Genomic DNA, 54,211 nt, shown 5'->3' on the forward strand with positions numbered 1-54,211 from the left:
TGTAAGCAACGCAGATCCAGGGGCGCATGCCCAGGCGGTAGCTCAGTTCCCACTCACGACCCATGTAGCAGAAGACGCCGATGAGGAAGTGGAAAATCACCAACTGGTAAGGGCCACCGTTGTACAGCCACTCATCCAGGGAAGCGGCTTCCCAGATGGGGTAGAAGTGCAGGCCAATGGCGTTGGAGGAAGGCACAACAGCACCGGAGATGATGTTGTTGCCGTACATCAGGGAGCCAGCGACGGGCTCACGGATGCCGTCGATGTCGACGGGGGGTGCAGCGATGAACGCTACGACGAAGCAAGCGGTAGCAGCGAGCAGGGTGGGGATCATCAACACGCCGAACCAGCCCACATACAGGCGGTTCTCGGTGCTGGTGACCCACTGGCAAAACTGCTCCCACAGGGAAGCGCTTTCGCGCCGCTGTAGAGTAGTGGTCATAATGTATTAGTCCAGGTAAAGGTACTAAGTATGTTCGCTGAGATTTATTTCAGCTAATGTTACGTTATCACACATTTCTAAATACATGCCGAGAAAAAATAACCTCAGTCGAGTATTTGGGTTGGATTCAAGCCTAAGGAGTTGCATTCCCGAGCGCTTGGTGATGGAATAGAGTCTGCGCTGTCTATATACAGATATCGCAGTTACGGGGGCGTGGCGGAATGGTAGACGCTACGGACTTAGAAAACTGAGCCTTAGCGGAGAAATCTGCTAAGTGGAAGCTCTCAAACTCAGGGAAACCTACCTCTGGCTAAGGCTGGACAAGGCAATCCTGAGCCAAGCTGACCGTCTCTAAATCAGAGAGGTCTGAAGGTGCAGAGGCCCGACGGGAGCTACCCTAACGTGCAGTCGAGGGTAAAGGGAGGGTCCAATTCTCAAAGCCTGGAACAGACTTGAGCCTGTTTGGGCAGCAGCGAAAGCTGCGGGAGAATGAAAATCCGTTGACCTTAAACGGTCGTGAGGGTTCGAGCCCCTCCGCCCCCATACCGCTTTTTGAAGAGTCGAGATATGGAAGTCGTTGCCTACGGCAGTTAATCGTTGCGTTTATGGCCCCGATTCTGGATAGGGACTAGTAGAGAGTACGTTTTATTGCTTTGCTACACGGCTGTACCGCATATCCTAACGGTTCTGGCTGTATTTGGATTTAGGTGAAAAACTGGCCTTGAAGGGCAGCAACCGGTGGATATGGGGTTCTCCTGGGCTGAGTTGATAAACTTCAGCACAATGGCTTAATCAGCCAAAGACTATTTGAGTTGTGTTATTTTACACAGAAGACCTATGTTTGTTACCAGCCTACGACGCTAGTGACAAGTTTGATTTGCGCTCGACCCGGTTTTCAGTCGCATCTCTGAAGCCTGGTCGGTAACGGTGCTTTTCCTAGGCTGTCAATGCGGGGCCTGTTGTTTAAAGCTATCAGGGCAACATTAAGAATTTTTTGCTGAGTAACTCTGATTAGGTCTAATTTTTAGTGACCTCAATTAAGCTGGTTCGGGTTATTTAGGATCTCAGAGTTGTTGTGGCTGACCGGTTATTGGACTAGAGAGAGTCTTAGGGGAATCTCTTTGGCCCACGGGATAGTCAGGGTTTGAGCTTTAGGAAGCGATTGTTTTGAGAAGCTGTGTCTGGATATCCTGAAATGGGGTCAAGTGACCTTGATCGTCAGCCCGGCCTTTCGCTGGCCCAGGCTCAACGCGTTATTTATGATTTTTTGTTAGAGATTGTTAAGGTTTGGCATCCGAAAGATGTTCTGGATGAGTTCCGTCATCTGTTTATTCACCATACTGATTCGGTGAGTTCTCAGACCCTGCCAGCTCTCCACGTAATTTTGTTTGCCAATGACGAGGCAGAGTTTCGTAATACTATCAAGCGATCTTGCTATATTCTCGTCAATAACTGGGAGGTGGCTCGCCAGTTCGAAGCTATTCAGTCGTTGGTAGATCTATTTAATGATCCTTTGCTTCAGCGGCGTACGCTGTCACCAACGCTCAAGCGTCTGCGCTATTGGATCCTTCGGTTTATCCAGAGTGATGATTTTGGAGAGCTACAGCTATTTGCGGCCCGCTATGTCGAAGAGCGCACGGTTAACCGCCCAGGTGAGTGGGCTTCTCGATACACCTCGTATCTACTGGTACCCCAGTATGTCAATGAAGGCAACCCGCTAGAACAGCGCCAGGCAGCCCGAGCCTTATCGCGTCGCCTAAAGGAGAAGTTTAAACATGACTTGGCCATGTATACGGCCTATGGGGAATCGGGCACACCCCAGGGGCGGTCGCTACAAAATCCTACTGCTCTAGGGGATAGTGCGCTACGCTTGGTCAGAGCCATTGTGGCCAAGCGAGGCGACTTTAGCTACAAAAATCTCGCTCGGCTATTTTTTCACCAGGTGCATGAGAGCAGCTACGGTGAGTTTAAGCGCAGCTTGCCAGGTTACCTGCTCTACACCGTCAGCGGCAATCCTATCTCTCAACAAATTCAAGATCACCTAGAGGCAAGGTTGAATGATCTGTACACCGAGTTTGACCACGAGCCCATCGGCCGATCCCTGGTGCTGCGCACTAGCAATCGGCTGATCGATTGCCTCTTGACCGAGGACGAGCAGCCGTCTCCCCTGTTTTCGCTAGTTTTGTCCCAGGGCAATGCACTAACGCTGGCCATCATTTTGCTCAAGCTAGTGCTAATCTCTCGGCAGTCGCTGCTCTACCTAGAGGCTAAGATTGCCAAGTTGATTCGCTACTATGAGCAGTTTCCCCAGAGCGAGTGTCAGTGGGTGATTAACTTTTTGGAGGTCTTTCAAATTACTTTTGCTGTCTATGCCAATAATATTGAGTACAACCTGGTCAGAGTATCGGGTGATGGGAAGACGACGGCGGCCCATATCGCCGAGTTGAAGGACTCAGATATATTTCGGATTTTTTCCCAGACTATGAATGACGCCGCTGCACCAGAGGATTTTCTAGAGCTAGGGGATATCTAGAGATTGTCAGACCCAGAGGTTGGCAGGCTGTGCCAGGTGTGTAGTGCCGATTGATAGATAGCTTGCCAGGGTAGCTGATGGCGGCGGGCCAGCTCTGCACAATCTTCGTACTCGGGATGGACATTGAGCAGAGCCTGGGTCTGGGGATGGTAGGCCAGTTTGACCGCAACAGAGCCGTAGGGGGTCTGTAACGTTTTTAGCAGGCGATCCAGCACCCACCGCTGCTGGGTCTGGCGTCGAATGCCCAGGGTCGGGGTTTCGGCAAATAGGATGTCGAGGCAGTGGCGTTCTTCTACGGGGCGACATAGGGTTGTGATCAGCAGTCCTGGACGAGATTTTTTCATACCTAGGGGCTGGGTGAAAACATCGAGGGCACCGGCTGCAAGGAGGCGATCGCACAGATAGCCCACGGCCTGGGGCAGCATGTCGTCTACCTGGGTTTCTAGCAAAACAACGGTTTCAGCTTTGTAGGGGATGTCGGGGGTGGGGGGGACGGCCTGAGTCTCTGGAGACGAGGCTCGCTTGTCCGGGGGGATGTACTGGTGGGCCTGCTGGGGCTGTTGGCCGATCCATAGGCGCAAGATATTGGGCACCGGCAGCGATTTGCCGCCTGCCCCTAGTCCCGTGCGCTGGAGTTGCATGGGGGGTGGATCGCCAAAGGAATCGGCCAGGGCGGTGGCGATCGCCGCTCCGGTGGGGGTTACCAATTCACCCTCTAGCCCGTTGCTGTAGAGTGGCACCTGGCCTTGCTCCATCAGTTTGAGCACCGCTGGGGCTGGCACCGGCAGCCAGCCGTGGGCCGCCCGCACCCGGCCTCGCCCGGTAGGCAGCGGCGAGCAAACCAGGGTGTCTATGCCCAGATAGTCGAGCCCGAGGCAGGTGCCGACGATGTCGACAATGGCATCAGTGGCCCCCACCTCGTGGAAGTGCACCTGATCGATGGGAATGCCGTGGACGGCGGCTTCGGCCTCGGCCAGGCGATGAAACACTGCCAGGCTCCAGCGGCGGGCGCGATCGGGGAGGGCCGCCTGGGTGATGAGCTGCTCGATCGCAGGCAGGTTGCGCCCTGGTAGCTGGCTGCGATCAGCCGCAGGGGAGACAGGATGCATGCGATCGGGGCCGTGCTCGTGGGAATGATGCTGGCTGGGCTCGTGGGAGTGATGTGTACTGTGCCTATGGCTGGGGGCGATCGCCCCTGGGTCAGCGGGTGAAGAGAGCATGACCTCGGCGAAGAGAGCCCGCAACCCCTGGCGCTGGGTAGGGGTAACCGACAGAATGAATTCGTCGTCTAGCCCGAGGCCGGTGAGATGCTCTTGCAGATAGGTTAGGGGCACCCCGGCATCGACCAGAGCCGCCAGACACATATCCCCGGCGATGCCCGTGGGGCAGTCAAGGTAAGCTATGGTTTTCAATGGAGCACTAGACAACAGAGCACTAGATAGAGAAGGGGACAGGGGCAATGGCAACGGTCTATAAGCTGCATCCTAATAACCCCCAGGGCCGCAAGGTAGAGGCGATCGCAGCGGCGCTGAGACAGGGTGCAGTGGCCCTTTACCCCACAGACACAGTCTACGCCATCGGTTGCGACCTCAACCACAAGGGGGCGGTGCAGCGGGTGCGGCAGCTCAAACAGTTAGCCAACGAGAAGCCGCTGACGTTTTTATGTGCGTCGCTGTCGAATATTGCTGACTATGCCCTGGTCAGCGATGGGGCCTATCGGTTGATTCGGCGGTTGATTCCCGGTTCGTTTACGTTTTTGCTGCCCGCCACTCGCCAGGTGCCGCGCCTGGTGATGAGTCCTAAACGGCGCACCACCGGGATTCGCGTACCCGACCACCCTGTCTGTCTGGCCCTGGTCGAAGCGCTTCAGAACCCGGTGATCTCCACCTCGGCACTGACGCTGCTACCGGCGTCGAGCAAAGGGCAGCCCGTAGACAAAATGGTGATGTTTGACACCTTAGAGAAACTGGTGGATATCATCGTTGACGATGACCAGCCGCTCACCTACGAGGTCTCAACCATTCTAGATATGGAGGGTGATGACCCAGTGATCGTACGTCAGGGGCTGGGTTGGGAAAGAGCGCTGGAGTGGGGTGCTCAGCTGGAGTAGCGCTCAGCGCGCCGTCGATTTCTCTTAACTTATAGGGAGCTGAGCCCCAGGGCAAGGGTCAATCTGACCTAAGGGCGACTGATTAACTGGCACAGCCCTTAGGAAAACTCATTGCCGCAACTCGATGTTCTTAGCAACCCCTACCGGAACAGTCAGGATCTGACAGCACGCTGACTGTCCTGGTGGGCTATTCGCGATTTCAGTGTCGTTGCTAGGATTGGGTAACTATGAAGACCGCATCTACCTGCTGTGCCATGCCCCCATCGCTTCCTGGGCTTTCACCAGAGCCCTCTGACCCCACCGATCGACCCATAGACCCGCTCCTAGCCCCACCCACGGCTCCACAGGCTCCGGCCACCGTGGCCCAGCTGGTAGAAGATCTGTTTGTGGCTCACTTGCAGCGGCGGCCCGGAGGTCTCAGCGGGGTGATGGCGCGGCTGACCGCAGAGGTCGATCGCATTTGCGCCAAGAGCGATCGCATTCAAGCTTCAGCCGATATTGCCCACTGGCAGGCCTCGCTGGTGCGCCACCGGGTGAGCAAATGCTTGGCCTACTACGACATGGGGGTGCAGAGGGGGCGAGTAGAGCTGCAAAGCAGCCTGAGTGCCATTGTCTATCGCCACATTGCACCCCAGGGCAGCTATTTGGGCTTTAAGGGGCGCTGTGCCTTAATCGAAGACTTCATGCAGATCTTTTCAATTGAGGTGTTTAACGCCCTGCGTCGCGAGCACAATCTGCCTGCTAGCTACCAACCCCACACCCGGCTAGAAGTGGCTGAATACATGGCCTTTAGCGAGCAATACGCCAAACGGCGCATTGCCCTGCGGGGCGGCCACAGCCAGCAGCTGATCGTGCTGCGAGCCCAGGCCTTTAGCCGCCGCCAGCCCGCTGAAACCTCGGTGGATATGACCCTGGTGAGCGAAGGGGCCAAAACCGAGGCCGGTGAGAGCCATGCCCGCAGCTCGGTGGTGCAGCAGGTGCGCGACAAGATGACGGCTCAGTCGGCGGACCCCGGCGATGGGGTGATGCGCGATCGCGTAGTGAGTGCCCTGGTGCAGTACCTCAAAGCCCAAGACCAGCCCGACTGCGTCGACTACTTGGCCCTCAAGCTGCAAGACTGTTCACCGACCGAGATTGACGATATCCTTGGCCTCTCGCCCCGAGAGCGCGACTATCTCCAGCAGCGCTTTAAGTACCATGTGGAGAAGTTTTCTCAGCAGCACGAGTGGGAGCTGGTGCACCAGTGGTTAGGGGCCAACCTAGAGGCCCGGTTGGGCATGACCCCCACCGAGTGGGCCGACTTTTTGGTTACCCTGCCCGCTGACTATCGCCAGTTTGTGGCCTTAAAGCAGACCCAGCCGGCCAATGTCAGCCTCAGCGACGAGGCGATCGCCCAAAACCTGGGATGGACGCCGAAAAAAGTCCAGCGCAACTGGACCAAGCTGCTCAAGCTGGCCTGGAACTATCGCAACCAAGCCCGGGGGGCAGAGCTGGGCTAGTTGGCCTAGCCGGCGATCGCCTCCTCGGCCCCACCGGGGGGTTCAAATTTGTAACCCACACCGCGCACCGTTTGAATCAGAGCGGGCTGGGTCGTATCTTTCTCAATTTTTTTGCGAATTTGGCCCACGTGCACATCGACCACTCGCTGGTCGCCCACATAGTCGTAGTCCCAAACCTTTTGAATCAGCTCTGCCCGTCGCCAGACCCGACCAGGGTGGCTGGCCAAAAAGTGCAGCAGGTCAAACTCCAGCGCCGTCAGGGGCACCATTTCATCGTTGAGCATTACCTCGCGCCGTACCGGGTCAATGGCCAAGCTGTTGAAGGTCAGGCACTGCTGCTCTGCCGCCGTCACCGGGCGCTGACGCTTGAGAATGGCCCCCACCCGTACCTCTAGCTCTCCCAGGCTAAAGGGCTTGGTTAGGTAGTCGTCGGCCCCTTCGTTAAAGCCACGAATTTTATCGGACTCGTCGGTGCGGCTGGTGAGCATGAGCACAAACACCCCGGTGCGCGACTGCATCTCTTTACAGAGTTCGTAGCCGTTGGTATCGGGCAGGTTGAGATCGAGAATGACCAGGTCAGGGGTGAACTGCTCAAACATCGCTAGAGCCTTCTTGCCGTCCTCTGCCGACTCCATCTCGTAGTTTTGCTTGGCCAGGAACCGATGAATCAGGTTGCGAATGGCTTGGTCATCATCGACAACGAGGATCTTGGCTTCCGCCATAGTCATACCTTTCTGTAAATTAACTGGTCAGGCGATTAAACAGGAACTTTCACAGGCAGGAACTCTCACAGGCCGCTTAGATACCGCCGCTGCCGTGGCCGATGCCTTTCTACTGTTTTTCAAGCAGTTTTTAGGGCATCAGCCATAAATTAGTAAATGATTTCATAGCTTACTCGAGAACTTTATGAAGTTACCACCCTGCAGGCTCGCGGTATCTCTGGGAAAGCGCTAAACCCAGTATTGATGAATTTTTGTGGGAATGTTCCGGCTACGGATTAGAGTCGTTGGCTTGAGGTATCTTTCTGGAAAAGGGAGGCCAGCTTGAAAATGGCCCAGATCGATGACCTCGAATTCCTAATTACTAGACGCTTCCCATGGCCTCAGTGCTCTCCCCCGGTTCTACCCCAGCGATCGCGACCCCGGCAGTGATCGCCATGGAGCAGGTGTCGCGGGTTTATGGCACGGGGGCGGCGGCGGTGCGGGCTTGCGATCGCATCCATCTCACCATTCAACCCGGCGAATACTGCGCCATTATGGGCCAGTCGGGGTCGGGCAAATCGACCCTGATGAATATTATCGGCTGCCTCGATCGCCCTACCAGCGGCCGCTATCGGCTCGACGGCATGGATGTAGCCCAGATGAACCGGGCGCGGCTGACTCGGCTGCGCAATCGCAAAATTGGCTTTATCTTTCAGCGCTACGAGCTGCTGCCCAACCTCACCGCCCTAGAAAACGTAATTTTGCCAATGATGTATGCCGGAGTGAGGCGGCAGGCGCGGCGGCGGCGGGCCGAGGCCGCCCTGGCCCACATGGGGCTGGCCAACCGCATCGATAAGCGCCCATCTCAGCTGTCGGGGGGGCAGCAGCAGCGGGTCGCCATTGCCCGCGCCATTGTCAACCAGCCGGCGCTACTGCTGGCCGACGAGCCTACCGGAGCCCTCGACTCCCATTCGGCGGCGGAGGTGTTGGGCATTTTTGAGGCGCTGCACCAGCGGGGCATTACCATCGTCATGGTGACCCACTCCTACGAGGTGGCTCGCTACAGCCAGCGGATTATTATGATGAGCGATGGCAAGGTGACGAAGGCCCACCTCAGCCCCGCTGACCTGGGCTATCTCACTCCTCTCTAGCGGGTTTTCCCCGTAGCGGGTTTCTCCTGTAGGGTTTTTCTGCTTCAATCGCTGTTTGTTTGGACGTTACTCTGTGCCGCCCGAATCTCACCCCGACGCATCTACCGCTGCTCAGGATTCGCCCCTGCCCGAGCCTTTGGCGGCCGCAGCGACGGCGAAGCCCCTGAGCCCTGGCCTGTTTGACGATGACCTGTTTGACGACAGTGCGGTGGCTAAGCCCCGCCCTGGCCTGCGCTGGCTGGTGGCCTCGGGGCTGGTGCTGCTGGTGGGAGTGGGGGGCTGGCTGGGCTACCGCACCTACCAGCGCCGCAGCGCCGACCCGGTGGTGGTGACCACCGCTACCCCCCGCCGCGACACCCTCGAAACCCGTGTCGATGCCCAGGGCATGGTCACCCTGGGTAATCAGCAGACTCTAAAAGCGCCGGGGGAGGTCACCGTGGAGTCGGTGCTGGTGCAGGAGCGCCAGCGGGTAACCCAGGGCACGGTGCTGCTGCGCCTGCGCGATCGCACCCTAGAGCAAGAACTCGACAGCGCTCTGGTAGAAACCGAAATCTTGACCCTGACCCGCCAGCGCAACGCCGAGCTGGTGGCCGAACAGCAGCGGGCTGTAGAGCGGGCCACCACCCGCCTGCAAGAGTCCCAAGATCTGCTGGATCAGGGATACATCTCTGAGGATGACTACACCGACGATCGCAACGCTCTGGAGACCGCCCAGTCGGAGCTGCGCGGCGCCGAGGTCACCCTGCGCCAGTCGGATCTCGAAATTCGCCGCAACCGGGCCACCCTGGATAACCTGCGCGCCCGTTTGGCTGACAATGCGATCGTCGCCCCCTTTGACGCCGTGGTGCTCAACATCGACGTGCAGCCGGGGGCCGGGGTGCAGAGCGAAGGCAACCTGCTGACCATTGGCGACCCGGCCCAGGAGGTGGTGGAGTTTGACCTGATGACCCTGGATGCGGGCAAAATCTCCGTCAATATGCCGGTACGGGTCAGCGTGCAGGGGCCAAACCTCGATCAGTACCCCGGTCGGGTCATCAGCATTGCCCCCCAGGCGGTGGGCGACAGCGAATCGAGCGGCGGCGGCTCCCAGGCCATGGTCAAGGCCGTGGCCCGGCTCGATCGCCCCAGCGGCGTGCTGATTCCTGGCAGCCCCGTCAGCGTTGAGGTGATTTTGCAGCAGCGGCCTGACGCCCTGGCTCTGCCCACCAATGCTCTGCAACAGGAGGAGGGCAACACCTTTGTCTGGGTGGTAGATAGCGACGGCAAAGCCCAAAAGCGCCCGGTCACCACCGGCCTCGACACCCTGGAGGCGATCGAAATTCGCTCGGGGCTGGCGGAATCGGACATCGTGATTCTCACTCTTCCGCCAGATCAGCCCTTGGAGGAGGGCATGGCGGTGGAAACTGCTGACTCCGCTGCGCCTGGCCCACCCACCCCCTAATTCCCTCCTTCCGCAGAAAAGACCCGTGGGTCTTTTCTACATATCTACCCCGGCCCATCTACCCCGGCCCACCGACCCATGGCCCTCTCTCCCCTCGACCTCAGCCTCACCACCCTGCGCGACCTGCGCGGCAACTGGGTGCGATCGGCCCTCACCACCCTGGGTATTTTTATGGGGGTGGCCGCTGTCAATGCCACCCTCAACATCGATGCCATTGCCAACCGGGTGCTGCAAGACCAGTTGGCGGCGCGGGACAACCCCAGCCTGTCGGTGTCGGTGTACGGGCGATCGCGCCCCCCAGTCGAGTTTGATGCCGCCCAACTGGCCGAGCTAGAGCAGGCCGTGCCCGGCATCCATAGCATCAGCCGGGTGTCCTACGTGTGGGCCGCCAATGAGGTGCGCCATCTCGACCAGGTCACCGACAACTTCAACGCCTGGAGCGTTTCTGAAAACTACCAGCGCACCACTGGGCGGCGGGTGCTCAGCGGACGCTTTTTCGACGCCGAAGATTTTGAAGCCTTCCGCGCCGTAGTCATCCTCGATACGGTGCTGGCCCAGCGCCTGTTTCAGGGGGCCTCTCCGGTGGGTGAGGGTGTCTTTATTGACGGCACTCGCTTTAGCGTCGTGGGGCTGATCGAAACCAAAAACATTGAGGGTAACGAAAAGGGCGAACCGCCCGGTACCCTATGGATGTCAGAGCCCTACAGCACCATTTTGATGGGTCGCCGCCGCTGGAGCCAGATCCAGGTGGCCCTGCGCGATCTCGAAGACTACGACACTGTCCCTGACCAGGTGGAGGCTCAGCTGCAGCAGATGTTTCCCGGCTACGACATCTATATAGAGGGCAACGTCGAAGACCTCTACGAAGAAGAGAAACGGCAGCGGGCCTCGATTCGCGTACTGAAGGCGGTAGGGCTGCTGGCCCTGGTGATCGGCGGCGTGGGCATTGCCAACATCACCATTGCCGCGATTATGGAGCGCACGCGAGAGATTGGTCTGAGGCGGGCGATCGGAGCCACCGATTTAGAAATTATGGCCCAGTTTATTGCCGAAGCCGCCCTACTCAGCCTGATCGGGGGCACGGCGGCGGTGGCTACGGTTCATGGACTCACTAAGGTGGCCACCACCACTATTTTTGAAGCCCCCTACGAGTTCAACTGGCGGGACGCGACTCTGTCGATGGGGGCGGCCTTTGGGGTGGGAGTGGGGGCTAGCTTTTTGCCCGCTCTGCGGGTGATGCGCATCGACGTAGTGCAGGCGCTTCGGGGAGAGTAGGGATGGTGGGATGAGGGGTTGTTAAGGGCGGCTGAGGGTAGTGGCAAACTGGTGGTGCTCAGGAGATTGCAGCCCGGTTTGGAGGGTGGATAGAACCTCGGCCATATCGCCTTTGAGCAGGGCTGGGACGGCCAGCCACAGTCCGGGGAAAGTTTCGCTACACGCTATACCCTGGGCGTTGATCGGTAGCGATTGGTAGCTGCCGTCTACCAGGGCGAACCAGTCCAACCGGTTTTCGTATACTTGCCAGACCAGATATTCCATTATGCCGTTGCGGCGGTAGGCCTGCTTTTTATCGCCTAGGTCAATAGCGGCACTGCTAGCGGCAATTTCAATCACGAGTTCGGGGGTGCCTTCGAGGTACCCATCGGGGCTCAGTCGAGCCCGTCCGCCAGCGGCTTCATCAATCAGCAGCACGATGTCGGGCTGGGGCTCGTTGTCTAGATCTAGGCGCACCGTGGGCTCAATGCCCAGGCGTAGCCCTGGTGTCATTACCTGGTAAGTCCATAACCAACCATGGATGCGGCTGTGGGGCTCGGCGTGCTGCTGAAATCTAAGCGGTGAGGCCACGTAGACAATTCCTTCAATTAGCTCGGCTTTTTTGATTGTGGAAGCCCGGTAGCGCCGCTCAAACTCAGGGCGAGTGAGGCGATCGCCGCTTTCCAGCGGGGCAGTTGAGGAGCCAATGGCCGCAGCAGAACCGGCGTGGTAGGTTGTCATAGCGTAGGTGGCGAGGCGTTAGCTCTATCCTACTGGCTCGATTGGTGAGGGGGGTAAAAAGCCTATGGCCGCTTTAACAATAAGCCAATGCTGGGGTCTAAGTTTGGCCACGGTGAGCCTTGCCTGGGGAGGTGTAGATCGGCCAATGTCTGCGGCTTTAGCTGAGTCGGTGCCGCTAATGTCGCCCACGAACCCTGAGTCACCTAACCCCAGCAGGCAGGCGGGCGAAGTCGTGCCTCTCACCCTGCCTGACCTGATTACCCTCACCCTGGCGGGCAACCGTGCGCTGCAAAATCAGACCCTCGATCGCATTGTGCAGCGCCAGCAGCTAGCGGCGGCCGAGCAAGACTTTAACCCTCGCTTTATCCCTACCCTCAGGCTCGATGCGGCCCGTAGCTGGTTTGGCAATGGCGGCATTTTCATCGACGATAGTGAGTCGGTACTGCTGCCCTCTGGCACTACCGATCTCGACCAGCAGGTGTTGCTCAACGCCACCCTAGCCACCCGAATCGGCACCAGTGTTGAACTGGGGCTCACCCCCTTTGAGGGCAATCAACTGCTGCGGTTTAGCCTGACCCAGCCGCTGCTGCGGGGCTCTGGGGCTGCGATCAACGAAATCCCTCTCAACCAGGCAAGGCTGAGCGAAACCAGCAACCAGCTAGCCCTGCGCCAGGCCGTCGGCGACACCATCACTGAGGCGATTTTGGGCTACAACACTCTGCTCAGTGCTCAGTCTCAGGTTGAGATTCAAACCCAGGCTCTGGGGCGACGGCAGCGGCAGCTCGACATTTCTCAAGCGCTAGTGCGGGCAGGGCGGCGGGCCTCGATTGAGCTATTTGAGCCTGAGCGGGCGATCGCCGATGCCCAGCGCAGCCTAGTCGAAGCCCAAAACCAGCTCGACCAGGCCAACAACGCTCTGCTCAACCTGATTGGCACCGATCGCCCCCTGCGGTTTGTGGCTTCGGTCGATACTGTGCAGCAGCTCTACGATGCTGCCGCTGCTCAAATTGTCACCTACGATGCCGAGGCTCTGGTGACCCTGGCCCTAGACGGGCGGGTAGACTATCGCCAGGCCCAGCTGCAGCGACAGCAGCAACAGCTCTCCCTGCGTCTAGCCCAGGACAACCTGCGCTGGCGGCTCGACGCTGTCGCAGACGGCATTGTCGGGGATGGCTCGCGCAGCGCCCTGGGACTGGTGGCCACCCGAACGTTTGGTGACCCCACCCCCGAAACCGATCGCCTGACCAGCGATATTGCGTTACAGCAGCAAGACAACACCCTAGCCCAGCTGCAAGACCAGATTCGCAATGATGTGATCGCCCAACTGGCCGAGGCCCGCTCTAGCCTACAACAGGTGCAAGCCGCCGAGCGCGCCACTCTCAACGCGCGGCTCCAGGTCGAGGCCGACCAAGCCCGCAGCGGTAGCGGCGATCTCTTTCAAATCATCAACCAGGAAGAGATCTTAGTAACCGCTGAGACCAATGAGCTGACCGCCCGCATTACCTTTCTCAACAGCGTTGCCCGGCTAGAGCAGACCGTGGGGGTGACAGTAGAGCGGTGGGCGGAGCTGGTGGAGGTGGAGCCGGAGTAAGGGGGGTGAGCGGGTGAGGGTGGCAGACCTATGGATTGGGCAGGAGATTGGATGGGTAGGGATCGACCCTGGGGGTTGGGCAGACCCGCCCTGGGATAGACGGCGAGGCGAGATATTTCGGTAAAAATACTGAAATCGAGTTCTTGGATTGCCATGCTAGACGTCTTAAACGCTACGGTTCGTCCTCTGTTGCTCGACGATCAGGTGTTAGAAGTCGCCTACAAGCTCTATATGAAAGCGCCTTCTACTGCTATCAGCTTGAAGCGGCTGTCGGAGATGACCGGTAAATCGCCGCTGAGGTGCCGCAACGCTATCGTAGAGGCCAACGGACTGGGGCGCTTCCCCGACTGCGAGCTGCATCCCTAAGGGCATTTGGGGGCTGGGTCTGAGGCTAGGCATTGGGGCTAAACTTTGGGGAGATAACGGAGGAAATAGCCCTAGGCTACGCTCTTCTGTTATGGTGTCCTGACCTTGTCTCTAGCCCTGTCATGCCGCTGCCGCTGTGATCTTGCGAAAACGCCTAGAGCCCTTGCTAAGCCGCAAGCGGGTGGCCATTGTCGAAGCCTGTGTCATCGGGCTGGTGTCGGGGCTGGCGGCGGTGTTGCTGAAGCAGGGAGTGGAGTGGCTGGCCCTGTGGCGCACTACCAGCACCCTGCCACTGTGGCTGGCCTTGCCCACCATGGGACTGGTGGGTGGCGTGTTGTCAGGGCTACTGGTAGAACGGCTGGCTCCTGAGGCCTCAGGCAGCGGCATTCCCCAAGTCAAGGCGGCGCTGGGTTTTGCGAAAGTTCCCCTCAACCTGCGGGTGGCGCTGGTGAAGCTGGGTAGCACGTTGCTGGCCCTAGGCTCAGGTCTTTCCCTCGGGCGACAGGGGCCGACGGTGCAGATTGGGGCAGCCCTGGCGGCACAGCTCAGTCAGTGGGTACCAACCTCGCCGGAGTATCGTCGGCAGCTGATTTCGGCGGGGGCGGCGGCGGGGCTGGCGGCGGGGTTTAACGCGCCCATTGCCGGGGTGCTGTTTGTGGTCGAAGAGCTGCTGCAAGACTTTTCTGATCTGACTCTGGGCAGCGCGATTTTGGCGTCGTTCATCGGGGCGGTGGTGTCACGGCTGCTGGGGGGGCAGGGGCTGAACCTGACGATGGAGGCCAGATCTATCAGCCTGTCAGTGCAGGATCTGCCTTTTTTAATCATCTTGGGTGTGCTGGCAGGATTGCTGGGGGCGCTGTTTCGCAGCGGCATTTTTGGCAGTTTGGCGTTTTTTCGCCAGTTTAAGCGGCTGGGGATGCCGGGGCGGATTGGCCTGGCGGGGCTGATCACTGGCCTGGTGGGGGTATTTGTGCCGGTAGCGGCAGTGGACAACACCGGTCTGCAAGAGTTTTTGGTGACGGGGTCGCTGGGGTGGCAGCTGGTGGCGATCGCCTTCGTGGCCAAGTTTTTGCTCACCCTGCTGGCCTACGGGTCAGGGGCCTCTGGTGGTATCTTTGCGCCTTCGCTGGTGCTAGGGGCGGCTCTGGGCTGTCTGGTCAGTTTTTTGGCCCAGGGGGTCTATACCGGCTTTGGGGCCTGGCCCCTGCCCGAGCACTTGGCTAGCACCACGACCTATGCCCTGACGGGGATGGGGGCTTTTTTTAGCGCAGTGACGGGGGTGCCGATTACGGCGATCGTGATTGTGTTTGAGATGACCGCCAACTTTAACCTGGTGCTGCCGCTGATGATTGGATCGGGCATTGCCTACCTGGTCAGCGATCGCGCCAATACGGGCTCGATCTACAACCGGCTGCTGGCCCTCCAGGGCATTCACCTCGAGCCGGTGGCCCAGGCCAACAACCCCTGGGGCCACCTCAAGGCCAGCGATCTAATGCAGCGCCGGGTCGAAACCCTCTCTAGCCAGATGGCGCTGCCTGAGGTGGTGCAGGCTTTTTCGCGATCGCACCATCGGGGCTTTCCAGTGCTCGAAGCTGGTCGCCTAGTGGGTATTGTCACCCAGAGCGACCTGGGGGAGGCCACCGCCCAGGGGCTCGATGGCTACGCCACCCTAGGCGACATCATGACTCCTCAACCGGTCACCGTGGCCCCAGACGCTACCCTGCCTCGGGTGCTGCATCTGCTCAACCGACTCAAGCTCAGCCGTTTGCCCGTCACCGAAGGCAAAAAACTGGTGGGCATCATCACCCGGGCTGATATTATCCGCGCTGAGTGTGACCAGGTGAGTGGCGATCAGCTAGAACTTGGCCCCCAGGCTGAGCCTTCCTACGTGGTGTTTCAGCAGCGGGGGCCGGCGGTGGGCCGGGGCCGGTTGCTGGTCCCCCTGTCTGACCCCCAAACCGCGCCAGATCTGATTAAAATTGCGGCGGCGATCGCCCACGGCCTGCACTACGAGCTGGAGTGCGTTCACGTGGTAGCGGTGCCCCGCAGCGTCGCCCCTGCCGAGGCCAGAGTTGACCTACAAAGCGCTGAACCCCTGCGCCAGCTAGCTCTGTCCTACGCCGAGAACAGCGGGCTGTCGGTGCACTTTCAAGTGCGGGCCGCCCACGAGGTGGGGCGGGCTCTGCTAGAAATTATTCGCGATCGCCACATCGACCTGGTGCTGATGGGCTGGCACCACCCGGCCCTCACCCCTGGCCGCGTCATCAGCGGCGTAGTCGACACCCTGATTCGCCAGGCTCCCTGCCAGGTGGTGGTGGTGCGCCCTGGCCGCAATCTCACCTTCAACCACTGGTTGATTCCTACCGCTGGCGGCCCCAATGCCCAGAGCGCCCAAACTCTACTGCCCGGCCTGCTCACCCTGGGCCACAGCCCCGAAATTCAGCTCTGCACCATCTGCCACCCCGAAAAGGGCGAATGCCTCACCCCCCAACACCTGTCTGAGATGGCCGATGGGCTAGAGGCTGTCCTGCGCTGCCAGGTCTATACCCAGGTGCTCACCCATCCCTCGGTGTCCCAGGCGATTGTCGACATGGCCAACCTCTGCCGCAGCGACGCCATCTTGCTGGGCGCTTCCCGCGAAAACCTGCTCAGCCAGGTGATCAAAGGCAACGTGCCGCTCGAAATCGCCCAGCAGACCGACGTCACCGTCATTTTGCTGCGCCAAGTAGATCACTCCGATGGGTAACTCATATCACCGGCTGGGTTGAGATAAAACACCAAAACCCCCCAGAAAACTCTGACAACGGCGATGTTTCTATCTACAGCCCCGCAGAGCAATGCCCCCTGCGCTCTATTCACCCACACCTCAGGAGCCCCCATGCAACTCTCTTTCCTCGGCAGATCCTACACAGCGTCCACCACTGACGTCGAAATGGTAGAAATTCAGGAGTTTGCCACCTTTCTTGGCCGCCCCTACCAACTCAAGCAGCACAACGTTACTCAGCGCCAGCGCCCGGCTGAGTCGCTGAGCTTCATGGGCCGCCGCTACACCCACTAACGACTTTTATTGACCCGTCATCAGCTATAGAGAAGCCCTGGATGTGGTTGACCACACCCAGGGCTTGCGGATTTGGTTAGAGACCCACTAGCCCAGGGTTTCGCCCAGGAAGGTCAGCAACGATCGCCAGGAGCGGCGATCGGCCATGCCGTCGTAGCGGTTGGCGTCGCTCCAGACCGTAAAGGCATGGTCGACACCGCCGTAGATCTCCATATCAAAGGTCACCCCGGCCTCGTCCAGTTCGGCGGCTAGCTGGGCGACGTCGGCCATGGGTGCAGCCGGGTCATCGGAGCCGTGGAGAATGAGAATGCGCCCCTGGGTCTGGGTGTAGTCTTGACCCTCGGGAGTCTCAAAACTGCCGTGGAAGGACACAAACCCGTCCACATCCATACCAGCGCGGGCCATCTCTAGCACCGCTGCCCCGCCAAAGCAATAGCCTATGGCCACCACGCTACTGCCATCTACCCCCGACTGAGCCTGGGCCTGGGCGAGCCCGGCCATGAGCCGCGATCGCATCAGGGGGCGATCGGCACGTAGCGCCCCACTCTGGGCCCGTGACTCATCGGGGTTGGTGGGGCGCACGCCCTGGCCATAGAGATCGACGGCAAAGGCTGCATAGCCTTGCTCTGCCAGCATTTGGGTACGGCGCTTTTCGTAGTCGTCGAGGCCGTTCCAGTCGTGCACCACCAGCACTAGGGGCTGGGTGTCGCCAAAGTTTTGGTTAAAGGCAAAGTAGCCCTCAAAGGGCTGGCCATTAATGGTGTAGACCACTGGCTCAGCCACAATGTTGGCCTTGGCTGCTGGGGCCAAACCCACAGCCAGGGCGATCGCCACTAGGGCGGCAACCATACCCCACATCAATTTTTTCACCACTGCAATCTCCTCTAAAATCTGCGTCATACTGCTGACCAGGGGCCGCAGGTCGGGCAAATTGCTCACCTAGCGATCGCTTTTCCCTGGCCCCTGATATCGTAAAGAAGTTTGAAGCTGGACGCAAAACTGCGCCTCTATCTATGGACTGGACTGCCGACGCCGAAGCCCGCCTGAAGGAAATTCCCTTCTTTGTGCGCCCTGCTGCCCGCAAAAAAATTGAGAAATTTGCCCAAGACAAGGGGCTCAGCCAGATCACTGTCGAGGTTTATGAAGCCGCTAAAAAGCAGTTTGGGTGAGCTGGCCGCGTTAAAAATCTGAGTTGAGCATAGGCTCAGCTCTGCCACCCTAGCGCCCCTGATGGTTCAAACCTGTGGTGGCGCTAGGGTGGCGGGCAAACCTGAGAGCTACCTAGGGTGCAATGGGGGCTGGTAGTGGGTCTAGACCGGGCAGCCAGTGCCCTGGTTTTGGCCGATTGGCGGTCATTGAGGTTTTGGTGGGGCAGGCTTAATTGGTCGCTAGACCGTGAAGTCAAGGTGCTGCTGCCGTCAGCGGGTAGCGCCTTGGGGCCGCCACTGTTGACACTGCTACGTGGGTTTTGAGCGTTAATTACGCTTCCCTGCCTAACCGTCTGCCCAAACATCCTATGAGTTTCCTAGATTATTGCACTAGCTTGAGTGCAGTCATCTCACTTTGCCTGCTTTTAGGATATGTCGTCCTAAAAGCAGTTCACTCATTTGATAGGACAATAGAGCGCCTAGCAATGCCCAGTAGATCGATTCTTCTAATTGAGTATGAAGCAGGTCTGCGGGACGTATTGGGTAGTTGTCTAAGGGAGTTTGGCGATTGGCAGGTCATGCTGTCTGAGTCAATTCAAGAGGGTATTGAGCTTTGTGAAATAAAACGTCCAGATGTCATTTTAGTGGATGCTTCTACCGCCGAAAATGATGCGTTAATTCTCATCGAGCAGCTCAAGCAGTATTCGGTCAGCCAGGCAGTACCCCTTTTGTTAATCAGCTCTAGGGCTGGCTGGCATACCCTGAACGAGTTTCGCCAAATGGGCTTTTCTGGAGCCATTTGCAAACCGTTTAACCCCTCTACTCTGTCAGCTCAGGTAGATCGTTTAATGAGTTTAAACAAGTTTGATGATTGAAGGTTAAATTTCTCACTTTGTAGTGTTAAGTCTAACTGTCAGTCTAGTAGATACGCTATGGTGTTTTGGCCTAGGAGAATGAGCTTAAGTGCCGCTCCTAGAGTTCTATTTTGAATTGAGAAAGGCATTAACAGGAGAACATTATGTCTACGTTAACTGTTTGGAAATTTAACACTCCCGAAGGGGCTGAAAAGGCTCTGGCTAAGCTAGGAGATTTGCAAAAACAAGAGATTGTCAAAGTGCTCGATGCGGCGATCGTCACCTGGCCCGTGGGGCGCAAAAAGCCCAAGACTAACCAAGCTGTCAGCACCACGGGTGTGGGTGCTCTGGGCGGTGCTTTTTGGGGCATGCTGTTTGGCCTGATTTTTTTGGTGCCGTTGTTTGGCATGATTGTGGGTGCTGCCGCTGGTGCCCTGTCGGGCAAGTTTACCGACTACGGTATTAACGACGACTTTATTAAAGACCTCCGCGAAAAGGTTACCGAGGGCACCTCTGCACTGTTTTTGTTAACTGGCCAGGTCACCGTAGATAAGGTGAGCGAAGCCTTTGCCCCCGACGAGGTGGGTGAACTGATTCAGTCAAATCTGTCAGCGGAGCAAGAGGCCAAGCTGCGCGAAGATTTTGGCGCTGAGCTTTAATAGTCAGCCCCAGCAATTGCAGGGTGCGTCATCGCCCGGCGTAGCCCACCGCTGTTAACTCCAACGATGGGTTGGGCTAACGCCGCCACGCACCCTAGCAACGGCATTTTTGAGTTGCACTATTGTCTGGAGAATTGATATGGCCAAGTTGAGGTCTTTGACGCGCTGGTAGTTGCTTCTCCTGCAACATTACTGCACCCGCCTTCCTGGCTGACTTGACTGTGTTTGGTCTATCTACCGAGTTCCGAGGTATGGATCAGTTTTAAGGAGCTGGCTCTAGGTAGCTACCTCAAGTATCTTAGGGTGCGTCACGCCGGGCGAGGGCGCACCTGCCGCTAAATTCATGTGATTCTGTCGTTCTGAATGTCGTCTAGAGTCTTGGACCTATTAGCACTAACAATCTAGTCATCTATATGGTTAGGAAAAATTGCTTGCTTCTTGGGTTCTTAGGGGGCGTAGCCGTCCTGGGGGCCGCCCTACTGGCTCCGACAATGACCCCGGCCCAGATTCGCCCCGCTCCGACCAACCTGACCCAGGGGCGCGGGGTGGCGCAGGGTGCATCCTTTAACCGAGGTCGCAATGCCAACGTAACACTGACCCTCGATGGCGAAAACTTTGGTCTAGAGCTGACGGAGATTTTGCCGTCTAACGTGCGCGGTCAGTCGCCAGCGCGGGTGCAGTATCGCGGGGCGATTACCCGCCGCACCGATGACCTGGCCAATGCCAACAGCTTTAGTCTGTTTACTCGGGTGCGTAGCTTTGACTCGTCGGCCAACCTGCGGATTATCACCAACACCACCGGCACCTGCCGTATTGAGGTGTTTAACTCGCGGGTGATCTCCAGCAGTTGCAGCACGATCGCCGACAACAGCGAGACTGATTTTCTAGGGCTAGAGCAGTTTTAGCGTAGGACACGGCTATGACATCAGGACAGGACTTTGGAACTACTGTAGGTTCCGGCTATGGCGGAGAAGCCGAAAAGCAAACGCTGTCGGTTTGGGCGTTAACGGCCCTGGTGGTCGGCTCGATGGTGGGGGCCGGCATCTTCACCCTGCCCTCTGCCTTTGGTCGGGCCACTGGGGTGGTGGGCGGGCTGATTGCCTGGGCGATCGCCGGAGTTGGCATGCTGATGCTGGCCTTTGTGTTTCAAAACCTGGCCCAGCGCAAGCCCGAGCTAGACTCTGGGGTATTTATCTACGCCAAGGCAGGCTTTGGCAACTACATCGGCTTTTTGGCGGCCCTGGCCTTTTGGGCTAGCACCTGCGTCGGCAACGTGTCGTATTTCATTTTGATCAAATCGACCCTGGGTACGTTTTTTCCAGTGTTTGGCGACGGCAACACGATCCAGGCCGTGGCCGGGTCGTCCGTCATTATCTGGCTGTTCCACTTTATGATTTTGCGCGGGGTGCAGCAGGCCACCGGGCTCAACACCATCGTCACCATCGCCAAGATTGTGCCGATTGTGGTGTTTTTGTTCATTCTGCTGTTTGCCTTTAACCCCGAGGTGTTTATGGCCAATCTGCTGGGGGGCGATGGCTACTCAGAGCCCCTCTGGCAACAGGTGCGCAACACTATGCTGGTGACGGTGTTTGTGTTTATTGGCATTGAGGGGGCCAGCATTTACTCCCGCTACTCTGAAAAGCGATCTGACGTCGGGGTAGCCACCGTGCTGGGCTTTGTGGGTGTGCTGTGCCTGCTGGTGCTGGTGACCATGCTGCCCTTTGGCCTGCTGCCCCGCGCTGAGCTAGCAGAACTCCGCAACCCCTCCATGGCCGGGGCGCTGGAAGTGGTGGTCGGTCGCTGGGGCAATATTTTTATCAGCGTTGGCCTGCTGATTTCGGTGCTGGGGGCGTTTTTGGCCTGGACGTTGTTTGCGGCGGAGGTGCCCTTTATGGCGGCCAAAAACAACCTGATGCCCAGCTTTCTCAACCATGAAAATGCTGAGAAGGTGCCGTCCCGCTCCCTCTGGATGACCAACATCGTCGTGCAGAGCTTTCTCATCGTCACGCTGTTTGCCCAAAACGCCTTTACCCTGGCGCTGGAACTGACCAGCGCCATGTCCCTGATTCCCTACCTGCTGGTGGCGGCCTTTGCCCTCAAACTGGCCCTGACCCGGGAGACCTACGAAAACGACCCTAGCCGCAATCGCGAGCTGCTGATCAGCATTGTTGCGACGGCCTACGCCATTCTCATGCTGGTGGCTGGGGGGCTAGAGAAGCTGCTGCTGGCGGCGCTGATTTTGGTGCCCGGCACCATTCTCTTTTTCCTGGCCCGCCGCGAGCAGGGGCTGAGAACCTTTGGCTTTTGGGAGCTGGTGGTGTTTACGGTGACGGTGATTGCGGCTCTGACGGCGGTAGTCGGTTTTGTCACCGGAAAAATCACGATTTGAGAGTGGCCTTTGATGTCGAGTAGATTTCCAACCCACCCCTACCCCTCTCAGGAGTGGATTTTCAGACCACTTCCCCTCCCACGGAGGGGTGCCCGAAGGGCGGGGTGGGTTCAACTCGCGCCTACCCGGGCCAACCCACCCCTACCCCTCCCAGGAGGGGATTTTCAGACTATTTCCCCTCCCATGGAGGGGTGCCCGAAGGGCGGGGTGGGTCAACCCCTGACAGCTTGAATTTTGCCTTTTGAATCCCCTTGTCCCCATCCACGGAACCCCCTATGACCACCGAAACTCCCATCTACGGCGTCCACTCTGAAGTGGGCAAACTGCGCAAAGTCATGGTCTGCTCCCCCGGCCTGGCCCACTCGCGCCTCACCCCCAGCAACAACGACGACCTGCTGTTTGACGATGTGCTGTGGGTGGAGATGGCCAAGCGTGACCACGCCGACTTTGTGCTGAAGATGCGCGATCGCGGCATCGACGTGATCGAGATGCACCAAATGCTGGCCGAAACCGTCGCCATCCCCGAGGCCAAAAAGTGGATTCTCGACCAGCAGATCGTGCCCAACCAGATTGGCCTGGGCCTGGTCGACGACGTGCGCGCCTACCTGGATGAGCTGCCCCCGGCGGATCTGGCCAAGTACCTGATCGGCGGCCTCGCCGTCTACGACATGCCCACGGGCTTTGGCAGTGAACTGCTCAAGCTGGCTCAAGACAACGACGGCTACGCGGGCTACCTGCTGCCGCCTTTGCCCAACACCCTCTACACCCGCGACACCACCTGCTGGATCTACGGCGGCGTCACCCTCAACCCGCTCTACTGGCCTGCCCGCCACGAGGAGACGGTGCTGACCACCTCGATCTACAAATTCCATCCCAGCTTTGCCAGCGCCGATTTTCCGATCTGGTGGGGCGACCCCACTGAGTACCACGGCACCGCCACCTTTGAGGGCGGCGATGTGATGCCTATCGGCAAGGGCATTGTGCTGGTGGGCATGAGCGAGCGCACCTCCTACCAGGCGATTACCCAGGTGGCGGCCAACCTGTTTGCCAAGGGCGGGGCTGAGCGGGTGATTGTGGCGGGCATGCCCAAGCTGCGATCGGCCATGCACTTAGATACGGTGTTTACCTTCTGCGATCGCGACCTAGTCACCCTCTTCCCACCGATCATGGATCAAGTGGTCACCTTCTCGATTTACCCCAGCGACAAGGCCCCTGGCTACGACATCGTCAAAGAAGACAAGAGCTTTGTAGAAGTGGTGGCCGACGCCCTGGGGCTGAAGAAAATCCGCGTGGTGGAGACCGGCGGCAACGCCTACCAAGAGCAGCGCCAGCAGTGGGACAGCGGCAACAACGCCGTGTGTCTGGAGCCCGGCGTGGTGGTGATGTATGACCGCAACACCGTCACCAACACCGCCCTGCGCAAAGAGGGGGTCGAAGTGGTCACCATCGTTGGGGCCGAGCTGGGGCGCGGGCGCGGCGGCGGCCACTGCATGACCTGCCCGATCATCCGCGACGCCGTAGATTTTTAACGGATTTCTAGCCGTACATCTCTCCCTGGGTGAGCATCGGGGAAAACGACCTTTCTCCGCCTTTCCTCACCCAGTTTTCTCTTGCTTCGGCGGAAGGGAAGGTGCGATTCAAAACCCCGCTGAAGCGAAAATCGCCTTCGGTAATTTTGGCTGTGGCCCAGGCCAGCCCTGCCGCTGTAGCCTGTTCTCCCAGGCAGAGGCCAAGCCCCCCGGAGACTGGAGTGCCCTTAGACAACCTGCGTTTGGTAGGTGTTGCGGGTTTGCTTGGCCCGGTACAGGGCCTGGTCGGCTAGGTTCAGCGCCTGGTCGGGCGTGAGGCCATCCACCTGGGTGATCACCACAATGCCAAAGCTCATCGACAGCGTATCACGCACTGGAGAGGCCGCATGGGGCAGAGCCAGGGTGGTCAAAGCCGTTTGGATATCCTCCACCACGTGAATTGCGCCCTGGAGCTGGATGTTGGGCAAAATCAGCACAAATTCTTCGCCGCCGTAGCGGGCTACCAGATCGCCGGGGCGATGGACAGCCCGTTGCAGCAGTTGGGCCACCTGCTGTAGACAGACATCCCCTTGCAGATGTCCGTAGCAGTCGTTGTAGGCCTTGAAGTAATCGATATCCAGCAGAATGAGGGCCAGGCTGGTGTGGTCGCGCTGGCAGCGCTGCCACTCTGCTTGCAGGTGGCTTTCCATGTGGCGGCGATTGGCGACCTGGGTGAGGCTGTCGGTGGTGGCCAGCTGCTGAAGCTGCTGATTGAGGCGCTGCAGCTCTTGCTCTAGCAGGGTGTGATCGGTAATATCTCTGGCGGCAGAATAAATCAACGATCCCACCGGCACAGAGCGCCATTCAATCCAGCGATAGGTGCCATCCCGGTGGCGATAGCGGTTGACGAAGTTGTGAACCGACTGCCCGGCCCGCAGCTGGCTGGCTTGTTCCAGGGTGCAGTTTAGATCCTCGGGATGCACGAGGTTGATCATGGGCGATCGCTCCAGGGTGACCAGCGGGTAGCCGAGGGTTTCCTCCCACTGCCGATTGAGCCGATGAAACCGTCCCCCGCGATCGCTGATGCACAGCAGGTCGATGGAAGCCGAGAAAAAATTCTCCAGCTCTGCATTTTTGATGTTGCTGGCCAGGGCCTCCTTTTGGTTTTCGATCTGCAAGGTCATGTCTTCGAAGACGGCTTTTAGGGTACTCAGCTCTTGAATCGGGGTGGCCTTGAGCGCCAGGGGTTTGCCCTGGGCGGCGTACTGCTGGGCCGCCTGGCCGAGATCCGTCAACGACTGGGTGACCCAGCGCACCACCAGCAGGCCCGACCCCAGGGAGATGGCCAGCGCCAGACTGCACAGCCAGACTGTGTGGCGCACGTTGGCCTGAATTTCGGCCATAAAATCGGCCTGGGGCACCACCGTCACCAGCAGCCACTCTAGCCCCAGGGCCTGGTGGTAGGGCATAACCTCGATAAAGTAGCGACGACCTGCGATCGCCACCTCTAGCACCTCCGCCGCCTGAATGGCCGCCAACGAGCCAAAGTCCTGGGTGAGCTGGCGAACGGCATGGCGCACGAGGGGATTAGAACTGTCGGCGGCGGCCAAACGCTGGAAGTCTACCTCTCCAGGGCGGGTGGTGGGCAATGGGGAGCGGTTACTGTAGGACTGAAAGCCTGGGGTCAGGTAGGCAGGGTCGGGGGTGGAGGTGGCGAGCAAAAGACCATTGCGCTCCATTATGAACACGGCTCCGGTTTTGCCGACCTGCAAGTGGTCTAAAAAATCATCGATCTGCTCAAGGCTGAGATTGACGGCAAAGACCCCCTGTAGGGTCTGCTGGCCGTCATAGAAGGGGGCGTAGGTATTGAGCGCCAGAAGATTGGTGCTGCCAACTTGAAAGAGATCGGTCCAGCCCGGTTGCCCAGTGTCTACGGCTAGCCGGTACCAGGGCCGTTGGTGCACCTGAAAGTCCTGTATGCTTTCGACCAGCCGCCCCAGATGCCCCTCCTGATCAATGGCATGGAGTTCTAGCAGATCGGGGGTTTGAGGCGAGACTCGCCCCGCTTCAAAGGGCAGATCGGCAGGCTTGAGGGCGGTGCGATCCGCCTGGAAATCTTCTGGAAAAACCCGGTGAGAGACTAAAAAATCCCCCGCTGGGGTCGCTAATTGCATGCTGGTAATTTCGGGATATTCTCGGTGCTTTAACAGCAAATAGCGATGGAGCTGATCGAGATTGTCTAAACTGATTGCCCCTGAGCGCCAGGTCTCGATGTTGAGCTGGTTCAGCCGCTGGGCATTCCACAGGTAGCTGTCTAGCTTTTGCGTGACCCTGGCCCCGGTCTCGGCCATGAGCTGATGGACGAGGTTTTCTACCGCCTGCTGACCACTGCGGTACGACAAATAGCCTACCAGGGCAGTAACCCCCACCACCTGTAGCATGAAGGGAATAATCAACAGCGATCGCAACGATACCTTCATGCATCGCCCTCCGACAGTCAGGCTCCACCTAAGATATGCCCACTTGGGGGGTAGAAGTTCCATGGACGAGACCGCGCGCAACCCAACGTAACCTCAGGGCTCAGCTAATCAGGCAGTGCGATCGCCTCACCGCGCACCCCGCTTTTCTGGCCCGACATCCTATCGATTTCCTAGGTTTGGTGCGTAAGGTCATTGACACATAACATTAAACCCTAGTCGATGCAGGGGGTGGATCGCCTCTCCCTGACTCTGGACTGGCTCTGGACGGAGAAAAACTCATGAGCGATCGCCCCATTCAAATCATTGTTGCCGCCTTTAACGACCCCGACGCAGCCGGTGCCGTGATGGCCGACCTCAAAGCAGGCAAGCGGGAGGGGCTGATTGGCATCATCGACGCCGCTGTAGTGGTGAAAAACGCCAAAGGTAAGCTCAAAATTACCGATGCCAAACGCCGCAGCCGCAAGGGCTTGGTCACGGGCGGCATCGTGGGCGGGCTGATTGGTCTGGTGTTGGCCCCGCCGGTAACGGCGATCGCCGCCGGGGGTAGCGTCATCGGTGCTCTGGTGGGCAAGCTGCGCAGCGCCCCCCTCAAAGCCGAAATGAAAGATCTGGGGGGTGCTCTCCAGCCCAACACCTCGGCGATCATCGCCATCATTGAGCACACCTGGGTCGAGAAACTCGAAGCCGCCCTGATGGATGCCGGTGCCCAGCTCGTCCGCGATGTCATTAAGGCCGACATTGCCGAGCAGCTAGAGGCCGGGGGCAACGTGCTTTACACCGCCGGGGCCAGCGCCGAGGCGATGGGGGCCGCCCGCGTGGCTCAGCTTGGCGAAACGGTAGAGGCCAGCAGCATCTTCGCCACCGACGAGGGCCTGTTTCTGGATGAGGCTGAAATTTTGCTGGAGCCTGCTGGGGAGGAGGCTGCTGCCGAAGCGTAAGGCTCAAAGTCCTGTCAGCCTAACCTGGCCCTCACCCCCAGCCCCCTTCCCAGGGGGAGAGGGGAGCCGAGCCACGCCAATCAGCCCTGGGAAATACCGACTCGAAACAGAGATCTCGTAGGGGCATTGCACTGCAATGCCCCTTCCAACCGGGGTTATGCAGGCAGGATTCGGTATCAGTCAACGAGCAGCCCGCCATACTCCCAGCGCCAGCACCCCGATTCACCTCACCGAGGAAGCCCTATGTTTAACAAAGATCGACCCAGCCGTCGCGAACAGCGCAAAGAGGAACGTGAGGTATTTGGCCGTCGGGGCACCGCCACCCAGTACCGACTGCGGGAAAGCCTGTTTTCCCTCGGCGATGACTTTTGGATTGAAGATGCCCAGAGCCAGCGGGTCTTTAAGGTGGACGGCAAGCTGCTGCGGGTGCGCAACACCCTCTTCTTTGAAGACATGCAGGGCAACCGGGTGTGCAAAATCCAGGAAAAGCTGCTGACCATCAAAGACACCATGACCATTGAAGGGGCTAACGATGAACCTTTGGCCACGGTGAAGAAAGCGCTGATTTCGCCCCTGCGCGATCGCTGGACGGTCAAAGTGGGCGATGGCCCCGATCTGGCCGTGCGGGGCAACGTGCTCGACTACGAGTACACCATCGGCGAAGAGGGCCGCAAAGTGGCCGAAGTCTCCAAACGCTGGTTCCGCATTGCCAACACCTACGGCGTGCAGATTGAGCCCTCCCAAAACGACATCCTGATTTTAGCCGTCACCGTTGCCCTCGATCGCATGGCCCATCCGTAGGTCTAATTCTGGATCCCCGTAGGGCATTGCCCACCACTCGCCCAACGACAGCCCTCAGACCCAACCACAACATTGCCCACCAGGGCGATCGCCCCTCCGCAACTTGAACCGTGGGCATTGCCCACCCTACCGATCAACGCTATAGGAAACGCCCATGATTACTCGCCACGACCTCAAGGAACTGCAAGCCCTCACCAAGGTGCCTGCCCTGTCGATTTTGCTGCCCACCCACCGCACCTCCCCTGACAACAAGCAAGACCCGATTTTGGTGAAAAACCTGGTAGCCGACGCCAAAGATCGCCTCTCGAAGGAGTTCTCCGCCCGCGATCTAGAGCCGCTGCTGACAAACCTGGACGCACTGGTGGAAGACATCGACTACACCTACGCCCTCGACGGCCTGGCCCTGTTTGCCAGCCACGACATGGCCAAAAAATTCTACCTACCCTTCACCGTGCCCCAGCGGGTAATCATCGACCAGAGCTTTGCCACCCGCGACCTGGTCTACGGCCTGCACCGCGCCCAGCGCTACTGGGTGGTTTTGCTCAGCCAAAATGCCAGTCGCCTGCTGGCGGGCACGGGCGACACCCTCGAAGAAGTCAAGAACAAAGACTTTCCGTTGCAAATGGAAGGCCCTGGGGCCACCACTGCCCTGCCCGACAGCGCCGACTCTGCGTACATGGACGATCGGCATCGCCGCTTTTTCCAGTCGGTCGATCGCGCCTTTAGCGCCGTGGCCGAGGGCGACAGCTTGCCCATCGTCGTGGGCGGTGTGGTGCGCCAGATCTCGTTCTTCCAGGAAGTCTCCCAGTACAGCACCCAGATTGCGGGCACTATCTCCGGCAACTTTGACAGCGCCACCGAGGCCGAACTGGTGCCCCAGGTGTGGCCCTTCATTCAGCAGGTGCGCGCCCAGCAGCGCACCGACGCCCTCAAAGCCCTCGACACCGCCATGGGCGAGAAAAAAGTCTCCACCGCCCTGCAAGAGATCTGGCAGCTGGCCAACGAAGGGCGCGGCAAACTGCTGCTGGTTGAGGGCAATTACCATGTCCCCGGCGTGGTAGACGAACGGGGCGGCCTCCAGATTGTCGAAGCCAAGGGTGGCACCGAGGTGATGGACGATGCGATCGACGAAATCATCGAAGCCGTCCTGGCTAAGGGCGGCGACGTGATGCTAATGGAAGACGGCTCCCTATCCGACTACCACGGCATCGCCCTGACGTTGCGCTACTAGATCAGTTTTGAGTTTTGAGTTGCGGCCCCTCACTCAAAACTCAAAATCCCTTTCTCCCCTCGTGTAAAAGGTTCGCTCTATGCCCCTCGGCCCGATCGAAATTCTCTGTATTAAATTCCCGACGGCGGCGATTTCTGATGACATTGCCGCCGCCCTCAAAGCGCTGATCGACAGCCGCATGATTCGCATCGTCGATATTGTGTTTGTCCAAAAACACGGCAGCGGTGACGTCACCCTGGTTGAAATCGACGAGATGGATCACATCGACCACAGCTTTTTAGACCCCCTGGTGGCCGACATTTCGGGGTTAATCTCTGAGCAAGATGTGACCGACATTGCCGAGGGCCTAGACAACGACTCCTTCGCGGTCATCTTGCTGTTTGAAAACACCTGGGCCACCGCCTTTAGCCATGCGGTCGTCAAAGCCGGGGGGCAGCTGGTGCTGAGCGATCGCATCCCCAGCCGCGTAGTCGATGAAGCCCTGGCCGCCCAGACTGAATCTTGAATTTTGCCTTTTGAATTCACCCCTTATAACTCACCCCTCCAACCCATGCGTAGAAACCGCCGCAACCAACCCAGCCTGCTCCGCACCGCCGCCCGCGCCTCAGTCATCAGCAGCGCCATGACCGCCACCAGCCAGGCCACCAGCAACGCCATGCACAGCAAGGCGGCGCGCCGATCGGCCACTGACCCCCAGCCCCAGCAGATCGAGATAGTGCCCCCGCCTGCGGCTGTAGAGCCACTGCCCGCCGCACCCCCAACCGATTTGGTCGCTCAACTGGCGCAGCTAGCCCAGCTCAAAGAGGTCGGTGCCCTGACCGACGACGAGTTTCAGATTGCCAAAGCCAAACTACTGGGTACGGGCAATGCTGCTGAATAGATGGCGATTTTCTCAGCGAAATCAGGATCCTCCCGCAAGTCTGTCTGAGCTAGGGAGTGGGGCAACCCCGCCCATCTCCACCGGACATTTGCCCGATCCCGATCGCGTCAAAACCCTCATTAACGACGCCTACGATCGCTTCAAAACGGTAGATGACGGCACGGTCGCCGACTACATTCCCGCCCTGGCGGCGGTACCTCGCGATCTGTTTGGCCTTTGCGTCGTGGGCGTTAACGGCGAAATTCACGGCATGGGCGACATCGACTACGAATTCTCGATTCAGAGCGTGTCGAAGCCCTTTGTGTTTGCCCTGATCTGCCAGGCGATCGGTGAAGATGTCGCCCAGTCAAAGCTGGGGGTCAACAGCACCGGCCTGCCCTTCAACTCGGTGATCGCTCTGGAGCGCATCGACGAGGGCACCAATAACCCGATGGTGAATGCGGGGGCGATCGCCACCACCAGCCTGGCCCCCGGCGACACCGCCGAAGCCAAGTGGCAGTTCATCCAGGCCCAGCTGTCGCGGTTTGCGGGGCGCACCCTCACTCTCAACCAGGCCGTGTACGAATCTGAGGCCGCTACTAACCAGCGCAACACCGGCATTGCCAAGCTGCTGCAAGCCTACGATCGCATCTTTTTTGACCCGGTCGAGGCCACCGATGTCTACACCAAGCAGTGCTCCCTCAACGTCACCGCGCGAGATCTGGCGGTGATGGCGGCGACCCTGGCAAACGGCGGCGTGAATCCAGTTACCCAAGACGCCGTTATTGACCCGATCCATTGCCAGCACGTGCTCGCTGTCATGGTCACCGCTGGGCTGTACGAAAACTCCGGCGACTGGCTCTACGAAACCGGGCTACCCGGCAAAAGTGGGGTCAGCGGTGGTTTGCTAACGGTTGCCCCCGGCAAGGGCGGCCTCGCCACCTTCGCCCCGCCCCTGGATGAGGCGGGCAACAGCGTTAAGGGGCAGCTGGTGACGCAGTTTTTGTCGGAACAGCTGGGCTTAAATTTGTTTGCCTCCCGACCTAGCGCGTAACTCCTCCCCTCCTGGGAGGGGTGCCCAACGGGCGGGGTGGGTCAAGGGACCCCTACCCTTCTCAGGCAGATCCCACCCCTTACATCTCCTACACAGACCCACCCCTCCCAGGAGGGGATTTTCGGAATCCACCCATCTACCTCACTGGAACCCACCCCTACCCCTCCCAGGAGGGGATTTTCGGAATCCATCCATCTACCCATTCACCCCTATGACTGCCCAATCTTCCCCCGCCCCCGGCATTGATGCCGAACTCCAAGACTCCTGGCTGCCGATGGTTGTGATCGGCATGGGCCAGGTGCAGATGTCGCTCAACATCAACGCTCTGCCCGTTTCCATCGGCAACATCGTCAACGAGTTTGACACCTCGCCCACTACGGTCGGTACGGCGATCGTGGCCTACTCTCTGGCGGTGGCGGGCTTTGTCATGCTGGGGGGCAAGCTGGGCCAAAAGTTTGGCTCCCTGAATGTCTTTCGCATCGCCACTGGTCTGCTGCTGCTGGCCATGGTGCTCATGACCTTTAGCTCTAGCGCCGAGATTATGATTGTGGCTCAGCTGATTGCAGGGCTGGCGGCGGCGGCGATCGTGCCCACCCTGGTGGTGCTGATTGCCAACAACTACCGGGGCAAGCAGCAGTCTAAGGCGCTGGGCATTTTAGGCGCGGTGCAGGCAATTACCACCGTTACCGCCTTCTTTTTGGCCGGTGCCCTCGGCACCTGGATTGGCTGGCGCTGGGCTTTTGGCATCATCATTCCCTTTACGGCGGTGGTGCTGCTGCTCAGCCTGCGCCTCAAGCCAGTGCCCAGAATTCCTGGTGTCAAGATCGACTGGGTGGGCGTGGTGCTGGCGGCCCTGTCTATCATTTTGATCAGCGTCGGCGTCAACAATTTGAATAGCTGGGGTCTGCTGCCCGCTCGAGCGGCGGCCCCCTTTGCGCCCTTGGGCGTGTCACCGGCACCGATCATGGTGGTGCTGGGCGTGGTCGGGGTGCAGCTGTTTATTGCCTGGGCTCAGCGGCGGCAGGCGGCTGAGCTCACTCCTCTGCTGGCCTTGGAGGTGATCGACTCACCAAAAGAGCAGGCGGCGGTGTACTCGATGATGTCCATTGTCATTCTCGGCAACGCGCTGACGTTTTTGGTGCCGCTTTACATTCAAATGGTGCAGGGTCGCAGCAGCTTTGACACCTCGGTGGCGATGATTCCATACCAGCTAGCGGTATTTGCCGCTGCCATCTCCATCGTGCAAATTTTCGATCGCCTCTCGCCCCGCCAGATCGCCCGCAACGCCTTCATGCTGGTCTCGGTGGGTATGGTGGTGCTGGCGATCGTGATGAACAACCAGTGGAGCAACATTCTGGTGATCTTTGGCCTGGTGCTGGTGGGTCTGGGCCAGGGTTCGCTGGTGACGCTGCTGTTTAACGTGCTGGTGACGTCATCCCCTAAAGAACTGGCGGCGGATGTGGGTGCCCTGCGCGGCACCGTCAACAACTTGGCGGCGGGGGTCGGTACAGCCCTGGCTGGGGCGCTGGTGGTGGGCATTCTCAGCCTCAACATTCAGCGCGGGGTGGTCGATAACCCTGCCATCCCGCCGGAGTTGATTCAGCAGGTCAACCTCGACAACGTCACCTTTGTCAGCAACGATCGCCTGGAAAACACCCTGGCCGCTACCACCGCTACCCCCGAACAGGTGGCGGCGGCGGTAGAGATCAACGCGGCGGCTCGGCTGCGAGCCCTCAAGCTCTCTTTTCTCACCATGGCAGTGCTATCGCTGCTGGTGATTGTGCCGTCGCGGCGTTTGCCTGGCTACGTACCCGGCGAGGTGCCCAGTGTGCCTGGGAGCGTTGAATAGGCCTATGGTTTGAGGCTATGGGGTTGGCTGGATGGGGGCGCAAAAACCTCAGGTTTGTCAAAGTTAACCCCTGTTGCCAGCATTTCCCATGATGATGAATTTTGTAGCAACCGTTACGTCGGTTGCCACACTGCATCCCAAACCTAAATCTACTGAGTTGAGAGTAACCACCATGGGAACCGAGCAACAACCAGGGCCATTGGTCATTATCGGTGGGGCAGAAGATCGCGAAGGCGACTGCGTCGTACTGAGAGAATTTATCCGTGCCGCCGGGGGCATCAATGCCTGCATTGCGGTGATGACCGCTGCCACCACCGCCCCGGTCGAAGTTGGCGACGACTACATCCGCATTTTTGAGCGGCTGGGGGCCAATCGGGTAGAGGTGGTTCACACTGAAAGGCGCGAAGACTCTGACCGTGAAGAAAACCTGGCCAAGGTCAAAGAGGCCACCGGCATTTTCTTCACGGGGGGCGACCAGGCGCGCATTGTTGACTTTATCAAAGACACCCCTCTGGGCAAGTTGATCCACAATCGCCACCAAGGAGGGGCCGTGATTGGCGGTACCAGCGCCGGGGCCGCGATGATGCCCGACCAGATGATTGTGGGCGGGGCGTCGGTGTCAAACCCCAGCGTAGACGCGGTCGAAGTTGGCCCCGGTATGGGCTTTATGCCACACATTGTGATCGACCAACATTTTTCTCAGCGGGGGCGGCTGGGGCGGCTGTTGGCAGCCCTAGTGCTAGAGCCAGCGGTGCTGGGCCTGGGCATCGACGAAGACACTGCCATTATTGTCAGGGGCGACGAGTTTGAGGTGGTGGGGTCGGGAGCAATTACTGTGGTCGATGAGACCACCGCCACCCACAACAACCTCGACGGCCTGCTAAAGGATGAACCGATCGCCCTGTGCAACGTGAAGCTACACATTTTGCCCCAGGGCTACCGGTTTAACCTCAAGACCCACGAGCCGATGATTTAGAGCCCAAATCCCAGGGTTCCCCTAGAGAATGCCCAGCCTCCTGACGGGGTCTCAAAGGATTCTGGGATCTGCCCCCAATGTTGATATAAGAGCGATCGCCCATGACCACCACCCCCAAGGCCCCTGAGCTAACCCCCCTCGCCAAAACCCAGTACACAGGTGATACTCTCCAGGGCATTCCGGTGATCAGCCATTTGGCGATCGCCGATCTGCCCGAGGGCGATCGCCATCGCTTCTACTTCCAGGGGGTGCAGATGGGCACGGGCCAGCACTGGTACGTGCCGGTGCTGGTGGTCAAGGGCCGTCGCCCCGGCCCCTGCATTGGCCTGATCGCAGGCATCCACGGCGACGAGGTCAGCGGCATCGACGCGGTGCAGCGGGTGATGGCCCAGCTCGACCCAGCGGCGATGGCGGGGACGGTGATTGCTGTCTTGGGGGTGTCGCGTCCGGCGATCGAATCTACCCGCCCCTTTTGGCCCACAGCCATGCAGGGCGGCCTAGAGCTGGATATGAACCGGGTGTGGCCCGGCGACGAAACCGGCGACAACCCCGTCACTCGCCACGCCGGGCTGCTGTGGAATCGGCTGTTTGTCAACAACATGGACGCCGTGCTGGACTACCACACCATCACCACCGGCAGCGCCTTTACGATGTTTCTCTACGCCGATCTGCGTCAGCCTGCCATTCGCCAGATGGCCGAGCTGTTCCCCGCCGAACACATTAAAGATGATGCGGGGCTGGCGGGCACCCTCGAAACCACCTTTGTGGTCGCAGGCATTCCCTCGCTGACCGTGGAAATTGGCGAGGGCCGACGGTTTGAGCCCGCCAAGATTGCCCTGGCCGTCGAAGGCAGCCTCAACGTGCTGAAGCACTACGGCATTCTCCCTGGCCCCCTGGGGCGCACCGCCGCCGAGGCAGGCACCGTCTTTGGCAATGCTCTGGCCACCGTCCGCGCCACATTGGGCGGTTTTTTAGAGCTGCGGGTGGGGCTGCGCGATCGCGTCACCCCTGGCCAAATTGTTGCCCTCCAGCGCGATGCCTTTGGCGATGTGGTGGCCGAATACCGTGCCCCTGTCGCTGGAGAGATCGCCGTCGTTGCCCGCGACGCTCTCTGCGAACCGGGGCGGCGGATTGTGCAGATTTTGTACAGCCAGGAAGAGGCGTGAAAAGGGTAGGTGAGGTGAGGAAGTATACCGACCTGTCATCGCTCTATCTCCCCCTCGTCCCCATTTCTCCTGAACCCACCCCTCCCCCTCCCAGGCGGGGATAGTCCAACCTTCTAACTCAAAACTGAACAGTCAAAACTCCCCCATTTACCCAAGGAGATCCCCCATGGCCCCCTCGCCTCCAACTCCTCGCCCCCCTTCATTTTTTGACGCCATTGTGCCCCTGGTGGTACTAATCAGCCTGATCGGCGGTGCCGTGGGGCTATTTGGCCTCTCTGCGGTGGATGGCCCAGTGCAGGTGGCGCTCATTCTCAGCGCTATGGTAGCTGCCATAATCATTCTCAAAAATGGCCACCCCTGGTCAGAGATTAGCGCTGCCGGAGGCCGGGCCGTGTCGTCGGTGACCAGCGCCATCTTTATTTTGCTGGCGGTGGGTGCCCTGATCGGCACCTGGAACATGGCGGGCACCATTCCCACCCTGGTCTACTACGGCATTCAGATTTTGAAGCCCGGCTGGTTTTACCTGGCTTCGGCGGTCATCTGCGCCATTGTCTCCACGGCGATCGGCAGTTCTTGGACCACCGCTGGCACCATTGGGGTGGGGCTGGTGGGCATTGCCACCGCGCTGGGGGTCTCCCCGGTGGTGACGGCGGGGGCGGTGATCTCGGGCGCTTACTTTGGCGACAAGACCTCCCCGCTCTCAGAGACCACGGTGCTGAGCGCCCAGCTGGTCGGCACCGATATCTACACCCACATCAAGGCCCAGCTGTGGACTTCGGGGCCAGCCTTCCTGATCGCCCTGGTGGTGTTTACCATCATCGGCAGCCAGACCGAGGTCACCGCCGGGGTCGACACCGTCACCGAGCTGACCCGGCTGAATGAATTGTTTTGGATCACTCCCCTGGCGCTGTTCCCCATGTTTTTGCTGGGGTTTCTCTCCTACCGCAAGGTGCCCGCCTCCCTGGCGATTATAATTGCGGCCCTGGTGGGTGGTCTGACGGCGATCGCGCTTCAGCCCCAGGCTATCATTCGCTTTGTGAATGAACCCGATACCGCCATGGCGCTGGTGTTTCTTAAGGGCGTGTGGCTGGCCATGGCCAACGGCTTTAGCGAAAACTCTGGCATTGCCGATGTCGATCGCCTGCTGTCGCGCGGCGGCATGGACAGCATGCTCTACACCCTGTGGATCATCATTGGCGCGGTCACCTTTGGCAACCTGATGGAAGAGTTTGGCATGCTGGCCAAGCTGATCAACCCGGTGCTGCTGCGGGCGCGCACCCAGGGCAAACTGTTTGCCACGGCAGTGGCCACGGCGATCGGCCTAAATATTTTTGCGGGCGACCAGTACATCGCCCTGGTGCTGCCCGCCCGCATGTTTCGCGTCGAGTTTCAAAATCGGGGGTTGCAGCCCCAAAACCTGTCGCGCCTAGCCGCCGACGCGGGTACGGTGACTTCGGCGCTGATTCCGTGGAACTCCTGCGGTGCTTTCATGGCGGTGACGCTGGGGGTGTCCACATTTTTGTACTTTCCCTTCGCCATTTTCAACATTGCCAGCCCCATTTTGTCGCTGCTCTACGGCATCACCGACTTCAAAATTGAGAAGCTGCCCGCCGGGGTTAACCTGGCAGATCTGTAGAGTCTGAGGGCTACTAAGTACATAGATCCTGTTGTTACGGCCAAATTCTGGAAGATCCCCCTAAATCCCCCTTTTCAAGGGGGACTTTGACTCTGCTCCCCTTTTAAGGGGGGCTAGGAGGGATCAAGCTCTGGCGAGGTCGGCATGGATGACTGGTGTGTATTGAGTAGAGCCTAAGGGGAAAGCGCTCGTCAAAGGTCACGTTAGCGACGATTCCTGGGGTTGACTCCCTGATTGTCGTACAGGCTTATCCATGCGCTCTAGCTCCTCAACCTCCTCCGCTGTTGGGGGCTGGCTTCGTGGATGTAGTGGAGCGGAAGGCGGCACAGGAAAGGCATTACACCTCACACGAAAACTGCCAGAACCCTAGAGGCGCTCGGTTTGTCCGTGAGGTGTACTGGTTGAGTGGTTGTTTGATTGACAAGTATTCAACTTATGGCGTGATCAACCTCCCTGTCTCCGGCTCTATGCCTAGCTCTTTACAGTCACGGTCGGGGTTAAGGGTGCTGGCATCGGGTAGTGTAGTGCGACAGAGCCTGGCCTGAGCGAGTTGTTCGTCTGTTAAACCAAGGCTCCTGCTGAGGTGAGCATTGGTGAGGATTGCCCCGCTGAGGTTGGCATCGTTGAGGATGGCATAGCTGAAATCAGCACCGCTGAGGTCGGCGTCTATGAATATGGCCTCGCTGAGGTAAGCTCTGCTGAGGTTGGCCCTGCTGGTGGTGGCTATCCGAGGATCGGCCAATAACACGATGATAACACTGAGGTCGGCTCTGCTAAGGTCGGCCCTGATGAGGTAAGCCCTGTTGAGGTCGGCACCGCTGAGGATGGCCCCGCTGAGGTCGGTACCGCTGAGGTTAGCCCCGCTAAGATTCGCCCCGCTGAGGTCGGCACCGCTAAGATTGGCCTGGCCAAGGTTGGCCCTACTGAGGTCTGCTTTAAATAGGCTTGCTTTCGGGAGCTGGATTCCTTGTAAATAAACACCGGATCGATTTTCATCTACTAGGACTTCGTCTAATGGAACAGCTCCAAGGGTAATACCATCTAGCTGTTCTGCCTTCCATGTACAAAATGGGTGGGGAGAGCAAAACCATGGGAACTTTCGTCGCCAGTTTGCGCCTGGTGAGGCATTGAGAAATTCCAAAGCTTGTATTCTACCCCCACTACCTGACTGCCCATAGGCTGACGTGATCGTTTGCCAGGCATTGAGCACTTCAGCATCTCGACGCTGTTTTTCTGTCCCGATATAGGTCAAGACTGCAAGGATAATTCCAGCATTGCCAATCAGCCCCAACAGGCTCAACAGCGCTTGATTATTAGCCCATGTTAGTAGGGGTTCCCATGCGTTTTTCTCAAGTCTAATCAGTGGGCGATGTATAGCAAACAGCGTTGTTCTTAATGGGTTCCCAGCAATCTTCTCTGCCTGCTTCCAAACCAGATTTTTGCTAACTCGCTTGCCTTGTAATCGCAGGTTGTCGTACAGATCCCAGGCTACCCGCTCGACGTGCTCCTGCTGATTACCGGCTTTAACTCTCTTGGCCACTGCTTACTACCCTAAGCCCTAGCAACAGCTTCACCCCAAGCGGCGTACTTTCCGGCTAAGGTGCCGTGATCGATAGGGTAATCATGTTTACCCTACCTCATCTACCTCTTCGGCCTGGGGATGGAAGTACTCATAGATCTGCTGGGCTAGCTGGGGGCCAATGCCGGGGACGGTGGCCAGCTGCTGGGGGCTGGCCTCGCGGATGTAGTCGATGGAGCGGAAGGCGGCGAGGAGTTCTTTCTGGCGGTGCTGGCCCAGTCCGGGGATTTCTGAGAGGCGCGATCGCCGCATTCGATCGGTCCTTTTCTTGCGGTGAAAGCTGATGGCAAAGCGGTGAGCTTCGTCGCGCAGGCGGCGCAGCAGCTGCACACCGGGCTGGTCGGCCTCAGTGGCGAGGGGGATCGATTCACCGGGCAGAAAGATCTCTTCGCGCTTTTTGGCCAGGCTGACCACGTTGAGATCTTGGAGCAGGTTGAGTTCTTTCAGCACCTCTACCACGGCGGAGAGCTGGCCTTTGCCGCCGTCGATCATCACCAGGTCGGGCCAGTCGGGGTTGCCCAGGCGCTGTTTGGTGGGGTCGGTGGCGTAGCGGCGAAAGCGGCGGCGAATCACCTCGGCCATGCTGGCGAAGTCGTCGGAGTGGCCGGGCTTCACCTCGGGATTTTTGATTTTGTAGTGACGGTAGTGCTGCTTGGCGGGCATACCATCTACAAACACCACCTGGGAGGCGACGGCGTCGGAACCCTGGATGTGGGAGATGTCGTAGCCCTCAATGCGCTTGGGCAGGTCTGGCAGGTCAATGGCGATCGCCAGGTCTTGCAGGGCCTGAATGTTGCGATCGGCGGCGGCCTGGGTGCGGGCCAGCTCGTACTGGGCGTTGCGCTCGACCATGTCGATCAGGTCGGCTTTGGTCTGGCGCTGGGGCACCTCGACCGAGACCTTGCGGCCTCGGCGCTGGGTGAGGTATTGGGTCAGCATGTCGCCCTCGGGCAGCTCGTGCTGGGCGAGAATCAGGGCCGGAATTTCGACGGCTTCGACGGTTTGATAGTGGTCTTCCAGCACCCGCTGGAGAATTTCGCCGGGGGTGCCCGACTCGGCATCGGCGGTGAAGCCCAGGCGGCCCACCAGGCGACCGGCCCGTACCTGAAAGATTTGGACGCAGGCGTGTTTGTCGTCGGCAGCCAGGGCGATCGCATCCCGCGAAATCGTGTCATCCGGTAATGCCACCTTCTGGTCGGCGCACAGCCGCTCCAGCCCGCGGATCTGATCGCGCAGGTGGGCCGCCTGTTCAAACTTGAGGTCTTCGGCGGCCCGCTCCATCTGGCCAGTGAGAATATCCACCAGCTCGGTGGTGCGGCCCTGGAACACCATGACCACGCGCTGGAGGGTTTTGTGGTAGTCCTCTGGGGTGATCAGCTGCTGGCAGACGCCGGGGCAGCGGCCAATGTCGTAGTTGAGGCAGGGGCGATCGCGGTGGACGGGCTGGGGCCGCTGCCTCAGCGGAAAGATTCGCTTCACCAGATGCAGGGTGCTGCGCAGCAGGCCCACATCGACGTAGGGGCCGTAGTACCTGTCCTTCAGGCTTTTGCGCCGTTTGCGGGTGATAAAAATCCGGGGGTAGTCTTCTGACCAGGTGACGCAGAGGTACGGGTACTTCTTGTCATCCTTCAGCAGCACGTTGAAGTGGGGCTGGTTTTGCTTAATTAAATTGGCCTCTAGGGCCAGGGCCTCGGCCTCGGTGTCGGTGACGATAAACTCGATCTCGACAATCTGCATCACCATGACGGCGATGCGGGGCATGTGGCCGTGAAAGTCGCGAAAGTACGACCTGACCCGCGTCCGCAGACATTTCGACTTGCCGATGTAGAGAATCTGGTCGCGGCTGTCTCGCATAAAGTAGACCCCCGGTTCTTTGGGAATCTCTTTGAGCCGCGCCTCCAGGCGATCGGGGTCGTTGACCAGGGTAATGGGCTGAACCGTAGAACTCACAGGCGCTGCCTAGGGGCTAAATCAACGGGCTGACACTCTAACCAGGATAGCGACAAAATTGCTGGGTCAGACGCCGCTTTCACCCCAGGGTTACCGTCCCCCAGTCAGGATGATGCTGGGAACTGGGCTGCGATCGAGCGGCTCGATCCGCTCAAAACTTGGCCAAACTCAGCCATTGGTCTTTTGGCGGTCAGCTTGCGTTTTGGCGGCGATCGCCTGCCCCAGCGCCACTCTTCTCAGTAAAAACCCTGAGGTGCTCTGCTATTAAGCACCGCTGGGCTCAGCTAAATGGCCCGATTTTAGGAGTTTTATCCGGAATAATTCCGTCTACTCTGTATCCATAGTTACTTATGTTCCTGAATTGAAATTGTCACGAGGTTTTGTCTGCATGGATCCGCAAGAATTTGAAGTGCGCTATCGAGAGCAAGTCAACAACATTTTGAACCGTCTACAGACCGCAGTTGCCGCCTCTGCCCAGCTCGAAACTACCATCACCGACATTGGCGGTGCCGTACAAAGTTTGAGTCGAGAGGTGGAGCAGTTTTTGGCTGAGCAGCGACCTGAGCCTAGGGATAGCGGTCTGTCCTAGCTTCATGTCGCGCTGAAGCGTTGTTCTGCCGTATGGGCAAACGGTTGTTTGCCCAGTGCAGGGAAGTTCTGTTCGAGAAATGGCTTTGGTCGCATACCCAATCCGACCGACAAAACCCTAATCCGAAACCGATACCTCGTAGGGGCATTGCACTGCAATGTCCCTACAAATGAGGGTATTAAAGAGGGTTAAGCCAAAGGACCTACAGAATATAAGGCTCTCCGCAGCTAACCAATCTCCTCGTTAACCGGGAATCGGTTCATGATGTCTTTGGCCTGGCGGGCGGCGGTGCGCAGTTCGTCGCTGATGTAGGGCACGTGGGGAATCTGCGACAGCACGTCTAGGGTGCGGCGCAGAATGCGGACGATATCGCCTTCATCGAGGCTGGTGTTTTCGCACAGGGTCACCCAGTCAACCTGGAGTGCCCACTGCTCGACCATGCCCACCAGGTCGTACTCCAGCCAGATGGGGGCCGTAATGTGGCGGCGGTGCTGCTGTTGGTAGAGCTGGCGGCGCAGATAGTGCAGCCCCCCCAGCGCTTCTTCAACCTGGCCCGAGAGCTTGTAGCGGCACCAGCTGTCGGGGCGCGAGTTTTCGGTGACTAGGGCAGCAAAGGCGGCGGCCAGCTGGGCGGCATCGAGGTGGTCAAATTCGCCCGATCGCAGCGCCAGTGCCAGCCATAGCTCGTTGTCGCCGCGAATGGCGGCGGCCATTTCGCCCAGCTCGGTGGGTTTGTTGTCGTCTAGCCCATCAAAGTGCTGGAGCACGTCCATAATGTTGAGAAATTCTTGCCAGTAGCGGCCCGTGTACTGGGCGAGTTTTTGCTGGCGATCGCGCAGTTCATCCTGCAGGTCGTGCAGCCGCTTTTGGCGTTTGAGCAGGCCCTTGGCATTGTCCCACTGGCTGGCGGGGTGGGTGGCCAGGGTGTGCTCGACCTCGCGCATGCGATCGAGCTGGTCTTGCACCTCGGGGGCCAGCATTTCGAGGGTGGGGGGTGTGGCCATGGTAGCGGCAATGCCAGCGGTATAGTCATCGCCTCGGCAGCGCTTGCCTGGGCTGGGCAACAGCTCGCTGGGTGGGGCCAGGGTATCGACCGCCTGCAAGCGAGGAATGTCGGCGTGGAGGCCGACTACATCGGCGGCGGTGACCACACACCAGTGGTTAGTTTTAGTCAGGCACACCAGGTAAGGAAACTGGCCCGACCCCTGCACCTTGGTCACCAGCACGGCGGGGACGGGTTCCCCCACGGGAATGTGCTTGCCCTTGAGGGAAAGGAGTGTGCCTGCGATCGCAAAGGGCACCATCTTGGCTACATCGTCAGCCAGCACCTGGGCCGCCTGCTGCTGAAGGGTCTTGAGTAACCGACGCTCTTCTTTGAGGCGCTCCTTGAGCTTGGCGTATTCGGCCAGCAGTCCGTCGTCAAAGGCGGCGAGCTGGGCCTGCTGGTGGGCCACGGCTCCTTCGATGCGATCGATCTCCTGCTGCTGGGGCACCAGGTGCAGGGTGGCCAGATATTGGCCAAAGCTGCGTTCAATTAAGTCCTTGGCCTCGTCTAGGGTATGGGTTTGCAGCAGGTTGAGCACCATGCCGTAGCCAGGAGTAAACTGGCTCACCAGCGGGTCGGCCCCCGAGGTGGCCAGGTGCACCGCCTCCCGCGATCCTTCAAAGGGGCTCTCGACCGTCACCACATGACCCTGGAGATCCATGCCGCGCCGCCCGGCTCGCCCCGCCATCTGCAAAAACTCCGAGGAAGTCAGCAGCCGGTGGCCCATGTCGGTACGCTTTGACAGACTGGCGATCACCGTGGTGCGGGCAGGCATGTTGATGCCCGCCGCCAGGGTCTCAGTGGCAAACACCACCTTGATCAGCCCGGCCTGAAACAGCTCTTCCACCAGCCCCTTCCACAGGGGCAAAATGCCCGCGTGGTGGGCGGCAATGCCCCGGTACAGCGGCCCCACTTGGCCCGCCCGCCCGGCGTCGGGGTTGTGGGCGAGAAAGGTGTCAATCCGCAGCTTGAGTTCGTCGGCCTCGGCCTCGGTGACCAGCGACATATGGGCCACCTCTTCCACCGATTTGTCGCAGCCCCGGCGGCTAAAAATAAAGTAGATGGCGGGCAGCATGTCGCGCTCTTGCAGCTGGCCCATGACAAAGGGCAAACTCACCCGCCCGCCGCCCCGCCGACCGGGCTGGCGCTGGGGAGCGCGCTGCTTTTTGAGCTGGGGGTTGATGGCCTTTTGGGAGGTATCTAGCAGCGGCACCAGCCGCTTACCGGTGCAGTAGTGAAACTGCAAGGGCACCGGGCGAAAGTCGGAGTAGATCAGCTCCGTGGGGCCGTGCACCTTTTGCAGCCAGTCGGTGAGCTGGCCCGAGTTTTCGACCGTGGCAGAGAGGGCCAAGAGCTGAATCTCGGGCGGGCAGTAGATAATCGACTCTTCCCAGACGGTGCCGCGCTGGCGATCGTTCATGTAGTGGCACTCGTCAAGCACCACGGCTTCTACCTGTTGCAGGGTAGTGCCGGTCTCGCCAATGCGAGTGCCGTAGAGCATGTTGCGAAAGATTTCGGTGGTCATCACCACGATCGGGGCATCGCGGTTGATGGAGAGGTCGCCGGTCAGCAGACCCACATTCTCATAGCCAAACTGGTCGCGAAAGTCGCGCAGTTTTTGGTTAGATAGCGCCTTCAGCGGAGTGGTATAAAACACCCGTTTGCCGTGGGCCATGGCCCGGTAAATGGCGTATTCGCCGATCAGGGTTTTGCCGGAGCCGGTGGGGGCGCAGACTACCACCGACTTGTCAGCATCGAGGGCCGCCGCCGCCTGGCGCTGAAAATCGTCGAGGGGAAAGGGAAATAGTTCGGCTAGGTCTAGCACAAGGCTGGCACCATGGTAGGAGCGACATTATTCTAGTGTGCCAGGGGTTGGGTGAAACGGTGAGGCCAACCAGCGCGGTAGGGCAGACAACAGCCTGGGTTTCAGGCTCTGTGTTTTAGTCAAAAACCCAAGAAAACTCACATAACCTTCACGCAATCTACCCCTAATGTCTGCAATTTAAGCAGGATTTTGCCCTAGGGAAGCTGTAAACCCAAGTACTGAGGCACATTAAATCTGCGGCCATGTGTGTTTGTACTTAAGGGAAAGCAGATGAAACTCGATATCGTAGTCCTGACTGCTCTAACCGTGGGGGCTGTAGCTGCCCCAGCGGTTCAGGCTCAAATTTCCCCTGACAACTATGTCGGCGTCGGCATTCGCGCTGGTTTCAGCGACTCTACGGCCTTTGTGATCGACTCAAAGGTCAAACTTACCGAGCTGACCGATGCGGCTACCCTCTCGGTGCGGCCAGCGGTGGTGTTTGATGACAGTGCCGAGCTGCGACTACCCATCTCTGTCGATTTTGGAGTGAGCGATCGGTTTTTTCCCTACGCTGGGGCGGGGGTTGCCTACAATGCTGAAGGCAGCTCTCGCATTGACCCCTTGATCACGGGCGGTGTAGACGTGGGCATCGCTCGCAACCTGGTGCTCGATGTCAATCTCAATGTGTTGTTTAAGCCCGACAACACAGATACCGAGCTTACCGCCACCATTAACTACGCTTTTTGAGCCCTGTGATCAGGTTTAAGGTGTTGGGCGGGTCTGCGTCGCTCTCCTAGTAAAGTAAGGCCAAAAAGTAAGGCCAAGCTGCCGGCAAACTGTCAATCTAGGAAGTCAGCCCGCCGATTGGCTAGTCTAGGTTTCTGAATTGGCGATTGGTTTCTTGAAAGAGGCACAGCATATCGTCAAAGGTTGGCTGAACCGTAAACATAGCTGGATATAAGCGAGATTTCTCCATATCTATCGCATAGCTAGCGAGCTCTAGCTCTGTATAGGCAGGGTGGCGGCGCAGACCATAGACTTCCACAGGTAGGGGACGCGACCAGCGAATTGAAACTTTGGATCAGTAAAGCCTTCAGAAAGTACTAATTGTCTAAGAGTGTTCACTGAAAAGAACTTAATGTGACCACCATCCCATAGGGTGGTGAAGTGACTATCTAGGCTGCCGGACAAGGCCAGCGCTAAATTCTTTAAATAGCCATGGTATGGGGTAGTTAAAATTAACGTCCCTTTTGGACGCAGACATTGCCGTGCTAGCCGCACTAATTCTCTGGGGTAAAACAAATGCTCAATGACCTCAGTGGAGATAACTAGGTCAAAAACTTGCTCAAGACCGTCTAGGTCTAGATCGTAGATACTGCCCTGCCGGAATTGACAGTTTGGATAAGCTTGTTGGGCTTGGGTTACCCCAGAAGCTGATTCTTCAATGCCAACCACCTCAAACCCCTGTGCCGCCAGAAAATGACTAAAACTGCCGTTGCCACAACCTAAATCTAGGATTTTTATTTTTGAGATGGCGACAGGGCTAGAGCGGTGAGTTTGGGCGATCGCATTATGAATTAAGTTTAAAACTGGCTTTGCTAAATAGTGATGGTGATGCCCTATTTGTGAACTACCGTAACTATATTCGTAAGAAGTTGAAGTTTGCATAGGATCTTAACGCTGTGATTGATAGTGAGTTATGGCGAGAGATGCCGCGATCGCTATAGACTTCATCTGCTCAAATATAAAGGCAGTCAGGCTGATCGGCTGATTCCAGTAGCCATCTGTAGAGTTGGAGCATTTGATGTGCAGCCCGTGACCAAGTGTACTTGTCTTGAATTAAGGCTTGACCTCGCTGGCCCATGGCTGCTAATTGCCCCGACTCTAGACTCATTGCGGCTTGGAGAGCGTTGACCAGTGGCGGAACTCCAGGGTGAACCCACCAGCCGCAGTTATGGGTTTTGATATCTGACCATGGCGCGGCTGTAGTGGTAATTACTGGTGTACCTGCGGCCAGTGATTCGGCAATGACCAGGCCAAAGTTTTCGCTGCGGGTAGGCAGTACAAAGATGTCAGCCTGCCGATAGCAACTCCATTTTTGCTGGCCATCTACAGCCCCCACAAACGTAATGTTAGTCAGGCGTAGCTCATCAATGCGTTGTTCAACTACAGCCTGATGACCCTGTTCGTCTGGGCCAGCGATGATGAGTTGCCACCCCTGGGTGGGGAGTTGTCGCCAGGCTTCGATCAGGTCTAGCAATCCTTTTTTGGGGTGAAGGCGCGATAGAAAAAGTACCTGACGCAGAGAGCTTTTGTCAGGGTGCCTGGGAGCACTCTCGGGTTTTTGGGGAGGCAACTCGATACCCCAAGGAATGACCGCGACCGGCTGGTGGGGCAGCAACAGTTGCAGGCGCTCTGCCTCATCTGCTGATGTGGCATGGAGGACTTGGGCCGTGCGCAGATCGCGGTGCTGAAACCCGTGCCAGGCCAGGCGCTTTTTCCAGGCTTTGTATTGCCAGGCCCAGGGCTCTAACATGCCGTGGGTGCTCACCACTCTGGGAATGCTGCACCGCCGAGAAAACTGGGCGGCACGGTGGTTGTTAGGCAGCCAGAGACCGTGATCGTGAATGAGATGAATCGAAGATTTTTGGTGTAATCGGTTGAGGGTAGCGCGCAAAGAATGGCGATCGAAAGCTGGGGCGATGGGGTACCACTGGGCATTGACCGCCAGCGAGGTATCGCTGAGCAGGGGCGATGGCCCTGGTTTGGCCAGTAGCCCCCAATGCTGATCTGGGCTCTGAAGAGCCATAGTCCGCAAGAGCTGTAGAACAGTGACCGGTGCCCCACCGGTAGCCCGATCTAAATTGCGAATCGTGTGAATAATCACCGCGAGGGCTGCTGGGGCAGATATAAGGAGGAATCGTAGGCGGCGGGCTGCCAAGGGCGATCGCGCTGCCAGCACTCTAGTAGATATTGGCCCAGAGCGAGATAAACCCCTAAAGCCAGCAGCGGAAAGCTAACTAGCCCCAGCAGATAGGCTTCGCCAACGCTGCCAATCAGCAGAGAGCTGAGCCCTGCGGTGACGGCACTACAGTAAAACCGATAGTCGGGGTGATCGCCAATGCGATAGAGCTTCACAATCATCTCCAGGCAGTAGTAGGCAAATAAAGCCAGGGGCACCAGGCCAACCATCCCCGCCGAGGCGGCAACGGCTAGCCATGAGTTTTCGCCAAACCCGAGGCGATCGCCCATCAAAGGGGCACCCAGCAGAGGGTATTCCATAAACGTATTCCACTGGGCTTGCCAGACCTGGGCACGGGTGTTTTCCATATTGGAAAATTTGTCGGGGACGACACTGTCTACCCTCGTGGGTAACTCAGCGCCAGGCAGCCCCACAGCAGTCGTGTTGCCACCCGGTGTAGACCAGAGGGCGATGGAGCCGACCAACATTCCTAGAACCACGACCTGCCATAGTTTGAGGCGCTGCCCAAAGAAAACGGCTAGACCCACCACTGCCCCCAAAACCCCCGTGCGCGAACCGGTTTGAACCAGGGCATAGAGCGTAATCAAAATACCACTACCCCAGATGCAGCGCTGCCAAGAGGGCTGAGGCTGCATCAAGAAAAAATACCAGGCGGGCAGCGTCAGCATCAATAACACCGCAGCGTGCTGGGGGTTGCCTGTAGTGCCCAAAAACAAGTCGTGAACAAAGGTGATGGGGTAGAGATCAAACTGGGCCTGGTAGAGGTTGACCCCTAGAAAAATAGCGCCGACCAAGGCGATAGACCCCAGGCCCCAGGCAAAGTCTCGATCGGTTTGTAACCACCGGCTGGGGCCACGCACCACCATCGTGACTACGCCGCAGTAGGTGGCAGCACTGAGCAAGACAAAAAGTAGGCTCCCACCGTACAACACCTTGAGCAGTAGCACCCCTTGCAGCAAAAAGAGGTACAGCAAAGGCCGTGGAAAATGGCTTTTGCGCCAGGTGTTGGGAGCCCGCAAGGCCAAGGCTAGCAGCAGCGCCAAGAGCACAACTGTCAATGGCCGCCCCGCCTGACGCAGCTGCTCTAGGGGAAACACCAGGTCGGGAGCCTCTAGAACGAATTCATCGCGAAACTCGGCTAAGGAGGCGGCAAAGCCAAAAACGGCCAGCAGCAGCCAGGGTTGGGCAGACCCCTGAAGCCTTGCCGTAAATACCCACAGCCCACCCCCCACTAGGACAAACAACCCTAGGGGAGAAGTCGCAAATTGTAAAAGCTGTCTAACAAGTTCCATAGGGCTAGGGCTAGGAGGCAGCGGTGAGGTGACAACACAGTCTCTGCCAGCGCTCGGCCCAGATCTGGGCCGAGTAGGGGGCGGCAAGCTGCTGCGATCGCTGCCCCCAGGTCGGCAAATGTGGGTAAGCTTGCTCGATATCGTGTAGGGCCTGGGCCAGGCTGCTGACATCATCGGGCGGCACGACGTAACCATTGTAGCCAGACCGCACCACCTCGACCGCTGAACCGCAGGCATCGGTACAAATGATAGGAAGACCGGCAGCGGCCCCCTCTACCAGGGCCAGGGGCCAGGGGTCAAAGCGGCTGGGCAAGACCAGTGCCCCGGTCTGCCGCAGGTGAGCCAACAGCGCCTGGGGCTGCACAAAGCCACCGTCGGTAAGGCCAGGCTGATTCTGCAGAGTGCTGGCTAGGGGGCCTTGCCCACAGCAGAGCAACGACCAGGGCTGGGCCGATTGCTGACGGTAGCGCTGGTAGGCCGAGACTAGGGTGTCTAAGCCTTTAGCAGCTATGTAGCGACCCACGAACAAAAATTGCTTAGGCCAATCTGCCTGGCGCTGATCCCAGAGTGGGTCGAGGGTAGCCGCGTCAACCCCGTAGAGCCCGCGCTCAATGCGGTTAGGTGATACCCCTAGACGAGTGGCGTACTGCCAACTGCGATCGCCGGTCACCACCACTTGATCAATGTGTCGCAGCAGAGGCCGTAGGGCGTAGGGGGCTAGCCGCTGTCTGACGGTACCGCGCCAGGGAGTGTCCATGCCCATGACTATGGGTACAGAGCAAAGCTTAGGCTCGTTGACTAACTGGCGATAGGGCGGGTGCAGCCAGCCCGGAATCACCAGCACATCGGGCTGTTGCTGCACAACTAGATCGTAAATTAAGGTTGTATTTTGCCGTTCGGCCAAGTCGAGCAGACGGCAGGGAATACCAGCCATGAGCTGATCTGAAAAGGCAGTCTCGGTTTTTGCCTGAAAGGCGATGACAAAGACCTGTAGATCAGACGACTGAGCTAGGGCACGCCAGCAGGCGGCCATGTAGCCTGAGATGTCAGACCAGCAGAAAACAATCTTTTTAGGCATTAAGGCTGGGCCTTAGATGTTGTTTGAAAGGCTGTAGACATGGTGCTCAAGCGTATTGGTGAAGTGTCTGAATAACTCGTTCAACACAGGCAGCCCAGGTAAACTGAGCGGCATGGCGCTGCCCCAAGTCAATATAGCGCTGGCGTAGGGCAGAGTCTGAATCTAGGTTGATCAGAATGTCGGCGATTTCTTCGGTATGGTCGGGCTCGACCACAATGCCTGCATTGCCGACGACTTCGGGCAGAGAGGCCCGGTTGGCGACTACGGCTGGCACTCCTGCGGCCATCGCCTCTAGGGGAGGAATGCCAAAGCCTTCGTAGAGCGAAAGAAAGAGTAGACATAGAGAGCCCCGCATTAGTTTGGGCAGGGCATCATCGGAAACGACACCAAGCAGCGTGATATTGGGATGTGCTTTGGCAGCCTCAGCGTAGGTTGGGTCTATCTCTCCAGCGATAACGATTTGAATAGGACTATGGCGCTGTTGTAGTGATTGAGCGAGGGTCAGATAGTAATCTCCACCTTTTTTCAGGCGTAGGCCACCAACCATAAACACGTAAGGTGAAGCTGTTGGTCGCTCGAATATAGCTGGGTTAGTGTTGGCAATTGCAAAAAAAGGAGACTCTACCCCACAACCAATATTCACAATCTTTTTGCAGGTGCATCTAGTAGCTCAACCATGCGCTGCTTTGAAAACTCAGAGATGGTGAAGACTATACGAGAATGATCGATAGCACGGCGAACCCAACGCCCCCACTTATAACGAAACCAGCGATGCTGCCAGGTGTGAGACCAAGGCAAATTTGGCTCAAAGGCTTGAACATCATAAATGGTAATAGCTACAGGGCATTTTCTGACTGGAAAGTAGGTTTCCATAGGGGCAAAGAGCCAGTCAGACTGATCAGATAGATAACGGTCCATGGAAGGATAGCCGATTAACTTCCACAGCCGCTCGGTACGATTTTCTGGCATGGAGAATGTTCGGAAGGTCAGCTTGTTTAACGGACAGTTAGCCGGAAGCGTTTGCTCTGGAGTTAGCCACTCGCGAGAAAAAAGAAGTTCAAGATCTATACTGTCGTCGTCGGCTAGGCTTAAAAGCGTGTTGTTAATGTGCCGTCCTGCACCAGTACAAGGAAGCAAAGTCCGCGCTGGATGAATATAGGAAATAATATGCACGCTCTAAGTACTCAACAAAAGGATGTTTTCTTGTTCGGAAAAAGAAACTGAAGAAAGCAACAAAAGTAGTTCTGGTAATTAAAGCGACTTTCAGATAGAAGGTCTTTCGTTTTCAAGTTAAAAAATGGTGATAAAAAGAATTAATTTGTCTGTTTCGGCGCAATTTATCAGAAGGGATGTAGATGAGACTCTTGAACAAGTCGAGAGAATAAAAAATCACAACAGCCAGTGTTGATTTCTCCATGAGAAGATAGCGAAAAAATATATATTTATTGGGAATGTTGGAGTTAAGTTTGTGTCCAGCCCAATGCAGTAAAATTATTTGTTTATTATGATCGTTTCCTCCATGATCCCATATGAAGTGTTTACAATTGGCCTGGTAAACTTTTCCAGGTTGTCGAGCCCATCCATTTTGGCAAATACCACCTAAAACCTCTGCCACGTGACCATAGCAAACAGGTTTGGTGTCACAACAATAATTAATAAAAGCTTGGTCTGTATTCCGTGGGTTGAGTTGATCTCGAACTTTTAGAGCATTGATAGAGAAAGTCTCAAATGATTCGATGGTGAAAAGCCCTTTGCGGGCCGCCCATCGGCCTGAGTTAAAGCCTCTTGCTTTACCTTGCCTTAATAATTTCCGTCGTAGTTTACCTGGTTCGTAAACCTGGTTGATGGCACAGTCAAAATGCAGCAGGTCAAAATCGTAGTCGTCTAAAGCTTGAATGATGGGTTTGAGATCTGCTAAAACTACTTGCCGAGCATCGAGATACATAAACCGATCGCATGGCCCCCAAAAAGCGGCATAGCGACGAAACCAGTAGGGGCCAGTGGGGGTATGGCCAAGTTCAAAAGCTTGGCCGATGGCTTCTAAACGTTCAAAAGATGGATCGGTATAGATTTCAAAGTTATAGGTATTTTGAAGCTTAAGGAGGCGATCGCAGTCATCATTAAATGGAATCAGCAGCAGTCGTAGATCTGGATTGAAGGTACGAAAGCTATTGAGGAATGCGATCGCCCAGTTATAAACCACATCATTGGCTGAAAAATAGATGCCTAGAGAACTCATGAAACAAGAATTGATTTATTCACTTTTCCTAGCAGCAGATTTTAATTTGACAATAGGGATCGCTGGGCTTTGGGCAACGATTAAGCCATCAGGATTCCAAGATTCACTAATTCGATAGCTATCTAAGATTTGATAGTTTAAATTTTTTAGATATGAGATACAACCTTCATGCAAGGCATCAGAATGGGTAGAGACAAAGAAAAAATCAATGGCTTGTTTCTTTAAAGCTGTTTCTGCTCCTTGCAGCATTTCTAGCTCATAGCCCTGAATATCACTATGTAATATACTTATTTTTTCTAGTGAGAACATTGTAAACAGCTCATCGACTGTAACTATTCTCAAATCTTTGCTGCTGACCGATTGTTTTCCTACTCCAGCTTGCAAGAAATCTCCCTTCAATGAATTAATTTGAAAATGGCGCTTCCCATAATTAAGATGAGACAGTTTAGGCTCTACCATGATTGATCGGGCGTTGGGAATGCGGCTTTGAAACCAAAGCGAATAATAGGCCCAATAACTTCCAAGCTCAACCATGCTAGAACGAGGAGAAAGTGTAAAAGAATATTCCTAAAGGGTCTTTCTTCTTGGGGTTCATGAATCCCTAAAGCTCGTTGCATTAACTTCCCGTGGTCATATCCTTGGTAGGCCGTAGGAAGAACTTTAATGCCACTATGCATTACTAAGTGACCATGGCGAACATGACCGGCAATCCACTTTTTCAAGCTCATGCCAATCTGGACAATCTTCAAAGGGATTACTCGTTTCTGATGCCATCAAGACTTCATTTTTATCTTTTCTAAGCTGGAAATCAATATAGTGCAAAAAACTGAGCAGTCGATGCTTAAGCCAGCGCGATACAGAGTGAGTTTCAATCTAACCCACTCTTGAAGATTCTGAAATCATAATTTTAGATTTTTGCATTGTGTTATCTTCTAGACGTCATGATCCAGATGTACCTCTGATTTTTCGCAATTGCAAAATTAAAGATTTGGGCATAAAGAACTTCAGTGTAGGTACGATGCGGCCCCATATTTCGGCGTGATAAAGCTCATACCCAAACCGAAAAACTCTTTTGTGAAAGGGGGCTAGTCCCTTGCTAATTTGCCAACGCTCTTTGATGTATATATGAGGCTTTCTATGGTTACCTAAACTTGAACAGTCAAAACTGCTTAGCATAACATCTTGCAAAAGAAAAACTTTCCCATCACGATATAACCGTGCAAGCAGGTCGTGATCAGCGCACCATTTAAACCGAGTATCGAATTTGTACTGCTTTAAAATCTCAAGTCGAACCAGTGTAGATTGATGTGAAGTTGGCATTTGGTACCAAAGTTTTTCCAAAGAATGTGGAACTTTTTTAAAAATGCGAGTTTCCAAATCGTCAACTAATATTTCTGAAACTGCTGACATAATAACGTCAGCAGTTGTACTGAGAGAAGATATTGCTTGACTTAAAGAACTTGAACTAAAAAATGTATCCCCAGCATTCATGAAGAGTATCCATTCACCAGAGGCAAGAGATAAGGATTTATTCATAGCATCATAAATACCTTCGTCAGGTTCACTGATATAGACGTCAATCACGGGTTGATAGCTTTCAATGATGGTCCTAGTAAGGTCTGTTGAGTCACCATCAACAACAATATATTCGATGCCGCAATAATCTTGAGCCGCAACACTTTCAATTGTTTTTTGGAGAGCAGACCCAGCATTGTAAACAACTGTTACAACAGATATTTTTGAGCAGGCTGACTGCGATTTAGCCATAAAGCTGCTGATACTTTTGAAGAGTGTGGCTAACTTAAAATTTATTTTAATTTATACTCTATTTAACTAAAATATTCTTATAGAGATTGATATAGCGATTTGCAATGATATCAGAGTTGTACTCATTAAGGGCAATCTTTCGGCAGTTTTCAGACATTTTATTCCTGGCAGCCTGATCTTCCAACAATTTCATAATATTTTGCTGTAGGCCAATGGTATCTTCTAACTGGGCTAAATATCCTGTGATTCCATGTCTTACCAGGTCGGAAACACCCCCAACGTCAAATGACACCATCGGAGTGCCGCAAGCCAAGCTTTCTTGCAGCATTAAGGGTAGGTTATCTGCCCGAGTAGGAAAGACAAATAGATCTGCCGCTGAGTAGGCAATCGACTTCAGTCGATCACTACTTACATACCCCATGCTAAAGGTTGGTATACCTACTTCTCTCTCAATTACGTCCTCACCCTCACCTAGGATTAATAAATATAGTTCTTTCTTGATTAAGTCAGGTAAAGTCTGCAATGCACGTGATAATATATCGCCTCCTTTGCGAGGGTCTTTTAAGCTGGTAGCGCCAAACATTATCACTCGTTTACCTGACGGAATACCCAATACTCGGCGACATAGTTCAGGGTCAAGGGGTTGATAAGCACTCGTATCAATACCGTAAGGAATATGGTGAATGGGAAAGCGATTGAGTTGACTCTTACGAGCCTGGTTAGTTAACCACTGACTAGGCGCAACAACTGTGAGATTAGTCTGATTGTAAATCCAATCTTTGAGGTGCCATTCCCAATGGCTAGTATCATGATCAATAGCAGGGTAGGTGTCGGGATACGGGCATTGACCGCACCCAGTTTGCCATTTATTGCAGTCGTAGCTGTAGGCGCAGTGCCCGGTAAAGCTCCACATGTCGTGAAGAGTAAAGACGGCAGGCTTATTTTGGGTTAGGGCAGGCAGAGCCAAATAGCTAAAATAGCCGCCGTGTAGGTTATGTAGATTTAGAATATCTGCCGTTTCATAAAAGGAATGCTGGGGAATATCGAAACTGCCCAAGTTTAAAACATGGTTGAGACCTAATCGAGAAATTAAGTGAAACTGCAGCTTTTCTAAGTTGGGACGACGGGGGGTGGCACACACTAAAGGACTATCGGTTTTTACTGTACCAACCAGCATCTTTGAATCTATGCTTTGTCGGAGTAGTCCATGGTGAAGTCGATAGCTAGCAATAGCCGCCCCACCCTCAATATCCGACTGGTTAATATGTAGAATTTTCATGCAAAGGGTTTAAAGATTCTACAGATAAAAAAACGGGTTTGTAGGCAACTTTATCGTGTTCAGTATCTACCAAGTTATAGCCATCGCCAAAATCGTTAGGACATGACCGATACCCCTGAAGCGATGGCTATACGCCATTGCGCCGCCCCAGTTCTCAACCGAAGCCGAGGC

At 57.1% G+C, this 54,211-nt stretch carries 48 protein-coding genes; 28 read left to right on the forward strand and 20 right to left on the reverse strand.

Annotation, left to right across the window (positions count from 1 at the left end; genetic code table 11):
• Nucleotides 1–442, reverse strand: a 442-nt coding sequence (locus AC0QKW_RS02330) for a photosynthetic reaction center family protein (protein WP_473149444.1), incomplete at its 3' end; no start/stop codon positions are given.
• A gap of 1,348 nt (nucleotides 443–1,790) precedes the next feature.
• Here AC0QKW_RS02330 and AC0QKW_RS02335 point away from each other — a divergent pair.
• Nucleotides 1,791–2,975, forward strand: a complete 1,185-nt coding sequence (locus tag AC0QKW_RS02335; protein WP_473149445.1) for a hypothetical protein — start codon at nucleotides 1,791–1,793, stop codon at nucleotides 2,973–2,975.
• Here the strand turns inward: AC0QKW_RS02335 and larC are convergent.
• Complete coding sequence (gene larC / locus AC0QKW_RS02340) at nucleotides 2,972–4,387, reverse strand: nickel pincer cofactor biosynthesis protein LarC (RefSeq protein WP_473149446.1); 1,416 nt, start codon at nucleotides 4,385–4,387, stop codon at nucleotides 2,972–2,974. The two genes, AC0QKW_RS02335 and larC, sit on opposite strands and share 4 nt — an antisense overlap.
• A 47-nt stretch (nucleotides 4,388–4,434) precedes the next feature.
• Here larC and AC0QKW_RS02345 point away from each other — a divergent pair, with 47 nt between their 5' ends.
• Nucleotides 4,435–5,085, forward strand: coding sequence for an L-threonylcarbamoyladenylate synthase (locus AC0QKW_RS02345; protein ID WP_473149447.1), 651 nt, complete (start codon nucleotides 4,435–4,437; stop codon nucleotides 5,083–5,085).
• A 227-nt stretch (nucleotides 5,086–5,312) separates the two neighbouring features.
• Entirely contained in the window at nucleotides 5,313–6,584 is a 1,272-nt protein-coding gene (locus AC0QKW_RS02350; RefSeq protein ID WP_473149448.1) for a hypothetical protein, read from the forward strand.
• A gap of 5 nt (nucleotides 6,585–6,589) precedes the next feature.
• Here AC0QKW_RS02350 and AC0QKW_RS02355 read toward each other — a convergent pair whose 3' ends face one another.
• Nucleotides 6,590–7,306 carry a response regulator transcription factor gene (locus AC0QKW_RS02355; RefSeq protein WP_473149489.1) on the reverse strand — a complete coding sequence of 239 codons (717 nt, stop codon included), beginning with the start codon at nucleotides 7,304–7,306 and terminating at the stop codon, nucleotides 6,590–6,592.
• Between the two features lie 374 nt (nucleotides 7,307–7,680).
• Here AC0QKW_RS02355 and AC0QKW_RS02360 point away from each other — a divergent pair, with 374 nt between their 5' ends.
• The 3 genes from AC0QKW_RS02360 (at nucleotide 7,681) to AC0QKW_RS02370 (ending at nucleotide 11,152) form a co-directional block, all read left to right on the forward strand.
• Complete coding sequence (locus AC0QKW_RS02360) at nucleotides 7,681–8,436, forward strand: ABC transporter ATP-binding protein (RefSeq protein ID WP_473149449.1); 756 nt, start codon at nucleotides 7,681–7,683, stop codon at nucleotides 8,434–8,436.
• 73 nt (nucleotides 8,437–8,509) lie between these two features.
• On the forward strand, nucleotides 8,510–9,877 hold the full coding sequence (locus AC0QKW_RS02365; RefSeq protein ID WP_473149450.1) for an efflux RND transporter periplasmic adaptor subunit: 1,368 nt from the start codon (nucleotides 8,510–8,512) through the stop codon (nucleotides 9,875–9,877).
• A gap of 78 nt (nucleotides 9,878–9,955) precedes the next feature.
• Nucleotides 9,956–11,152 carry an ABC transporter permease gene (locus tag AC0QKW_RS02370; protein ID WP_473149451.1) on the forward strand — a complete coding sequence of 399 codons (1,197 nt, stop codon included), beginning with the start codon at nucleotides 9,956–9,958 and terminating at the stop codon, nucleotides 11,150–11,152.
• Between the two features lie 21 nt (nucleotides 11,153–11,173).
• Here AC0QKW_RS02370 and AC0QKW_RS02375 read toward each other — a convergent pair whose 3' ends face one another.
• Nucleotides 11,174–11,872, reverse strand: coding sequence for a Uma2 family endonuclease (locus AC0QKW_RS02375; RefSeq protein ID WP_473149452.1), 699 nt, complete (start codon nucleotides 11,870–11,872; stop codon nucleotides 11,174–11,176).
• A 145-nt stretch (nucleotides 11,873–12,017) separates the two neighbouring features.
• Here AC0QKW_RS02375 and AC0QKW_RS02380 point away from each other — a divergent pair, with 145 nt between their 5' ends.
• The 4 genes from AC0QKW_RS02380 to AC0QKW_RS02395 all read left to right on the forward strand — a co-directional run bounded on the left by AC0QKW_RS02380 (nucleotide 12,018) and on the right by AC0QKW_RS02395 (nucleotide 16,887).
• On the forward strand, nucleotides 12,018–13,463 hold the full coding sequence (locus tag AC0QKW_RS02380; protein WP_473149453.1) for a TolC family protein: 1,446 nt from the start codon (nucleotides 12,018–12,020) through the stop codon (nucleotides 13,461–13,463).
• Nucleotides 13,464–13,616: 153 nt separating this feature from the next.
• Entirely contained in the window at nucleotides 13,617–13,829 is a 213-nt protein-coding gene (locus AC0QKW_RS02385) for a hypothetical protein (RefSeq protein ID WP_473149454.1), read from the forward strand.
• Between the two features lie 139 nt (nucleotides 13,830–13,968).
• Nucleotides 13,969–16,575 (forward strand): chloride channel protein, encoded by a 2,607-nt coding sequence (locus AC0QKW_RS02390; RefSeq protein ID WP_473149490.1) that lies wholly within the window; start codon nucleotides 13,969–13,971, stop codon nucleotides 16,573–16,575.
• A 132-nt stretch (nucleotides 16,576–16,707) separates the two neighbouring features.
• Nucleotides 16,708–16,887, forward strand: coding sequence for a DUF4278 domain-containing protein (locus AC0QKW_RS02395; RefSeq protein ID WP_473149455.1), 180 nt, complete (start codon nucleotides 16,708–16,710; stop codon nucleotides 16,885–16,887).
• A gap of 87 nt (nucleotides 16,888–16,974) precedes the next feature.
• On the opposite strand, the gene AC0QKW_RS02400 is transcribed toward AC0QKW_RS02395, so the two are convergent.
• Entirely contained in the window at nucleotides 16,975–17,826 is an 852-nt protein-coding gene (locus AC0QKW_RS02400; RefSeq protein ID WP_473149456.1) for a dienelactone hydrolase family protein, read from the reverse strand.
• A 74-nt stretch (nucleotides 17,827–17,900) separates the two neighbouring features.
• Between AC0QKW_RS02400 and AC0QKW_RS02405 the strand changes: the two genes are divergently transcribed.
• From AC0QKW_RS02405 to arcA, 6 genes are all read left to right on the forward strand, one after another.
• The gene (locus AC0QKW_RS02405; RefSeq protein ID WP_473149457.1) at nucleotides 17,901–18,056 is read left to right on the forward strand and encodes a PCP reductase family protein; all 156 of its coding nucleotides are present in this window, start codon (nucleotides 17,901–17,903) and stop codon (nucleotides 18,054–18,056) included.
• 347 nt (nucleotides 18,057–18,403) lie between these two features.
• Entirely contained in the window at nucleotides 18,404–18,910 is a 507-nt protein-coding gene (locus AC0QKW_RS02410) for a response regulator (RefSeq protein WP_473149458.1), read from the forward strand.
• Between the two features lie 143 nt (nucleotides 18,911–19,053).
• Nucleotides 19,054–19,548 (forward strand): DUF1269 domain-containing protein, encoded by a 495-nt coding sequence (locus AC0QKW_RS02415; protein ID WP_473149459.1) that lies wholly within the window; start codon nucleotides 19,054–19,056, stop codon nucleotides 19,546–19,548.
• A 431-nt stretch (nucleotides 19,549–19,979) separates the two neighbouring features.
• Nucleotides 19,980–20,453 carry a hypothetical protein gene (locus tag AC0QKW_RS02420; protein WP_473149460.1) on the forward strand — a complete coding sequence of 158 codons (474 nt, stop codon included), beginning with the start codon at nucleotides 19,980–19,982 and terminating at the stop codon, nucleotides 20,451–20,453.
• A 14-nt stretch (nucleotides 20,454–20,467) separates the two neighbouring features.
• Nucleotides 20,468–21,937 (forward strand): basic amino acid/polyamine antiporter, encoded by a 1,470-nt coding sequence (locus AC0QKW_RS02425; protein WP_473149461.1) that lies wholly within the window; start codon nucleotides 20,468–20,470, stop codon nucleotides 21,935–21,937.
• A gap of 275 nt (nucleotides 21,938–22,212) precedes the next feature.
• Nucleotides 22,213–23,466, forward strand: a complete 1,254-nt coding sequence (gene arcA / locus AC0QKW_RS02430) for an arginine deiminase (protein ID WP_473149462.1) — start codon at nucleotides 22,213–22,215, stop codon at nucleotides 23,464–23,466.
• Between the two features lie 227 nt (nucleotides 23,467–23,693).
• On the opposite strand, the gene AC0QKW_RS02435 is transcribed toward arcA, so the two are convergent.
• The gene (locus AC0QKW_RS02435; protein ID WP_473149463.1) at nucleotides 23,694–25,925 is read right to left on the reverse strand and encodes a diguanylate cyclase domain-containing protein; all 2,232 of its coding nucleotides are present in this window, start codon (nucleotides 25,923–25,925) and stop codon (nucleotides 23,694–23,696) included.
• Nucleotides 25,926–26,203: 278 nt separating this feature from the next.
• Between AC0QKW_RS02435 and AC0QKW_RS02440 the strand changes: the two genes are divergently transcribed.
• The 10 genes from AC0QKW_RS02440 (at nucleotide 26,204) to nhaC (ending at nucleotide 36,435) form a co-directional block, all read left to right on the forward strand.
• Nucleotides 26,204–26,863 carry a DUF1269 domain-containing protein gene (locus AC0QKW_RS02440; RefSeq protein ID WP_473149464.1) on the forward strand — a complete coding sequence of 220 codons (660 nt, stop codon included), beginning with the start codon at nucleotides 26,204–26,206 and terminating at the stop codon, nucleotides 26,861–26,863.
• A gap of 243 nt (nucleotides 26,864–27,106) precedes the next feature.
• The gene (locus tag AC0QKW_RS02445) at nucleotides 27,107–27,664 is read left to right on the forward strand and encodes an LURP-one-related/scramblase family protein (RefSeq protein ID WP_473149465.1); all 558 of its coding nucleotides are present in this window, start codon (nucleotides 27,107–27,109) and stop codon (nucleotides 27,662–27,664) included.
• A 154-nt stretch (nucleotides 27,665–27,818) separates the two neighbouring features.
• Nucleotides 27,819–28,895: an AOC03_06830 family ribosome hibernation factor gene (locus tag AC0QKW_RS02450; RefSeq protein WP_473149466.1), complete on the forward strand. Its 1,077-nt coding sequence runs from the start codon at nucleotides 27,819–27,821 to the stop codon at nucleotides 28,893–28,895.
• A 79-nt stretch (nucleotides 28,896–28,974) separates the two neighbouring features.
• Nucleotides 28,975–29,400, forward strand: a complete 426-nt coding sequence (locus AC0QKW_RS02455; protein ID WP_473149467.1) for a DUF6325 family protein — start codon at nucleotides 28,975–28,977, stop codon at nucleotides 29,398–29,400.
• Between the two features lie 45 nt (nucleotides 29,401–29,445).
• Nucleotides 29,446–29,775: an SHOCT domain-containing protein gene (locus tag AC0QKW_RS02460; protein WP_473149468.1), complete on the forward strand. Its 330-nt coding sequence runs from the start codon at nucleotides 29,446–29,448 to the stop codon at nucleotides 29,773–29,775.
• A gap of 88 nt (nucleotides 29,776–29,863) precedes the next feature.
• Nucleotides 29,864–30,808 (forward strand): glutaminase A, encoded by a 945-nt coding sequence (glsA, locus tag AC0QKW_RS02465; protein WP_473149491.1) that lies wholly within the window; start codon nucleotides 29,864–29,866, stop codon nucleotides 30,806–30,808.
• 211 nt (nucleotides 30,809–31,019) lie between these two features.
• Entirely contained in the window at nucleotides 31,020–32,657 is a 1,638-nt protein-coding gene (locus AC0QKW_RS02470; protein WP_473149469.1) for an MFS transporter, read from the forward strand.
• A gap of 172 nt (nucleotides 32,658–32,829) precedes the next feature.
• Nucleotides 32,830–33,633 carry a cyanophycinase gene (locus tag AC0QKW_RS02475; protein ID WP_473149470.1) on the forward strand — a complete coding sequence of 268 codons (804 nt, stop codon included), beginning with the start codon at nucleotides 32,830–32,832 and terminating at the stop codon, nucleotides 33,631–33,633.
• Between the two features lie 101 nt (nucleotides 33,634–33,734).
• A complete protein-coding gene (locus AC0QKW_RS02480; protein ID WP_473149471.1) occupies nucleotides 33,735–34,799 on the forward strand; it encodes a succinylglutamate desuccinylase/aspartoacylase family protein in 1,065 nt (354 codons plus the stop codon).
• 166 nt (nucleotides 34,800–34,965) lie between these two features.
• Nucleotides 34,966–36,435 carry a Na+/H+ antiporter NhaC gene (gene nhaC, locus AC0QKW_RS02485; RefSeq protein WP_473149472.1) on the forward strand — a complete coding sequence of 490 codons (1,470 nt, stop codon included), beginning with the start codon at nucleotides 34,966–34,968 and terminating at the stop codon, nucleotides 36,433–36,435.
• Between the two features lie 433 nt (nucleotides 36,436–36,868).
• On the opposite strand, the gene AC0QKW_RS02490 is transcribed toward nhaC, so the two are convergent.
• Entirely contained in the window at nucleotides 36,869–37,975 is a 1,107-nt protein-coding gene (locus AC0QKW_RS02490) for a pentapeptide repeat-containing protein (RefSeq protein WP_473149473.1), read from the reverse strand.
• An 87-nt stretch (nucleotides 37,976–38,062) separates the two neighbouring features.
• Nucleotides 38,063–39,964, reverse strand: a complete 1,902-nt coding sequence (gene uvrC, locus AC0QKW_RS02495) for an excinuclease ABC subunit UvrC (RefSeq protein ID WP_473149474.1) — start codon at nucleotides 39,962–39,964, stop codon at nucleotides 38,063–38,065.
• A 388-nt stretch (nucleotides 39,965–40,352) separates the two neighbouring features.
• Between uvrC and AC0QKW_RS02500 the strand changes: the two genes are divergently transcribed.
• The gene (locus tag AC0QKW_RS02500; RefSeq protein WP_473149475.1) at nucleotides 40,353–40,553 is read left to right on the forward strand and encodes a hypothetical protein; all 201 of its coding nucleotides are present in this window, start codon (nucleotides 40,353–40,355) and stop codon (nucleotides 40,551–40,553) included.
• A gap of 227 nt (nucleotides 40,554–40,780) precedes the next feature.
• On the opposite strand, the gene AC0QKW_RS02505 is transcribed toward AC0QKW_RS02500, so the two are convergent.
• On the reverse strand, nucleotides 40,781–43,423 hold the full coding sequence (locus AC0QKW_RS02505) for a DEAD/DEAH box helicase (protein ID WP_473149476.1): 2,643 nt from the start codon (nucleotides 43,421–43,423) through the stop codon (nucleotides 40,781–40,783).
• Between the two features lie 270 nt (nucleotides 43,424–43,693).
• Here AC0QKW_RS02505 and AC0QKW_RS02510 point away from each other — a divergent pair, with 270 nt between their 5' ends.
• The gene (locus AC0QKW_RS02510; RefSeq protein ID WP_473149477.1) at nucleotides 43,694–44,149 is read left to right on the forward strand and encodes a hypothetical protein; all 456 of its coding nucleotides are present in this window, start codon (nucleotides 43,694–43,696) and stop codon (nucleotides 44,147–44,149) included.
• A gap of 252 nt (nucleotides 44,150–44,401) precedes the next feature.
• On the opposite strand, the gene AC0QKW_RS02515 is transcribed toward AC0QKW_RS02510, so the two are convergent.
• The 11 genes from AC0QKW_RS02515 to AC0QKW_RS02565 all read right to left on the reverse strand — a co-directional run bounded on the left by AC0QKW_RS02515 (nucleotide 44,402) and on the right by AC0QKW_RS02565 (nucleotide 54,040).
• Complete coding sequence (locus AC0QKW_RS02515) at nucleotides 44,402–45,070, reverse strand: class I SAM-dependent methyltransferase (RefSeq protein ID WP_473149478.1); 669 nt, start codon at nucleotides 45,068–45,070, stop codon at nucleotides 44,402–44,404.
• A gap of 70 nt (nucleotides 45,071–45,140) precedes the next feature.
• The gene (locus AC0QKW_RS02520; RefSeq protein WP_473149479.1) at nucleotides 45,141–46,364 is read right to left on the reverse strand and encodes a glycosyltransferase; all 1,224 of its coding nucleotides are present in this window, start codon (nucleotides 46,362–46,364) and stop codon (nucleotides 45,141–45,143) included.
• On the reverse strand, nucleotides 46,286–47,677 hold the full coding sequence (locus AC0QKW_RS02525) for an O-antigen ligase family protein (RefSeq protein ID WP_473149480.1): 1,392 nt from the start codon (nucleotides 47,675–47,677) through the stop codon (nucleotides 46,286–46,288). Before AC0QKW_RS02525 ends, AC0QKW_RS02520 begins: the two co-directional genes overlap by 79 nt.
• Before the next feature lie 10 nt (nucleotides 47,678–47,687).
• Entirely contained in the window at nucleotides 47,688–48,755 is a 1,068-nt protein-coding gene (locus AC0QKW_RS02530) for a glycosyltransferase family 4 protein (RefSeq protein WP_473149481.1), read from the reverse strand.
• A gap of 46 nt (nucleotides 48,756–48,801) precedes the next feature.
• Complete coding sequence (locus AC0QKW_RS02535) at nucleotides 48,802–49,302, reverse strand: glycosyltransferase (protein ID WP_473149482.1); 501 nt, start codon at nucleotides 49,300–49,302, stop codon at nucleotides 48,802–48,804.
• A 92-nt stretch (nucleotides 49,303–49,394) separates the two neighbouring features.
• The gene (locus tag AC0QKW_RS02540) at nucleotides 49,395–49,928 is read right to left on the reverse strand and encodes a glycosyltransferase family protein (protein ID WP_473149483.1); all 534 of its coding nucleotides are present in this window, start codon (nucleotides 49,926–49,928) and stop codon (nucleotides 49,395–49,397) included.
• A 112-nt stretch (nucleotides 49,929–50,040) separates the two neighbouring features.
• Entirely contained in the window at nucleotides 50,041–50,994 is a 954-nt protein-coding gene (locus tag AC0QKW_RS02545) for a hypothetical protein (RefSeq protein ID WP_473149484.1), read from the reverse strand.
• Between the two features lie 15 nt (nucleotides 50,995–51,009).
• A complete protein-coding gene (locus AC0QKW_RS02550) occupies nucleotides 51,010–51,453 on the reverse strand; it encodes an FkbM family methyltransferase (RefSeq protein ID WP_473149485.1) in 444 nt (147 codons plus the stop codon).
• Nucleotides 51,447–51,743, reverse strand: coding sequence for a hypothetical protein (locus AC0QKW_RS02555; protein WP_473149486.1), 297 nt, complete (start codon nucleotides 51,741–51,743; stop codon nucleotides 51,447–51,449). Before AC0QKW_RS02555 ends, AC0QKW_RS02550 begins: the two co-directional genes overlap by 7 nt.
• 190 nt (nucleotides 51,744–51,933) lie before the next feature.
• Entirely contained in the window at nucleotides 51,934–52,761 is an 828-nt protein-coding gene (locus tag AC0QKW_RS02560; protein WP_473149487.1) for a glycosyltransferase family 2 protein, read from the reverse strand.
• A gap of 58 nt (nucleotides 52,762–52,819) precedes the next feature.
• Nucleotides 52,820–54,040, reverse strand: coding sequence for a glycosyltransferase family 4 protein (locus AC0QKW_RS02565; protein ID WP_473149488.1), 1,221 nt, complete (start codon nucleotides 54,038–54,040; stop codon nucleotides 52,820–52,822).
• Nucleotides 54,041–54,211: the final 171 nt, after the last annotated feature.

This window comes from Pseudanabaena sp. PCC 9330, from assembly GCF_055795045.1.

Coding starts and splice junctions, on each gene's coding strand:
- AC0QKW_RS02440 (WP_473149464.1), top strand. CDS start 26,204: ATGAGCGATCGCCCCATTCAAATCATTGTTGCCGCCTTTAACGACCCC.
- AC0QKW_RS02375 (WP_473149452.1), bottom strand. CDS start 11,872: ATGACAACCTACCACGCCGGTTCTGCTGCGGCCATTGGCTCCTCAACT.
- AC0QKW_RS02480 (WP_473149471.1), top strand. CDS start 33,735: ATGACCACCACCCCCAAGGCCCCTGAGCTAACCCCCCTCGCCAAAACC.
- nhaC (WP_473149472.1), top strand. CDS start 34,966: ATGGCCCCCTCGCCTCCAACTCCTCGCCCCCCTTCATTTTTTGACGCC.
- AC0QKW_RS02395 (WP_473149455.1), top strand. CDS start 16,708: ATGCAACTCTCTTTCCTCGGCAGATCCTACACAGCGTCCACCACTGAC.
- AC0QKW_RS02545 (WP_473149484.1), bottom strand. CDS start 50,994: ATGAGTTCTCTAGGCATCTATTTTTCAGCCAATGATGTGGTTTATAAC.
- AC0QKW_RS02565 (WP_473149488.1), bottom strand. CDS start 54,040: ATGAAAATTCTACATATTAACCAGTCGGATATTGAGGGTGGGGCGGCT.
- arcA (WP_473149462.1), top strand. CDS start 22,213: ATGACCACCGAAACTCCCATCTACGGCGTCCACTCTGAAGTGGGCAAA.
- AC0QKW_RS02435 (WP_473149463.1), bottom strand. CDS start 25,925: ATGAAGGTATCGTTGCGATCGCTGTTGATTATTCCCTTCATGCTACAG.
- AC0QKW_RS02360 (WP_473149449.1), top strand. CDS start 7,681: ATGGCCTCAGTGCTCTCCCCCGGTTCTACCCCAGCGATCGCGACCCCG.
- AC0QKW_RS02475 (WP_473149470.1), top strand. CDS start 32,830: ATGGGAACCGAGCAACAACCAGGGCCATTGGTCATTATCGGTGGGGCA.
- AC0QKW_RS02510 (WP_473149477.1), top strand. CDS start 43,694: ATGAAACTCGATATCGTAGTCCTGACTGCTCTAACCGTGGGGGCTGTA.
- AC0QKW_RS02515 (WP_473149478.1), bottom strand. CDS start 45,070: ATGCAAACTTCAACTTCTTACGAATATAGTTACGGTAGTTCACAAATA.
- AC0QKW_RS02455 (WP_473149467.1), top strand. CDS start 28,975: ATGCCCCTCGGCCCGATCGAAATTCTCTGTATTAAATTCCCGACGGCG.
- AC0QKW_RS02530 (WP_473149481.1), bottom strand. CDS start 48,755: ATGCCTAAAAAGATTGTTTTCTGCTGGTCTGACATCTCAGGCTACATG.
- AC0QKW_RS02350 (WP_473149448.1), top strand. CDS start 5,313: ATGAAGACCGCATCTACCTGCTGTGCCATGCCCCCATCGCTTCCTGGG.
- AC0QKW_RS02535 (WP_473149482.1), bottom strand. CDS start 49,302: ATGGTTGGTGGCCTACGCCTGAAAAAAGGTGGAGATTACTATCTGACC.
- AC0QKW_RS02415 (WP_473149459.1), top strand. CDS start 19,054: ATGTCTACGTTAACTGTTTGGAAATTTAACACTCCCGAAGGGGCTGAA.
- AC0QKW_RS02355 (WP_473149489.1), bottom strand. CDS start 7,306: ATGGCGGAAGCCAAGATCCTCGTTGTCGATGATGACCAAGCCATTCGC.
- AC0QKW_RS02550 (WP_473149485.1), bottom strand. CDS start 51,453: ATGGTAGAGCCTAAACTGTCTCATCTTAATTATGGGAAGCGCCATTTT.
- AC0QKW_RS02500 (WP_473149475.1), top strand. CDS start 40,353: ATGGATCCGCAAGAATTTGAAGTGCGCTATCGAGAGCAAGTCAACAAC.
- AC0QKW_RS02410 (WP_473149458.1), top strand. CDS start 18,404: ATGAGTTTCCTAGATTATTGCACTAGCTTGAGTGCAGTCATCTCACTT.
- AC0QKW_RS02525 (WP_473149480.1), bottom strand. CDS start 47,677: ATGGAACTTGTTAGACAGCTTTTACAATTTGCGACTTCTCCCCTAGGG.
- AC0QKW_RS02380 (WP_473149453.1), top strand. CDS start 12,018: ATGTCTGCGGCTTTAGCTGAGTCGGTGCCGCTAATGTCGCCCACGAAC.
- AC0QKW_RS02445 (WP_473149465.1), top strand. CDS start 27,107: ATGTTTAACAAAGATCGACCCAGCCGTCGCGAACAGCGCAAAGAGGAA.
- AC0QKW_RS02370 (WP_473149451.1), top strand. CDS start 9,956: ATGGCCCTCTCTCCCCTCGACCTCAGCCTCACCACCCTGCGCGACCTG.
- AC0QKW_RS02425 (WP_473149461.1), top strand. CDS start 20,468: ATGACATCAGGACAGGACTTTGGAACTACTGTAGGTTCCGGCTATGGC.
- AC0QKW_RS02405 (WP_473149457.1), top strand. CDS start 17,901: ATGGACTGGACTGCCGACGCCGAAGCCCGCCTGAAGGAAATTCCCTTC.
- AC0QKW_RS02450 (WP_473149466.1), top strand. CDS start 27,819: ATGATTACTCGCCACGACCTCAAGGAACTGCAAGCCCTCACCAAGGTG.
- AC0QKW_RS02385 (WP_473149454.1), top strand. CDS start 13,617: ATGCTAGACGTCTTAAACGCTACGGTTCGTCCTCTGTTGCTCGACGAT.
- AC0QKW_RS02470 (WP_473149469.1), top strand. CDS start 31,020: ATGACTGCCCAATCTTCCCCCGCCCCCGGCATTGATGCCGAACTCCAA.
- AC0QKW_RS02460 (WP_473149468.1), top strand. CDS start 29,446: ATGCGTAGAAACCGCCGCAACCAACCCAGCCTGCTCCGCACCGCCGCC.
- AC0QKW_RS02560 (WP_473149487.1), bottom strand. CDS start 52,761: ATGGCTAAATCGCAGTCAGCCTGCTCAAAAATATCTGTTGTAACAGTT.
- AC0QKW_RS02345 (WP_473149447.1), top strand. CDS start 4,435: ATGGCAACGGTCTATAAGCTGCATCCTAATAACCCCCAGGGCCGCAAG.